Origin of the sequence: Enteroscipio rubneri, assembly GCF_002899715.1 — a bacterium.
GTDB classification, from domain to species: domain Bacteria; phylum Actinomycetota; class Coriobacteriia; order Coriobacteriales; family Eggerthellaceae; genus Enteroscipio; species Enteroscipio rubneri.
Genome location: NZ_PPEK01000011.1, coordinates 57672 through 103121, shown reverse-complemented (window position 1 = coordinate 103121; position 45450 = coordinate 57672). Strand labels below are relative to the sequence as shown.

Sequence of the window (45450 nt, the reverse complement as noted above, 5' to 3'; positions counted from 1 at the left end):
CGTCGGGGGTGGGCTCGACGGGGCTCGTCTCCACGGTCTCGGACTTAAGGTTCACGCCGGGCTCGCGCCCGGCCTTGAGGTTGACCGGCTCGGCAGGTTCGGGGAAGCCGCATGTGGCGCCGTCGGCGGCGCCGCCCTTCCTCCACACGGCGTCGTCTCCTTCGCGCCCGGCGTTCAAGCGCTGGCTGGCGGCTTCGAGGTCGGTGGCGGACAGGGCGCCGTCGCGCTCGTCGAAGGCGCCTGTGTAGGACGCGCCCTCGTCGGCGGCGAGGTAGGCGCTGGCCGCATCCACCTGACGCGCGTAGGCCTCGGCGTCGGCGCCGGGGGCGGCCAGGTAGGCGGCCTTGTCGGCCGCATCGATGGCGCCGGCGCCGTAGCTGGTCTTGATCGTGCCCGAGCCCGCGGCGGCGATACCCGCGGAGGCGGAGGTCTGCTGGCGGTTGATTACCGCGCCCAGGTTCGCGCAGTCCTCGATAGTCCCGTCGTTCACAGCGACGATGCCACCGGCGAGCGCCTCGAGGTCGGATTCGGCCTCGGTCCCATCGGCGGCGGGGGCGCAGGCCTGCACGCTCATGCGGTTCACGACGCCTTGGATCGAGCCTTTGTTGACGGCGGCCAGCGCACCTGCCTGCGCGCCTGTCGCCGCCACGCAGGTGGCGCGGGCGCCCTCGGCGGCCATCTGGGCGTCGGTGAGGCCCAGCTGCAGCCACTCGATGCGACCGGTCTGCGCTATCTCTTGGAACAGGCCCGCGCTCGCGGTGGCGAAGCACAGGGTGCGGCCCTGGCCGTCCAGCGTGGCGGCGAGCACGGTGCCGCCCGGCCATGCGGCGTCCACGGGCCTCGGCGATTCGCCCTGCACCGCGGCGGGCGCCTGGGCCGTCAGATCGATGTCGGCCTCCAGCTTGGCGGAGGCGTCGGAGTGCAGAAGCGCCCACCAGGCGAAGGCCTCGGGGGTGGAAATGGTGTAGGGGTCGTCCTCGGAGCCGGTGCCGGCGGGCTTGAAGCCCTCTTCGGCCAGTGTGCCGTCCTCGACGCCGCGCGCCACATCGAGCCACGTGGCGAAGGCGGTGGGCGCCTCGGGAAGCGCGCCGTCGGCCTCGGCCTCAAAGCCCGGTGCTGCGCCCTCACCTGCCGCATCTGGGGAGGCTTGCGCGGACGGCTCGTCTGCGGAGGAGCCATCCTCGGAAAGCCCGCTGTTAACAAGACCCCCCCCCGTCACATCCTGCGCGGCGTCTTGGGGGACGGCGTCTGCGGAGGGACCGCCGGTCGCGTAGGCGTCGCCCAGCGGGCTCATGGTGAGCACGAGGGCTGCCGTGAGCACGACGGAGAGGGCCTTGTCGAGCGCCGTGCGGCGCTCGACGTGCGCCCTCGGCTTCGACCGGTCGTCCGTCTTGTTGTCCGTATGCTTGTTCTGCATGGTGCTCGCCCCTTGCGACATCCGCCCGACAAGCGGTTGCAGGGGTGTCTTCGACAGCGCACTCTCCGGCGCCAGAACGCGCGAAAACGGGAAACGGATGCCCTTTCCCGCATGGTCGCGCGAACCCCCTGTCCGCTATTCAATTCATCGCTGATTCCCATAATCAACAGGCGGGGTAGCCTTTTCAAGGCCCCCGAACCAGATTGCTCGCGAATGCGGCTCCTGTGCTCGCAGGCGCAGATAGCCCATGCGGTTGCGTTATTGGAAACGGTCCCGAAGCGAGGGTGTGCGGCAGGTCGTATGCGCAGGATGCACGCATAAACCGGTGGGGTAGCCAAAGCAAGCACGAGAGGCGTTCAGGAGCCCGGGGACAGGGCGCGGGCGGGTGAAAGGGGGCGCGGGGGTGGCGGTCAGGCGGGTGCGGGAGAGGCAGGGCGCGAAAGGGGCATTTGGGGAGCAGGCGCGGGCGGGCGCGGGAGACGCGGAGCACGAGGAGGCGTGGGGAGCGTTTGGGAAGCAGGCGCGGGCGGAGGAATCGGGAGACGCGAGGAAACATGGGGGCGCGGGAAGCGGGAGCGCGGGCGAACGAATGTTTCACGTGAAACATTTCGCGAGTTGGAGACGGCGGGCTCCAAGCATCGTTCGCAAGTGCCGGGTTTGCGAGACATGGCAGGCTGCGGGCCGCTGCCGGAAGACGCAGGGGCGCAGAGCGTGAACGCCGCTGCGGATCGCGCAGGGATTGGGCGCAGGTCGAGGGAGCGCTATGGAATCAAGGGGCGCTGTTAAAGACGCGGGAACGGCGAGGCGCGGGACGCGAGAAGCTCGGGCCGCTGCCGGGAGAAGCGAGAGGCAGGGCCGAGGGGGTTCGGGCCGCGGGGGGGCTTACCTGGCTTCGGTAGAATGACCGAAGGGATTAAAAACTGGCGGAGGGGCAGGGATTCGAACCCTGGTCACCGGGGTTACCGGTGAAACGGTTTTCGAGACCGCCGCATTCAACCGCTCTGCCACCCCTCCGCTTGGGATGCGACGGGCCGGTTTCGGGCCTGTCGTCGGCGCCCACTCGGGCGCTTCGCAAGGGAGCCTCGCAGCCTATCCGCGCCGCGAAACTACCCTTTATAGCACGCGCCTCGAGGGCGCGGGAATAATCTGGCGGAGAGATAGGGATTCGAACCCTAGGTACGCTTTTGGCGCACACACGATTTCCAATCGTGCACCTTCGGCCAGCTCGGTCATCTCTCCGCTTGTCTGTTCAGCCTGCATGTTCATCGCTCGACCATGCAGCAGCTACGTAGTATACAACAGCTAATAAACGCTCACAAGCGAGAAATAGTCCTCTCCACGAGCATCGTCGATTTCGGCCGGCGGGGGCGTCAGGACAACGGAAGCCGACGGATCGGCGGGCGCTGCGATCGCAGGCTCGGGGGAGTCGGCGGCCGGCGGGGCAGCGACCGAAGCCGCGAGCTTGGCGGTGGGCACGGCAGGCATGGCGGCGTCGGCGGCCATCGCGAACTCGTCCTCCGCAGCGGGGGCTTCGGGTGCGGAAACGTCGGCGACGGTGCGGCGCACGCGGAGCGGAACCTCGAACAGGGTGCTCATAACCTCGTCGGTGAGCAACTCGCGCTTCGGACCGTCGGCGATCACAGTCCCGCCCTTCAGCAGCACAAGACGATCAATCTCCGGGACAATGTCTTCTGGATGATGGGTGACCAGAATGATGCCCGTGCCTCGGCGTGCCAAAAGGCGCATGCTCGAGCGCACGTGGTGCATACCTTCCGGATCCAGGCCGGCGCACGGTTCATCGAATACGAGCACCTCGGGATCATGCACAAGCGCCCGCGCAATGAGCACGCGCCGCGCTTGGCCGGTCGAAAGCGTCAGGACGTCTCGCGTCGCAAGCTCGGCGATGCCGATAAGCTCGAGCGCCGCACAAGCGCGTTCACGAGCCTCGTCCTCGCCCTCAACGTGGGCGGGAACGCCGAGCGCCCCGTATAGGCCGCCGGCAACCACATCGATTGCCGGCAGATGCACGGTTATCTGGTCCTGCATGGTAGATGAGACGATACCCAGGCACCGCTGCACCTCGGCGAGCGTCACGCGATCACGCCCTTTGAAGCGCACCGGCGGGCGGTCTCGATGCAGGGGAAACACCTCGCGCGTGATGAGCTTGACGAACGTGGATTTCCCCGATCCGTTTGGACCGAGCAGGGCCACGTGCTCGCCTTCGGCGATACGCAGCGAATCGATGGAGAGAATAGGAACACCCGCGCGCACGACAACCGCATTCTCAAGTTCGAGGAACGGGGCGCCGCGACGCGCGGGCGTCAACAGGTCGGGAGATCCCATGTGCTTAGGCGGCCTCCGCAGGCTGGTCGGTCGGCTGGTCGGAGGAGCCTTCGGCCGCGCCGTCGCCCTGGCCGTCGCCGTTCGCGGGCTCACCGGAGCCGTCGGTGCCGTCAGCAGTGCCGGCGCCGTCGCCTTCGCCCGTACCGGACGCGTCGCCGCCGTCGCCTTCGCCCGCGTTGGATCCGTCGGTGCCATCACCGGTGCCGGCATCGGTCGAACCGTCGGAACCATTCGAAGCCGAACCGTCGTCGGTCCCGTCTTCGGTCTGATACTTCGACATGTCAACGTAGTACGGCAGGCCCTCGGGCATGCTGTTGATCACAATGTCGGCGTTCTCCTTGGCCTCGGTGAGCCAGGTCTGGTAGGCCGTCGATGCCTGCTGGGCCTTCAGCGTCTCCTTGACGCTGTCCTGCCACTCGACCGGAATCTGATCGACGCTTGTGACCTCAATCTTCTCGGTGCCATCCTCGCCCGTGGTCTTGGGCGCTTGGTACACATCGGTGCATTTGATGATATGAATGCCGTATTCGCTGGTCACCAGACCGCTCACTTGGTCCTTCTCAAGGCCGTTCAGAGCGTCGGTGTATTCTTGGACGAAGGACGACATGGCATCCCAACCCACATCGCCGCCCTTCTCTGCCGAGGCAGTATCTTTAGAATACTGTGTGGCGGCTTCTGCAAAGTCGAGCTCGCCTGCGTTGATCTTGTCGAGCACCTCCTGTGCCGTAGCTTCATCGCCTGCGTCGAACAGGATATGAGAAGAACGCTTGGCCCCATCATAGGCCGATGCGTACATCTGCGCGTAGCTGAGCAGATCCTCCTCTTTCGGCTCCTCGCCCGAGGCGAACGTTTCCTGCAGCTTGTTCATCTTCAGACTGAGCTCGATTTCAGTGCGATAGGCGTCCTCTGTCCACCCAGCCTGCTCAAGCGCGCTCTGCCACTTCTCGTCGCTATCGTAATACCCCTTCATCGTGGCCATGCTGCTGTCCACCTCGGAGCTATCCACCGTCACGCCGCGCTCTTCGGCGCCCTTGGTGATCAGCTCGCGCTGAACGAACATGTCGATGACCGCCTCGCGGAGCGATTCGGGCGTGTAATCATTCTCGGCAAGCCACGTGCCCCAAGCGTCCTCATCGGACAGGCTCTGCTGAACGCGCAAGCGATTCTCGATGTAATCGGTGACCTCGTCCTCGGAGATCTCGACGCCGTCGATGGTGGCGGCTACGCCTCCCGTTCTGTTGGACGACTCCTCGTTGCTCGCGCATCCGGCGAGGCCCCATACACAGGCTGCCGTGAGTCCCAAAGCAAACACAGACTTCAAAAGGTGAGATTTCTTCATGCGACCCTTCCCTCGAACATGCGGCGCGGCGTCGTGCTCGATGCGGCGCGGTGCATGGCTACGTATTGCACTGTATTCTCGCACACGTGAAAAAGGGCTCGCCTCGTTGCACAATATACCCACTTTCGATTCACACGTCGGCGCGGAAGCGGAGGGCGAGAGGACGGTCGTGCCGGGGCACGGCCACCGAGATGGGCGCTCAGGCTAGAGTGCGGAAGCGAGAAGAAGGACGGTCGTGCCGGGGCGCGGAAGCGAAAAAGGAGGTGGAAGAATGGAGACAACGAAGAGAACGATCGAGCCTGGTGCGGAAGCGAGAGGATGAGCGAGCAGGCAACCGAGTTTGCGCGGGCGGCCCGAACCCGAGGAGCTGAAATGCGCGGACGGCCCCGTAGGGCCGTCCTGTGCGGTGCTTCGATGCAATCGCCGGGATACGCGCGCACCCTCATGTTGGCTTGAAACTCACGCGCGCTCGTCCGATGCTGTACGAGCGCCGTCGCGTGCGGGCTGCGCGAAGGCCCTAGTGCTTGGCGGCCTTTTTGCGCTGGGTGGCCGACAAGATGCGCTTGCGCAGGCGGATGCTCTTCGGCGTGATCTCCACAAGCTCGTCCTCCTCGATGTACTCGAGCGCTTCCTCCAAGGTGAACGTGATGGGAGGCGTGAGCTGAATGGCCTTGTCCGCACCCGACGAGCGCTGATTTCCCAGCTGCTTGGACTTGGCGATGTTCACGACCATGTCGCCTTCCTTCGCCGATTCGCCCACAATCATGCCCTCGTAGCATTCCTCGCCCGGTCCCACGAACAGGCGACCGCGCTCCTGCAGCGTATCGAGCGCATAGGCCACGCTCTTCTCGGTGGACATGCTGATCATCGAGCCATTCTTACGCCCCTGGAACTCGCCGCGATACGGGCCGTACTCGCTGAAGTGATGGAACATCGTCGCTTCGCCGCGCGTCGCGTTCAGCAGTTTCGTACGCAGGCCCATCGTACCGCGCGAAGGTATCTTGAATACGAGATGGGTTTGATCGCCACGCTGGTACATGTCGGCCATCTCGCCGCCAGCGCTGCCGAACACCTCGATAGCCTTGCCGGCATATTCGCTTGGCACGTCCACCGTCGCTTCCTCGATAGGTTCGAGCTTGTGGCCCTGCTCGTCCTTCTTGATGAGAACGCGCGGACGGCCCACCTGGAATTCGAAGCCTTCGCGTCGCATTGTCTCCATGAGCACCGACAGGTGCAGCACGCCGCGGCCAGCCACCTCGATGCCAGTTTTATCTTCAAGCTCCTCGATGCGCATGGAAATGTTGCTCTCCTTTTCGCGCATGAGGCGCTCTTTCAGCTGTCGCGCGCCCACGATCTCGCCCTCGCGGCCAACGAGCGGACTAGAAGACGCCTCGAACACAACCGCCATCGTCGGCTCTTCCACCTTAATGGGGTCGAGCTTCACCGGATTGTCGCGGCTGGTCACCATGTCGCCGATGTCGGCGTCGTCCACGCCTACCACGGCCACGATATCGCCCGCGTGCACCGCTTCCTGTTTCTTCTTGCCCAGCTCCTCGAACGTGAAGACCTCTTTGATGATCGTGTTGTAGCGGGTTCCGTCGTTCTTGATGACAAGCACCGGCTCGGCTTTGTGGATGGTGCCTGAGAACAGGCGGCCCACGCCGATGCGGCCGACGAAGCTCGAATGGTCGACCGTGCAGATTTGAAGCGCAACCGGTCCATTCGGTTCGCAGTCGGGGGCCGGAACTTCCTGCAGGATGGTTTCAAGCAGCGGCAGCATGTTCATGTTTTCATCCTCGGGCGCAAAACGCGCGTAGCCGTTCATGGCACTCGCGTAGACCACCGGGAAGTCGAGCTGCTCATCGGATGCTTCCAACTCCACCATGAGGTCGAACACCTCGTCCACCACTTCTTCGGGACGTGAACCGGGACGATCGATCTTGTTCACGACGAGGATAATGCGCAATCCCTGATCCAGGGCGTGTTTCAGCACGAAACGCGTCTGTGGCATGGGCCCCTCGAACGCGTCCACGATAAGCAACGCGCCGTCGGCCATGTTGAGCACGCGCTCCACCTCGCCGCCGAAGTCGGCGTGGCCCGGCGTATCGATGACGTTGATTTTCACCCCGTTGTACGTGACCGAGATGTTCTTCGACAGGATGGTGATGCCGCGCTCGCGCTCCTGGTCGTTGCTGTCCAGCACGCGCTCTTCCACCTGCTGGTTTTCGCGGAATACGCCAGACGTGTACAGCAGCCGATCGACGATGGTGGTTTTGCCGTGGTCGACGTGCGCGATGATGGCAACGTTGCGGATGTTCTCTTGCTTCATGGTAGTCCTGTCTGCTTTCGTGTCGGTTTGAGGTAGGGCGAAGCGGTGTGAAGCCTTGGCTGGCATCGCCGGATGTGGAGCGACGCGGGGCCATGGGATCAGCCGGCTTCCTCATCCTCCAGTTCAGTTGCGAGGCGGCGCTCCTCGGCGTTCAATTCCTCAATGTGCCCATCGAGCGTGTTGATGGTGCGCTGGGACGAGACGATCTGCACGATCCCCCACACAGCCGCAGCGCTTGCGATGGCGGCAACGATGCCGAGAATGCCGAACGGCCGCCGGCCTGCGAGCAATGCGACCGCCCCGCCGATGAGCGTCATAGCAATGCCGTTGCGCCGTTCATCGTAGGCGACGTCGCGCTGACTGACCAGCTGCACGCGCGCGGCGGCGATGCCGGCCATTCGTGCTTCGAGTGTGCTCGCAGCAGTCGGAGGGCGACCGACGGATGACGCGCTGCGCGATGAACGACCACGCGCGCCGCGACCAGAGGTAAGAAATTCATACGCTTCTTGCAGGTTCTTGAACTGTTCGGTCGCGCGATCTTGGAGCTTCTTGTTGGTTGCGAACCGATCCGGGTGCAAGATCTGAGCTGACTCCTTGTACGCGGATTTGACGTCTTCAGGCGTGGCATCCTCGTCAAGCCCCAAAATGCGCAGTGCTTCAGTTCGGTTCATAGCTCCTCGTGTGCGATGTGCGGGCGCGTGGACGCGGCCGGGTGATCATTCGAACTAGGATTCTAGCACGCGCCGCTATGATACGGAGAAGGGGCGCGGCGGTCTCACAGAATGAGCGGGAGATTCACGCGAGCTGCTGTCTGGATGCGGATGCGGGTACGCAGCGTGAGTACGGAAAGAATGAAATGGTGGAGCGTAGGGGGATCGAACCCCTGACCTACGGCTTGCAAAGCCGTCGCTCTCCCAGCTGAGCTAACGCCCCACGTTTCCGTGGCTTCCTTGGCGGGGGATCTCTGACGCGCTGGGCAGCTGCGTCGATCCTCCGAGCGATGCGTGACGCCTGCATGCTCGTCCGTTCCCGCTGTCGGATAAATAATAAACGCTCCACCGGCTAACTCGGCTCACGGTGGAGCGTTTATCGCAAAAAATGGTGGGCCCGAATGGATTTGAACCAGCGACCTCACGCTTATCAGGCGTGCGCTCTAACCAACTGAGCTACGGGCCCAAAAAAAGTGCTTGACTACTGTATCCCAAATGTCTTGAAGAGGTCAAGAACTTTTTTGAATTAGTTCTTCAACCAGGTATGGGACGAATACGCGATGACATAGAACTCGGCGCAGAGACACGCAATGCGCGCAAAAGCGCTTCAAGACGTCCTTCTAACGAGGCGTGCTCGGACGCATGCGGAACGGGAGCGCTATAATCGAAGTACGTTCACGATGTGTGTTGCGTCGTGCGTTCACGATATGCGTCGTGCTCGTCCAAGCATATGGCGGCGCTGCCGCCCCCGTCATGGAAGGATTGCTGGTGGTTCCCGTCCACATCCAAACCTTGATCGTATCGGTGTCCCCGACGCCTTCTATTATTGTGCTGCAACCGGTCGAGGACGTTGTGCAAGCCGGTAAGTATCGTATCGTCCCTATTTGGGTTGGCACGAACGAAGCCACGCAAATGGGGATCGCCCTTGAGAATGCACGCTTCTCACGCCCGATGACGCACGATCTCTTCCTCGACGCACTCACAAACCTTGATGCGTGCGTCGACCATGTGGTGATTAGCGACGTGAAAGGTTCGACATTTTTTGCGCGGTTGACTCTTCGACAGCACGGCCGCCTCATCGAACTCGATGCCCGGCCTAGCGACGCGCTCGCCCTCGCAGTGAGGCAGAAGGCACCCATCTACATTGAAGAACACGTACTGGAGAAAGCATCCTACCCCTACGTGATTAAAGCGAGTCATCCCAACTTGAACGACGAACGAGAACTTGCAGATTTCAGACGATTCCTCGAGAAGCTTGCGCCCGACGACTTCGAGGGTTAATCGCATGCTCTGAGCTTGAGGGCGCGATCCAATTGCACGTGTCGAATGGCGCGCAGGCAGCGTGCGCGCACGCACGCAGTCAAATGTTGCCGGGCGACGCGCGGCATGTGATCGACACCGGGAAGCGCGCGAACCGGGCGCGCCGGCGACACGTGGACAGCCGTCGTGGCGAACGGCTGCAAGCGCGCCTACCAGAGCGCAAGCATGGCTTGAACGACAGCGTCGATGATCTGTTCGGCAAGGCCCCCGTCATCGGCGGCGGCTAGAGCGATCACCGCTGGAAGCCCCGCTTCGGCTGGCTCCTTAGGGCGACGAGACCCCAACGGCAGCGTGGCGAAGGCACTTGGCGGGATGCCCGGTGGCGCGACAGGCGCGCGGTCGGGCTCGTCCGGGCCATCGGCTTCGGATTCCGCGCTCTCAATCCCGCCTGCCCGCTCCGCCTCAAGCGGCGCAGCGACGTCTTGCTTCTTACCGGCGATACGTGCCCGCCCGCTCACGTTCATGTGCAGGCGTGGAGCTCGAAGAGAAGCCTCGCTTACATCCCGCTCGGCAACGAGCGTGCGCTCACCTCCAGACATACATCCTGAAGCGGGCGATGGAGAGGAGGCGTGCTCGGATAGAGGCGAGGACGATGCCGGCGCGGCGGCGCGGCGGCGCCATCCGCCACGCGCAAACGTCGCCACCAGATAGCCCGCCCGAAGCCACTCGTCAACGCACATAGCAATCCACATGCCCACGATTCCCCAGCCCAGACCAACACCAAGCAGGTATCCTCCGCCCACGGCGAATATCCACGACGACACAACATTCACCGTTACCGGAGTCTTCACGTCTCCGACCGCTATGAGCGCCCGCACCATCACAATGTTGAGTGCGCGGCCCACACCCAGGAATATCTCGACAAACAGCACGTTCTTACCCAGTTCAAGCACGAGCGGATCAGTGGTAAACACACCGAGGACTGCATCGGCGTTGAACCAGATGGTCGATGAAACCGCTGTGGTGAGAAGTATCGCAATGAGGTCGGCCGCCCACACCCGGCGCGCCACCACGTCGAACTTCCCTGCACCGAACAGATATCCGAGCACGATTTGCGTCGCCTGTGAAAGCGCGATGGAATACAGGTAGGCGATGCCGGCGATCATGGAGCAGTACACCTTCACCGTCACCACCGTGGTTCCAAGTACGTTGATAAACGAGAGAATGACGATCTGGGCCATATCGTAGTTCATCTGCTCGCCCGACGAAGGGATACCCACACCCAACATCCGCTTGAGCGTCTTCCATGGAAACGGACGTAGGTACGAAGCCTTCATGCGTACGTCGGTATGACGCAGCACGAACCGGACGGCCAGCGCGAGCCCGATCAAGCGCGCAGCGACATTCGCAATGGCGGCCCCTTCGACGCCAAGCGCCGGAAGCGCGCCGAAACCTCCGATAAGCAGTGCGCTCGCAAGAATATTCACCGCGTTCATGCCGAGGCTTGCCTTCATCACATCGCCGACGCGCGCATAGCTGCGCAGAAGCGCCGTGAAGGCGAAGAAAGCTCCTTGCAGAACCGTGGTCGATCCGACAATCAGCAAAAACGATGAAGCCATACCCTGGATAGAGGCATCGATGCTCAGCCAGGAGAAAAACTGCGGCCAGGACGCGACCAGGACGGCGGTCATAACCGCCGCGAGCACGATGTTCACCACGAGCGCAACCGTCGCGATTTCCGAAACGGAGCGCTTCGTCGAAGATGCGCCCAACACGCGCGTGATGAGGACGGTCGACGCTGTGCCCATGGCGGACAGCGCAATGGTGACAATATTGAGTATCTGCAAAGCGTTGCCTACCGCTGCGGCAGGATCGGTTCCGAGCGGAGCGAGCATGAACTGGTTAACGTTGCCGATCATGATTTGCATAAATAGTTCGACAAACAGCGGAAGGGAGAGGACGAATACGTCACTGCTCGACGTCCGTTCAGCAGGCGCGCGCCCAGCGCGGGCCGAGCGCGCATCGCGCAGATGTCCCGCACGCTCGCGCGCGCCTGATTGCGCGCGTATGCACGCACCAGCCGTCCAGCTGTATGCAGCACGAGCCCAAGAGAGCGTCGTCATAGGTTCTCACCCCTTCCGCACGCGCGTCCGCCGAAGCGGACGCGATTGACCTTCACGAGCCGTGGAGTATACGGCACAGCAACGGAACGACACCGGAGGAGAAACGGCTTCACGAGTTTCGCATTCATGACTATGTTTCTGTGCATTTTCGCTGGTGAAACAGCTAAAATAATGACAATGCAGCCTATAAAACATGAATCAAATGCCGAAGATAAACGCCGGAGCTCTGCGCTTCGCCGCCGTGAAGAACACAGGCTGCATGGTGTTCTCGCGAGTGCGCTCTCGTGTGCGTGCGTTCTTATGCTCTCGTGTGCGCGTTCTCGTGTTCTTGCGCCCGTGCGTTCTCGTGTTCTTGCGCTACGCTTGCTTTTCAGCGTGGAAGCCAAGGCGCGGGAGGCGGCTTCGAAGAACCCACTATTTCATGGCATTATTGTTGGTATATATTGCTGCGTTGAAGACGTGGCAACCGAATGTTTCACGTGAAACATTCGGTTCGCCTCGAATGAGAAACCGAGCCTCAAGCTAACCGCTTGAGGAATGTTTCACGTGAAACATTCCTCACATTCGACCCGGATGGCAAGAGAAACCCGCCCGATGTGCAAGCGCTCGCGATCCCCGTGCGAACTTGCGGTTCTGTGCGAACTTGCGGTTCTGTGCGAAAACTTGAGACCCGCTTCGCGGGCGGGCGCTTCCTTATGCATATGCATCAGGAAGCGCCGTCGCAAACGAAGCGGGTCTTCAGGCGCTCGAACTGTCGGAAACGACTAGTTTTCGGTCGGATCCTCGCTCGAGTCGGTGCCACCGGAAGTCTTATCGGCGCCTAGATCAGCGGGGTCGGCATCGCCAGAATCGGCGGAATCGGCGGATGCTACAGCGCCCGAGGCGACGGGATCGGCGGGATCATCGATGCCGGTCATATCGTCGTCGAGATCGTCGATCTGGTCCTCGTCAAGCTCCTCGGCCTCTCCGGGTTTCACGACCGCTTTCTTCTTTTTGCCGCGACTCGAAATTGCCACTGCAGTCACGCGATCATCCTCTGCAGCTTTCATCACGCAGACGCCCTGCGTTGAACGGCCGAGTTCGGAAATGCCGGATACCGGCGTGCGCACCACGACACCGTCCTCCGACATAATCATGATCTCATCGTCGGCGCCGACAATCTTCATCGCCGCGAGGAGACCCTTCTTCTCGGTCATCGTGATGGTGTACACGCCCTGGCCGCCGCGATGATGCTCGGGGTACTCGGCGATGGGGGTGCGCTTGCCGTAGCCCTTCTCGGTGATGACGAACAGGTCGGTATCGGGCTGCGCGATCTCCATGCCCAGCACCTTCGCGATCGGCGGCACGTTCATGCCGCGCACGCCCATCGTGTCGCGACCCATCGCGCGCACTTCGCCTTCATCCCACATGATAGCTTTGCCGGCTGACGACACCATGAGCACCTTCTCGCCTTGGGCAACGCGGCGCACGGCGATAAGCTCGTCATTGTCCTTCAGGTTAATGGCAATCAATCCGTCGCGACGTGTGCGGTCGTACAGATCCATCGAGGTCTTTTTCACCATGCCGTGCGATGTGGCGAACATGAGGTACTCGTCGGACGGGAAATCCTTTGTCGCGATGACCGCCGAGATGGTTTCACCCTTTTCAAGCGGCAGCAGGTTCACGATCGCCGTACCGCGCGCGTGGCGCCCCGCTTCGGGAAGCTCATACACCTTCAGGCGATAGACCTTGCCCTTCGTGGAGAAAAAGAGCATGAACGAGTGCGTGGATGCCACAAAGAGGTGCTCCACGTAATCATTGTCCTTGAGATTCACGCCTTGCATGCCCTTACCGCCGCGCTTTTGCTGGCGATACGTGGCCACCGGCAGACGCTTCACATAGCCGGACTTCGTCACCGTGACCACCATGTTCTCCTCGGCAATCAGGTCCTCGACGTCAAGGTCCTTCGCCGCCTCAGACAAAAGCGTCTTGCGCGTGGTGCCGAACTTCTTCTTAACCTCGTGCAGTTCTCCCTTGATGATCTCGTGCACAAGATTGTCGTCGGACAGCACGCGCTTATAGTACGCGATCTTTTCGAGCAGCTCGGCCAGCTCGGCCTCGATCTTCTGGTGCTCCAAGCCGGTCAGACGACGCAGGCGCATCTCAAGGATGGCATCAGTTTGCTTTTTCGTCAGGCCGAAGCGCTCGGTCAGACGGTCACCCGCTTCCTTATCGGTCTGCGACGAGCGAATGATGTGGATGACCTCGTCGATGTTGTCGAGGGCAATGATCAAGCCTTCGAGGATATGCGCACGCTCCTCGGCTTTCGTCAGCTCGTAGCGCGTCCGGCGCACAATGACGTCTTCCTGGTGGGCAATGTAGTAGTGCAGCATTTCCTTGAGCGAGAGCACGCGCGGCACGCCATCCACAAGCGAGAGCATGATCACGCCGAAACCCACCTGCAATTGGGTATGCTTGAACAGCTTGTTCAGCACTACCTGGGGGATGGCATCCTTCTTGAGATCGATGATGATATCGATGCCGTGGCGGTCGGCGCCGTCATGGATGTTGCTGATCTCCGGCAGCTTCTTGTCGCGCACAAGCTCGCCGAGCTTCTCCAGTAAGCGATTGCGGTTCACCTGATAGGGAATCTCGGTGACGACAATCTGACTGCGGCCGTTTTTCTTTTCTTCGACACGGCACTTGGCGCGCACCGTGAGCGAACCTCGGCCGGTTTCGTAGGCATCGATGATGCCTTTCTTCCCCATGATGATACCGCCGGTGGGGAAATCGGGGCCGGGCATAACCTTCATCAGCTCTTCGGTGGAGACGTCCGGATCGTCCAGCATGAGGCACGTTGCGTCGATCGTCTCGCCCAGATTGTGCGGCGGGATGTTCGTCGCCATACCCACTGCGATGCCGTTCGATCCGTTGACGAGCAGGTTGGGGAACCGGGCGGGTAGAACCGTGGGCTCCTCGAGGCTCTCGTCGTAGTTCGGCTGGAAGTCGACCGTCTCTTTGTCGAGATCGCGCAGCAGTTCCATAGCCGCTTTGTCGAGGCGCGCCTCGGTGTAGCGCATGGCGGCTGCAGAGTCGCCGTCGATGGAGCCGAAGTTACCGTGGCCGTCCACAAGCGGAACGCGCATGGAGAATGGCTGAGCCAGGCGCACCATCGTATCGTACACAGCCAAATCGCCGTGCGGGTGGTACTTGCCGATAACGTCGCCTACCGTACGAGCCGATTTCATATGCGGACGCGAGGGCGTGTAGCCGCTCTCGTTCATGGCGTAGAGGATGCGACGATGCACCGGTTTCAAACCGTCGCGCACGTCGGGCAGCGCTCGGGCCACGATAACGCTCATGGAGTACTCGAGAAACGACGTTTGCATTTCCTTGCCAAGATATGCCGAGCGCACGATAGTGCCGTCGCCGCCGTTCGCACCTTCCACGATCTCGCCGTGGGCGCTTGGCAGGTCGTCCTTGATGAGCGCCTTCGCGCGCATTTCATCCGAGATAACCGAGCCAGGACCGCGCGGAGCGTCGTCGTCTTCAGCATCCTCGGCGTCGGCGAGCGCGGCCGCCAGATCATCCTCTTCCTCGGCGCCTTCTGCGTCGAAGTCCTCTTCCGCGCGGTTCAAGAATTCATCGAACGAATCATTGTTGTCTGCCATTTGTCTCCTTCCAGACTAAATCGCAGGTTGTAAACAGTACAGGTTGGAACGACCGGTCCGCGAGTGTCGCCGGCGCCGAGTTCGTGAGATTCCGCAGATGCCGCGTACTTCGGTACACAAACCTGCGAAATCGCTTGAAGTCGGTGCACCGACGATGCGCAGCGTCAACCGGTACCGCCGTTCGTAGAGCGACGGTACCTAGATATCGAGGAAACGGACATCGCGCGCGTGCTTCTGGATGAACTCCTTGCGGGGCTCCACCAAATCGCCCATGAGTTCGCTCACCACGCGCTCGGCTTCGGCTGCATCGTCGATATTCACCTGCAAGAGCGTGCGGGTGGCCGGCTCCATCGTGGTCTCCCACAGCTGGTCTGGGTCCATCTCTCCCAGGCCTTTGTAGCGCTGGACGTCGAACTTGTTCGGATCGTCGTATTCTGCGAGCACCGAGCCAAGCGCATTTTCATCGTAGATGTAGCGCTCGATCTTAGGGCTGCGCGAATTCTTCTTCTTCAAGCCGAAGATCGGCGGCTGAGCGATGTAGATGTAGCCGCGGTTGATGAGCTCCGGCATGTAGCGATAGAAGAACGTGAGCAACAGGCAGCGGATGTGGGCGCCGTCGACGTCGGCATCGGTCATGATGATGATGCGGTGGTAGCGCGCCTGGTCGGCGTCGAAGTCGTCACCGATATTCGTGCCGATGGCCGTGATGAGCGAGCTGATGGTGTCGCTTGAAAGCGAGCGGTGCAGGCCGGCGCGCTCCACGTTGAGGATCTTGCCGCGCAGGGGCAGGATGGCTTGCGTCTTGCGATCGCGCGCCTGCTTGGCCGAGCCGCCTGCGGAGTCGCCCTCTACGATGAATATCTCGGAATTCTGCGGCTCCTTGCTGGAGCAGTCGGCTAGCTTGCCCGGCAGCGCGAACGAGTCCAACACGCCCTTGCGGCGCGTCATCTCGCGCGCCTTACGGGCGGCTTCGCGCGCTTTGAGCGCTTGGGTCGCCTTTCCGATGATGCGCTTCGCCGGCGTCGGATTCTCTTCCAAGTACTCGGCGAGACCCTGGGTTACGGCGTTCTGCACGAGCGGCCGGATCTCCGTATTGCCCAGCTTCGTTTTCGTCTGCCCTTCAAACTGCGGATCATGCAACTTCACGGACACGATGGCCGCCAAACCCTCGCGCGTGTCATCGCCGGAGAGGTTCGAATCCTTTTCCTTGAGGATGCCCTTTGCTCGCGCGTACTCGTTGATGGTGCGTGTGACGGCCTGCTTGAAACCGTCAAGGTGCGTGCCGCCCTCGTGCGTGTTGATGTTGTTCGCGAACGCCATAACCGAATTCGTAGAATAGGATGTGGACCACTGCATGGCCACTTCCACGGTGCCGTCGGCGTTTTCAGCTTCGAAGTAGATGGGCTTGTTAAGCGTCTCTTTACCTTCGTTGAGATACTTCACGAAGTCGACGATGCCGCCTGCGTACTGAAACACCTCGGTGCGCGGGTTGCCGTCCGCATCGGTGACGCGCTCGTCATGCAGCACAATCTTGAGGCCGCGGTTCAGAAACGCCATCTCGCGGAAACGGCTTGCCAGCGTATCGTAGTCGAAGACGGTGGTTTCGGTGAATATCTCGGGGTCGGGCCAGAAGGTGGTCTTCGTCCCCGTCTTCTTTGCGGGCCCAATTTCGTGCAGTTTCTCACAGGTCTTGCCGTGATCAAACGCGATCGCATATTCTTTGCCATCGCGTTTCACGTTCACTTCCACACGCGTAGACAGCGCGTTCACCACAGACACACCCACTCCATGGAGGCCGCCGGACACCTTATAGCCCTCGCCGCCGAACTTGCCGCCGGCATGCAGGATGGTGAGGACAACCTCGACGGTTGGGATCTTCTCCTTCGGATGCTTATCGACCGGGATGCCGCGGCCGTTATCGGTAACGGTGATCGCGTTATCGGCGTGTATCCAGACGCCTATCTCGTCGCAATATCCGGCAAGAGCCTCATCGACGGAGTTGTCGACCACCTCGTACACCAGGTGATGCAGACCGCGCGGACCGGTCGATCCGATATACATGCCGGGACGCTTGCGAACGGCCTCCAAGCCCTCGAGGACCTGAATGTCGGAACCGTCGTAATGGTCAGGTTTATTCGCCACTGGCACTGCTCCTTTTGTAGTGCGTTGTTGAGAATAGGACGCGGAACGCCGAAAGCGAAAGCTCGTTCCGCATCAGGCAGCTACCGTGCCCATCGGCTTGAATAGCGCGATGCGCCGTTTTTCGAACGGGCGCAGTAAACGTGTTTCGCAGATGTTTCAAGCCAACTTGAAAATTGTAGCATATGAAGGCCTGATACTAAGAAAATACACCACGTTTGAAGGGTTTCAGAAGCCATGTAAGCGGCGATCTACATTTTGTACATTGTTTTTCACGTAATATGGTTTTTACGGTTCGTATCGGCATCTTTTCAACCGGCCCTCGCATAGGGACGGGAAGGGGTTACTTAACGGCGCGCGGGAGGGAGACGATGCGTGCAGCACCAAGAAGATCGGAGTCGAAGTAGTCGATATTCGCCGTCGTGATGAACGTTTGCATATCGCCGGCAATAAACGAGACGAGCGCGCGGCGGCGCGATTCATCGAGTTCGCTCATGACGTCGTCAAGGAGAAGCACCGGCTTCTGATGCAGGATATCCTGGATGAGCGACACCTCTGCCAACTTTAAGGCCAACACCACCGACCGCTGTTGTCCTTGGCTGGCAAACGAATTCACGTTGCGCCCGTCGATAAAGAATTCGATTCTATCGGCATGCGGTCCCACCAGCGCCCGGCGACGCGCACGTTCCTCACCCCGACGTTCTCCCAGCGTGCGCGCAAGTTCCTCGCGCGCTTCGTCGCGCCCAAACGTGTACGTAGCCGGCGCGTTCGGGTCATGTATCTCCCATGATGGGACGTAGCAGGCGCGCAGCTGTTCACGGCCTTCCGTGATCTGCCCGTAGTACGAGCCCATAACTTGCGCAAGCTTCTCGAACAAGGCGCTCCGGTAAGCCGCCAGCTGCGCGCCGCAGGTCACCACCATCTCGTCGATACTATCCACGAGGGCTTGATCGGCCTCATCTTTAAGTAGGCGGTTCTTATGGCGCACCACTTTTTCATAGTCGCGCTTGATAAGGTAGTGATTCGCTGAGAGCTGGGCTCCCAGCGCATCAAGGGATATTCGCCGCGGAGCCATCCCGCCTTTCGCCAGCTCCAGATCGTCGGGCGTAAACGAAACCGACGGCACCAATCCCTTTAAATCGGCAGGCCGCTTCGGCTTTCCATTCAGAAAAAAACGCTTCTTGCCCTCTTCGGCCGTCATCTCGAGCTCGAGTTGCCGGTTTCCATCGGTAACGTCGGCATAGAGACGCGCGCGAGTTGCTCCCATTCGCACGAGTTCTGCAACGGTTGGATGGCGAAACGAGGCGTGGGCTGTGAGCAGCTGAATGCCTTCGACGATATTGGTCTTCCCCACTGCATTCGGCCCGACGATAATGGTGAGCGGCCCAATATCGCGCAGATCGAATGCCTCGTAACTACGAAAGTCGGCGAACGAGATATGGGATATCGTCAGATCCACGGGTTCCGTTGGCGTGCCAAACCTACGAAATACGCACAGGCATGACCAAGTACAGGAAGTTCTCTCCTTCTTCAGCCCTGAAGATGCCCGGCTTCAACGAGGACTGCACCTCCAGATACACCTTCTCCGTCTCAACCGACGCCAACCCGTCCAGTACGTAGGCAAAATTGAATGCGATTTCCACATCCTCGCCGTCGCCCGCGCACGGCAGCGTCTCCTGAGCCGAGCCGACATCCTGCGTCATGGCGGACAAGAGAACCGTCTGTGAGGCGACATTAATATCGAATTTCACGGGCGAACTCGACTGTCCTAGAAGCGAAGTGCGTTTCACACCTGCGACGAGACGATCGACTTCCATGCCGACACGCGTCGCATAAGAATCGGGTAAGAGTTGGCGATAGTTCGGAAAATTACCCTCGATGCGACGGTTGATGAACACGGTCTCATGATAGGTGACCACAATTTGGTTTTCCGCGAGCGCCAGCTTGACCGGATCGTCGGTACGCGGAAGCGAGGCAATCTCCTGAAGAAAGGATCCGGCGATGACCGCCTGGAAGTCTTCACCTGCATCAGGGAGTTCAGTTTCAGTGATGGCCAAACGGTAGGAATCCGTAGCTACCATCTTGAGGTTAGACCCCTCAACTGTAATAAGGACGCCGGTAAGAATGGCACGGCTCTCGTCTTTCGACACGACACGCGCCACACGCTTCACCATCGAGGCGAACTGCGAGAACGGAATGGAGATCTCCTGCTGCACGTCAACATGGGGAAAGCCTGGGAAGTCCTCCGCGTCAAGCGTCTTGATCGAGAAAGACGCGGTATCGCACGTGATAACAGCGTGCTCGTCTTCGGCGTCGACATGCACAGCCGCATCGGGCAGGTTCTTCACAATTTCCGAGAACAGCTTGCCTGGTACTACTGCCTTGCCTTCTTCTTCAACCAGGGCCGCCACCGTATATTGGATAGAAAGCTCGAGGTCGGTCGCTTGAAGAGTAAGGGAATCGCCGCGTGCGTCAAGGTAGATGCCCGACAGGATAGGCAGCGTCGAGCGCGTAGCGATGCCCTTCAGCACGACGGTCAACGCGTTCTGCAGCTCCGATTGGTTAATGCTGAATTTCAAGGCGATCCCTTCCTCTCGCACGCGATCGTTCGTAACGCGCTGTTCAGTATGGCATAAGAAGCGGGTGCTGTTGCGGGGACCTTATAAGATTTACAGCTTCGTGTATTCGCGTGGGTTATAGATAGTTCGGATCAGTTTTGCGAAAAGGAGCGAGGAGTCGAAGTTCAGATGCATGCTGTTGCCGATATGCTGGACGGCCGAGCTACGAGCTACGAGCTACGAGCTACGAGCTACGAGCTACGAGCTACGAGCTACGAGCTACGAGCTACGAGCTACGAGACGATAACATCCTCTATGCATACGATGGTTGAGAGCGATCCGCTTCGAGGCGAACGTGATTCTACAAATCAACAGGGCAACGCAGCCGATCTTCCTCAGAACGCTTGTTCCTCTTTCCAACGTCAAACGCTTTCTTCACCTCTATGAGGCTCGTCGAAGAGGGAAAGAACACCTCGATACCTTCATATAGCGCTGTTTTCCACATTCACATGGCTCAGGGATTGTGGAAAATGTTGAAAACCTTCGTTTCACTCATGTTCCATTGTGGAAATATCCAAGTTACTTGGTTTGTCAAGCCATGTTTATAGTGATGATTACAAGCCTCTCATCAGGCCCAAGTTTATAAACATTTCTTTTATACTTCTCTGACCAGGCATTTTATCATGCACAACAGATCAACAATTTCTATTTTCGTAAGCGAACTGCACCGATTCTTGACGAAAGCGAAACCTTGCCGACATCCGATACAAGACGCGTTAGCACGATTGTTCGCCTCCTCCAGCCTTATCACTATCAACAATGGGAGGATGTTTTTCACCAGAGCACCCCGTTGCTTTTCGTTCTTCTTTCAGAGTTTTCAACAATTTCTGAATAAAAAGTGGATAACTTTGAAAAGTCCCTGTGAAATAAGGTTTTCAATTTTTCATTTCGTGAATCCATAGGTTTCAATTCTATGAATATCCCAGGTGATTGGATTAGGGGAACGAAAAACGCTACAATACCGGTGAATGTTAGTGAAAAATGCTGAATATCGAATCTGAAAACGGAACATCATTGGACAATCAGATTGAAAATGCAGACCAAAGCGATGATGAGCGCATTGATTCCGCTGATGAGCATACAGGGGTCTTCGATTTCACTCACGTGCATGCCATCGCCCGCATCGCCATGTACGACGATCTGCGCAGCGCGCCGCGCGTGACTGAAATCAAACCGGCGCCCACAGCAGAGTATATCGAGCATCTTGCTTCAACCATTTACGAGCAGGCGCGCGCAGCAGGCGGGACTATCCCCTACACAGTCGTGCGCGAAGTCAGCGAGAATTTCATCCACGCGCGATTCGCTGAAATCATCGTCTCAATTCTGGACGACGGCAATACCATTCGCTTCGCCGACCAGGGACCCGGTATCCATCATAAGGAGCGAGCCCAACTCCCGGGGTTTACGTCCGCGGTAGAACCGATGAAACGCTTTATACGCGGAGTGGGATCCGGGCTACCCATCGTGAAAGAGTACCTCGACCTGTCGCATGGCACCATCACTATCGAAGATAACCTTGGAACCGGATCAGTGGTCACTGTCAGCATGACCGCTCCCAACAACGATCGTTTGAAGAGCGGACCTGAAGCAGTGAATGAGCGCGCGCTTACCAAGCGCGGCGCGCAGCACGAGGACACGAGCGAGGACGACACGGAACATCCCCCAGCCGCCCATCCTGATGCCTACCTGCCCTCATACCCGGATATGCAGGGTGCCTATCGCGGGCCCGACAGCGCATATCCTGCCGCTGCGCCCGGGTATCCACCTGCAGCGCCTTCGTACACGGCCACGCCCGCTACCCCCTATCCGACTGCGGCCTCCCCATACCCAATCGCTCAGCCTCCATATTCAGAAAGCATGGCACCCGCATACCCAGGAGCTGCGCCCGTTCAACCCTATGACCAAAGGTATCCCGCAGCTGCAAACCAGCTCGGATACACGTCGCCCGGCGCGCGCACCGGTGACACGCACGGAACTTCCGTGTACGGAGCACCCGCCCAATGGCATCAAAACCCCTACGCCAGCGCGCACGGAAATGTCGGGGCGCTCGTGCCTCCCCTCACTCAGCGGGAGCGCGATTTCCTTCCCATATTTTTGAGCGAAGGAGCGCTTGGCGTTACCGATATCTCAAAGCTGACGGGCGTCGCCCCGTCGAGCACCTATGTAACGCTGTCTAAACTTGAACAAGCCGGACTGATCGAGAAGACGGTGGGACAAAAGAGGATCCTCACCGATCTGGGATATCAGGTGGCGAATTCATTGTAATCGCCCTTTGCCGGACCGCGTGGTTTTATATACAATCGGACGCGCTACAGGCTTACCGGAGTCGCGCGTCAAGCGCGCGGCCGCAACGGCCCCACCGAGGAAGCGGCATATGAACAACGAGAAACTGGAACAAGTCTGGCAGGATGTTTGCAGCCAGGTAAAAAGCTATAATAATATTGATCCTTCTCAGATCAACGCGTTCTTCTCGCGCTTACACCCCCAAGCTATGAGCGAAGGGTTTCTTATGCTCACAGCAGATAACGATTTTATCAAGACGTGGATCGAACGTCATTACGTTAGCTTCATCAAACGCGCCTTAGAAGATTTGTACCACGTGCCCTTCATGGTAGTTATCGAAGTGGACATCTCCGCCGGCAGTGAAGCGCCGGTATCTTCTCAGCCGCAGACAGCTGGATCTTCCGAAACAAGCACACCGGTCCCGGCCGCCTCTTCTTCGGCTCCTATCGCTCCTCCGGCTACCACGCCTTCGGACGTTTTACCACCCTCACCGGGTGTACAGGATCCCGTCGGTGGCGCTTCTGAACCCGCGCCACCGGAAGCAGCCGATATTGATCCACTTCGCGAACCCGACGGGCCTTCATCCTCCCTGACGTTTGAGAACTTCGTCATTGGAGACTCAAACCGCATGGCATATTCCATGGCCGTGGCCGTGGCTGAAATGCCGGGCAAGGCGCATCTTAATCCCCTGTTCATCTACGGGAAATCAGGACTCGGGAAGACACACCTCTTGCGAGCCATTCAAAACTACGTGCACGAGACCATGCCTAGCCTCTCCACCATCTACGTGGACTCGGCTGAACTGCTATCCGACTACATGGAGGCGAGCGCCGCCCACGACAAGGAGAAATCCAGCTATAAGAACTTCAAAACACGCTACGAAGAAGCAGATGTGCTTCTTATCGACGACGTTCAGTATTTGCAAGGCAAGAAGCAGACACTCGATATTGTGTTCCAAATCTTCAATAAGCTCACAAGCCAAGGCCGCCAGGTGGTGCTCTCAGCTGATCGCGCGCCGAAGAACATCGATATCGACGAACGTTACAAAAGCCGTTTTAACTCAGGCGGTACGTTCGATATTCAGCCGCCGGAAATCGAAACGAAACTCGGCATTGTGAAGAGTTTCGTCGACGAGTACCGAGAATCTGAAGGCTCGCATGATTTCGCCATCCCCGAAGATATCCAAATGTATATCGCCGAGAGTTCCAGTTCCAATATCCGCGAACTCAAGAGCGCTGTCACAAAGGTTATCTACCAGATGACGTTTTTCAACCAGCCGAACTTGACGCTCGATGAAGTGCGCTCGCTTCTCGAGAATCACTTCTCGGGCGGGCCATCAAAGCGTCTTACCATCGCCGATATTCAAAAAGAAGTAGAGACGTTCTACAAAGTAAGCCACGCCGACCTTGTTGGCAAGAAGCGCAATCGCAATATCATCTACGCACGCCAAATCGCCATTTACCTGTGCCGTCAAATGCTTGATCTACCTTTCAACGACATCGGAAAAAAGTTCAACCGCGATCATTCCACCGTAATGTACTCAGTCACCAACGTCGAGGAGAAGATGAAAGAGAATCGCGAGCTGCGAGAGGAGCTGGAGACGCTCAGGCAGCTCATTCTCGAAATATGACGTCGGAAGGCACAAGATCGCCGCACATGTGATGCAGGAAGTGTACGTATGTTCGGCGGAAACATGACTCGCATATGACTCAGAACTTGCAGAAAACCCTCGTATCGCTGCTCAAAGATAACGAAAGCAATAATTTGTGTAGAGAGCGGGTACCGGATCTACACGGAGGAATACGGATGATTTCTTGCGTCCAAACAGGTACTTTGGGAGTTTTCCACATTTCCACTGCCCTTATTATTACTATTATTAAAACCTTCTATATATAGTGAATACCTAGGAACCATGTATATAAAAACACCTATACAAAAAGAAGAAAGATCTTGTTGCTTGTAGTTCTTTGAATTCAGCAGTTTCAAGCGCGTATTGTAAGTTTTCCTTGACTGCACGGTAACCTGATATATAATTTCGGGGTTACTCTATAAATCATGAAAGGGAAGTTGCTATGAAGCGCACGTATCAACCGAACACTCGTAAGAGGGCTAAGTGCCACGGCTTCCGCGCTCGTATGTCGACGAAGGGTGGCCGCAAGGTATTGGCTGCTCGTCGTGCAAAGGGTCGCAAGCGCCTCTGCGTGTAAGCACGTTAAAAGAGTATCGATTGGAGACAATAAAATCCCGCGGGGATATCTCCGATCTATTCTCTCGCGGCAAGCGTTTTCACACGCCATATCTTACATTCATAGTGTTACCCGCAAAGCAGCACGGCCCTGATGGTCGTGTTGCTTTTATTGCGGGTAAAAAATCGGGGAATGCTGTATGGCGGAACAGCGCTAAACGTCGAATGAGGGAGATATGTCGTGCCCTCGGTGGGCCATGGCCGGATCGTGATGTGATATTTCTCGCGAAGTCGGGCATCCTGTTATCTTCTTATAGTAAAGTGCTTAGAGCATGTGACGAGACGTTGAAACGCGCCGAGATTCGATAGGGATCGAGCGAGATGATGGGTTTGCTGAAACGTTTGCCGAGCAAGGTTGCGGTGTTTCTGATCACCTTTTATCGAGCTGCGATTTCCCCGTTGTTCCCTTCTTGTTGTCGTTTTATTCCGACATGCTCAGAATACGGGCTTATCGCATTCCAGCGTTACGGTTTCTGCCGGGGTCTCAAGCTGACGGTGAAACGCTTGCTGCGTTGTCGCCCGGGTGGTTCGCATGGATACGATCCCGTTCCTTGAGTGGAACTCGGAGAACGGCTGTGAAAGGCGATCGGCTGAGGCACTATCTGCCGCCTGCGGGCGCTGAGGTATAAAGGAAGGAACAACATAGTATGTGGGACGTATTTAAGGATTGGATATTCGACATAATCCAATTCTTCTACAATATCTGCGGAGACTGGGGTTTGGCGATTATCGTCGTTACGGTCATCTTCCGTATTCTGATTTCTCCGTTGATGCACAAGCAGACGAAATCTACTCATGCGATGCAGAAAGTGCAGCCTCTGATTCAAGAGCTGCAGACAAAATACGGTGACGATCCTCAACGCTTGAACGAGGAGATGCAGAAGCTTTACGCCGAAGTAAAGTTTAACCCGATCGCCGGCTGTATTCCCATGCTTCTACAAATGCCTATCTTCATCGCATTGTTTCAGGTTCTTAGCGAGATGGGCTCTCGTACTCAGGGAACCACGTACGAGTTTTACAACCTCGTCCCCAGCCTCGTCACCACACCTTCGCAAGCATTCGAAAATGGAACATTTGTTCCTTATGTGATTCTTATGATCATATTTGCTGGTGCAACGTTCTTGCCGATGGTTCTCCAGCAGCTCAACAGCAACAACAGCGCGCAGCGCAAGCAAATGATCATCATGGCCGCCGTCATGAGCTTGCTCATGCTGTGGATCAGCTGGAACTCTCCTGCCGGCGTGCTTTTGTTCTGGGGCGCTTCTTCGCTGCTCGGTATAGCGCAGCAGCAGATTTCTCTCCGTATGATGAAGCGCAAGGATGCTGAGCAGGAAGAAGCTATCGAAATCAAACCGATTGAAGTTGATGTGACGCGTAAAGCGAAGAAGCCTCGTCCGAAGAAGAAGAGGTAGCGATAAGCACCGAATGTTTCACGTGAAACATTTTGAGATCTTGGTGGATAGAAGGAGTCGAACATGGCTGAAGAGAACGTTGAGAGCGCCGTCGAAGAGCAACCTGTCGAGTTGACAGACGAAGAGCTTGATCGCATCGCCGATACGGCCATAGGAGCCTTGCAGGATATTCTGAAATACTTCGATGTAGGTGAAGTAACAATCGATGAGTATGAGGGTGATGATGGTGAGTTGATCCTCGATATCACGGGAGATGATCTTGCGGTGCTTATCGGGCGACATGGTAAGACACTTGACGCTCTTCAGTTCATCGTATCGGCAATTACTGTGCGTACTATTGGATATCGCTATCCGGTCGTCGTAGATGTAGAAGGATACAAGGGCCGCCAGCGAGAGAAGCTCGAATCTATTGCTCATTCATCTGCCAATCGAGCAGTGGCCCAGCATAAGAGTGTAAAACTGAGGCCGATGACGCCGTATGAGCGTCGTATCATTCACATTACGCTTCGTGCTGACGAACGTGTCGAAACCGCTTCTGAAGGTGAAGGAAGCGCACGACATGTAGTTATTTTACCGGTGTAGCGTTCGAAAACGCAGCCATGCAAGATCGAGAACTATGTTCTTCTCGGATCTTGATCATGGTTTGAGATTGCATGGAATACAGCCCGCTGTCATGCGGGCTGTTTTTTGTCTAAAGGTTTTGCTGAGGTGATTTTGATGAGTATTTCAGGGACCAGAACTTGCAAATACATGCGAATACTAGGCATCTTGAACGGTGCGAAAACATCTGCATGCGGGTATGAGATTCTGTAAAGAAGAAACGCTTGGATGAAACCTGTTCGAATATTGACCAAGTATTTATCATACGCAGGCGGTAATTGATGTTGTCGACGCTGTTTAACCTTATGGTGTGTATTGGGTAAGCAAAAAGATCGCTTCCTATATCAAGCGTCGTGGGTACATATAATCGCTTGTCAGAAATAGGCAATCCGGTAGATCGCCTTTTGTTCTGTCATATTATATTGTCGGACATGTTTCACGTGAAACATCTTGAAAAGGCGTCGGACTTTCTTATTACTGTACGTTATTATCGACACATGCAAGTTTTGATGTTTCACGTGAAACATGTACTTTATACTTGATACTTAGAAGTGCTCGGAGGAGCGAACATGCATGATGAATTATTGCAACGTCATTTAGAGCTTGTGCTTGAAGCGAATAAGAAAACCAATATCACACGCATTTCCTCCTGGGATGAAGGTATGGTTCTGCATGTTCAAGATTCACTTCTTGGCCTTGAAGAACTGTTGAAAGCACCAGACGGATGGTATGCCGATATCGGGACTGGTGCGGGGTATCCTGGTATACCTCTTGCGATCGAGACAGGTAGAAAGACACTGCTCGTTGATTCAGTTGGCAAGAAAACAGCAATACTAGATAGCTTCATTGGTGAATTAGGCTTAGATCAGGTTTCTACTTATACTGGTAGAATCGAAGATCTTGCTCGTGAGCATCCATACGAGTTTGCAGCTATTACTGCCCGGGCTCTTGCACAACTTTCTGTACTGATGGAATTGGCTGCTCCGTTGCTCCAACTTGGTGGCAGACTGATTTGTTATAAAGCCAACCTGAAGCCATCAGAACTGGATCATGCACTTTCATTACAGGATACAGTTGGTCTGGAGCTTGTTTCTGATCGAAGCTTTGTATTAGATGATTATCAGAGACGAATTGTTACCTTTGAAAAAGTTAAGCGAGAAAGTATTCAGTTGCCAAGGAAAACAGGATTAGCGCAAAAGCGACCGTTGTAATGTTTCACGTGAAACATCCGATCTCGCGACGTTTGAGCTCTTGTAGTCTTGTTGCTGTCAATGAATTTTATTCGTGTCCGGTTTACGCAGCACAAATTGACACTTCTACCACAAGTGGTTCGTCGAGCAGTGGAAGAGGCTTTATACAATTTGTTTCACGTGAAACAAATTGTATTATCTAGTTTTAAGCTTTTGAAAGCAGTTCTCTTGCGTAAGCACATCATTTCTTCGACGCTGCACTTCAATATGTATTGCTTCGCATACGCCTTCGAAATTTTCAACTACTTCGGTATTCGTGAAACGCAGTTCCTTAATCTCAAGAACTTCAAAAAATGTAGTGCGAACGCGGTCGTATTCTCTTTGGCGGATAGAGTAGTGAGAATCGCCGTCAAGCTCGATACTTAAACGTGCCTTCCTACAGTAGAAATCAACAATGTAGTTTCCGATGACTTTTTGAGGAACAAAAGATATAGGATACGTCCTTAAAAAGTGCAACCAGAGAAGTCTTTCGTAGTAGGTTTGGTTGTTACGCATAGTATTCGCTCGTTGAGCTAATTCTTGTCGTCGTGTAAAGCCCATATACATCCCCTTTTTATGGGTTATATACTACTTGAAAAACTCTAGCTATACGATGACGGGGTTCTCATGTTGGACGCAGTGCTGTTTGTCTTGCTGTGTACTCTTTTCTAGCCAATATCAAGCGTACATACAGCTCAAAAGTACGTAATTGTTTCACGTGAAACAATTGAAGCAATTTCAAGGTTTGTTGTTTGACGAACAATGTTTCACGTGAAACATAAACACGGTATACTGTCATGGCGGTTATGAAAGGGGGTCCCTGTGGGACTACTGGATAGTCTTAAACGAGACAAAAAGTCAGCCGAGACTACCAAACGCGTGGAAACCTCTGCAGAGTCTGAGAATTCGACGAGTAAGGCTGAACCTGAGATCAATATCGAGGATATCGAGGTAGTTGAGCGTGAAGTGCACCCTCGAGTTGAACATCAGGCGGTGGCAACTCCAATCAAAACGATGAAGGACAAAGCGCCCGTCAATCACGTGATCGGCCAGACAAAGGTTATGGCCATCATTAATCAAAAGGGTGGAGTTGGTAAATCGACAACTGCAATAAACTTGTCGGCCGCGCTCGGAGAACTAGGAAAACAGGTTCTTCTTGTCGATCTTGATCCCCAAGGCAACTCGTCCAGCGGCCTTGGCGTAGAAAAGAGTCAAGTCAGTAATTGCGTGTATGACGTTCTATTGAATGATGCACCTATCGAGAACGTAATCATACCTGATGTGTGCGAAGGGCTTGATCTTGTCCCTGCTACCATCAATCTTGCCGGAGCTGAAGTCGAACTTGTGTCGGAAATGGCCCGTGAAAACCGATTAAAAGATGCAGTAGGAAGTTTAAGAGGCAAGTACGACTATATTTTTATCGACTGCCCTCCCTCGCTGGGACTTTTAACCGTGAATGCTCTTGTTGCTGCTGATAAGTTGCTTATCCCAATCCAATGCGAGTTCTATGCACTAGAAGGTGTGACAAAACTTCTTGATTCAATGAAACGTGTCAAAACACGCCTTAATCCTTCATTGGATATTTTTGGGGTGTTGCTCACAATGTATGACGGAAGAACGACTCTTTCGCGTCAAGTTGTCGATGAGGTTCGTTCTTATTTCGGCAAAACGGTATTTACAACGATGATCCCGCGTACGGTCAAACTGTCAGAAGCTCCGAGCTTCGGACAGCCGATAACCCAGTACGATCCTACTGGTAAAGGGGCTAAAACGTACGTAGACCTAGCAAAGGAAGTGATACAGCGTGGCTAAGTCTTCGAAAAGTGGTCTGGGACGGGGGTTGAACTCTCTACTTGGTGGGGCCTATGAAGAAGCAGTTCCAGCTGAGCCTGTCCCCCAGCGAACCTTGGTAGAAAGGGAGAAACCTGCTTCGGATGATATGCGATCAACATCAAGTGAGCCGAAGAGGGCCGATTCGGATGTTGAAAAGCGCGAATTGATGGAGCATGAGGAGTCGATAACAGACGGAGAGACCCAAGTAACCATCAAAAGTGTCGTGCAGCGTAGAACCGACGAGGTTGCTATTGATGCTGTCAGCCCTAATCCTGATCAGCCGCGAACAAATTTCAAAAAAGAACCGCTAGAAGAGTTGGCTGCATCTATTCAAAAGGATGGGTTATTGCAGCCTATCCTCGTGAGACCTGTCGGAGCGCAGAAATATCAGATTATTGCTGGAGAACGGCGCTGGCAGGCTTGTAAGATCGCAGGATTGAAAACAGTTCCAATACGTATCAAGGAAGCTGATGACGACCAAGCACTTGAGCTGGCTCTTGTTGAAAATATCCAACGCTCCGACCTCAATCCGATAGAGGAGGCGTATGGATATCGGCGCATGATGGAGCGGCGTAATCTCACGCAATCTGAAGTAGCACAAGCTATGTCGAAGGGTCGATCGACGGTTGCAAATGCGCTTCGTTTGCTAGAGCTTCCTGAAGAGGCGCAGCAACTTCTGTTTGAAGAGAAGATTTCGGCTGGCCATGCTCGAGCGATTCTTTCGATTCCGTCGAAGGAAGGCCGCCAGAAACTAACGAATAAGCTTGTTGAAGAAAAGCTTTCGGTACGGGAAGCTGAAGCGATCGCTCGCTTGTTCTCGAATAAACGCGATGACACCACACAGAAGAAGGAACCAATTCCTAAAACGTACAAAACAGTTGCCCGCGCGCTGAAGGATGTTCTTCATACGAATGTGAAGGTGAAATCGTCGGGCGGTAAGAATAAGATTGAGATTGAATTCACTGACGAAGAGGATCTCGAACGTCTTTTCGAAGAGTTGATTGCCGCAGCTTCATAATGTTTCACGTGAAACATTATGCTGAGAAGGGAAAAGCCGCTTTATGCGGCTTTTCTTATCGGAATATTACACAAATGGTTCGTTACATGAATTTTCTTGATGTGTGTCATAGGCTAATACTTAAAGAAAACGAAGATGTTAGAAGATTTCTTTAGCGTATAAACATTAGTTTTTTATTGCATCATATGAAAGGGTGCAGGTAATGAGCGGTAACAATGGAGCTTCGAGACTATAATAGCTGGGAACGCAATGGATATAGAGATCAAGCTTCGAACTGAGTGATACCACTCGATCAGGCCGGTATCCGCCACTTGATGCACATACAGCGAAAAAGCTGGAACATGTTTCACGTGAAACTTACGAACTTATACAGATAAAGCAGTGAGCCGTAAAGCAATGTTTCACGTGAAACATTTTGAATGTAATATCATGCGAGCAAATAGTGTTTCACGTGAAACATAAGGCTGCCAGATCGCGTGCTTTGCAGAGGCGTGTATAAAAACACTTGAACTGAAACATGATGCACTTTTCTCAAAATGTTTCACGTGAAACATTTTGAGATGGCGATGTTGCTGGGCGTATTCGCAGCTTCATCGACAGACGAGTACGGCGAAGAAAACAGCATTGTACGTTGATGAACCTACGCCCGAGAGCGAATCGAATTCTTAAGCTGACCACATGCGCCAGCTATATCCGCACCCCGAGAATTTCGCAATGTCGCTTCTGTGCCGCTCTGTTGAATGTGAGACAACCAATGCTTCACTGTTGAAGGTGAAGATGGCTGGTACGAAGATCCGATAATCGTATTCATGGGTATAAGGTTCACATGGCATAAGAGACCATCGCAAAAATCACAAAGCGCCTGAAGCGCTTCTTCGGAATCATTCACGTTGCGGATCATAATGTACTCTAAAGTAACGCGACGATTTGTGAGCGCGATGTATGACTTCAAAGAAGCCTTGAGGTTCGCGAGCGTATCTCGAGCGACGTTTGGCATCAACATATCGCGCGTTGGCTGAATCGCTGAATGGAGAGACACAGCTAAGGTGAATTGTTCGGGCTCATGAGCAAATCGCTCGATACTTGAAACCAGACCGCATGTTGAAATGCAGATATGCCGTGCTCCGATCCCAAGGCCTTTTGGATCATTCATAATACGCAACGCAGCTAGCGTGTTGTCGTAGTTCAGAAAAGGTTCGCCTTGTCCCATCCCGACGACATTGCTAACACGCCGTCTAGCATCTTCTTGAGCGATGAGAACCTGATCGACAATCTCTCCTACGAGAAGACTCCGCTTCAATCCTTCATGCCCTGTTGCACAAAACGAACATGCCATAGGACAACCTGCCTGCGTGGAGAAGCAGACGGTCAAACGCGCATCATCATGAGATGGGATTAAAACTGTTTCAACTTGAGCCCCATCATCGTACTCTATGATGAATTTCGTTGTTCCGTCGGCTGAAACAGCGCGTTCGACAATGTGCGGAACGTAAAGAGGAAAGCAATTTTCGAGCGTGGATCTCAAGCTCGCAGGTAGATTTGACATCTCGTCATACCCATGCGCTCGATGGACGTATAGCCATTGTGCTAGTTGTCCGGCACGAAACGATGGTTGACCGAGGTCTTTCATCAGTTCGCGCAATCCGTAGAGCGAGTAAGATTTAATAGGTTTATTCATAGGAATAGTATAGCTGTTTCACGTGAAACATTCAGCCTTCCAATCAGCGAGATTCATCTTGGAATAAGGGTTTGCTATACTGCTGAAGTTCTGTTCACTCTGTCGAAAGAAGGATACATGCCTGAAAGCTTCGATCCGCGTCAGTGGCGCGTTGCGCTGCTTGCAGGAGGAAAAAGCGGGGAAAGAGAGATATCTTTGGCTTCAGGTAACGGAGCTCGCGAAGCTCTTGTGGAAGCCGGCTTCACGGTAACCGTATTGGATCCTGCTGAGCGCACCGATTTGAAGCGCCTACTCGACGGCTCTTTCGACGTCGCATTCTTATGTCTTCATGGAAAGTACGGAGAAGACGGGACGATACAAGGTATGTTAGACGTCATAGGCCTTCCCTATACCGGATCTGGTGTTTGGTCGAGTGCTTTAGCGATGGACAAACCAAAGGCCAAGTTGTATTACGAACGAGCTGGAATTCCGACACCTCCATCTGTTACGATTTTTGCGGGCGAGGATTATGATATCTCGTCGATTTTGGATATGCTTGGCTCCCACTGCGTCGTGAAGCCAGGTACAGAAGGCAGCGCCCTTGGGGTATTCATCGTCGACGATCTGGAATCGCTTGAGAAAGCAATCGAAAAGGCTTTCGAATTAGATAAAGAAGTACTTGTTGAACGGTATATAAAGGGAACAGAGCTAACCGTCGCCGTTGTGGGGGACGATGCATATGTGGAAGCTCTTCCGATTATTGAAATAGTACCAACAAGCGAGTTCTACGATTACGATTCGAAGTACGCCCCAGGGGGTTCACAGCATATTTGCCCGGCTCCTTTGAGTGAGTCCACGACTGATTATGTGAAGGATTTGGCGATTCGGGCACATCGCGCATTGTCATGTAAAGGTGTATCGCGTTCCGATTTCATTCTAGAAGATACCGGTTCGTGTTGGATTCTCGAAACGAATACCATTCCCGGTATGACGGGCACGTCTCTCCTGCCTGATGCAGCCCGAGCTGCGGGTATTTCTTTCCCCGAGTTGTGCACACGTCTCGTTCGGATAGCGCTGGACAGGTAACGGTATTCTATTCGGGCAACAGGCGCACGGCGTATTCCTTTGGAGGTTGCGAATGTGTGCGAGAAGATAGTAACGATGCCGAATGTTTCACGTGAAACATTCGGCATCGTACCAACGTCCGTTGCACGGGAAGTTAGATGACACCGCACGTCTTCAGGCTGAACAGAATGAGGGCGACAATGCCGAGAAGCAGCACCCAGCTGGCGGCATAGCACCCTTTGTTGCCCTGTCTGCTTTGTTCGATGAGTTTCTCGGAGAACTTCCTGCTGTCCTTGACGATAGCAGTCCCCTCTTCTTTCGGAGGAAGCTTCACGGTGTCCTTCGGCGTCCACACCCCACCGCTCTCAATGACTTTTTCGATACCTTGCTCTCCCAGTGATATATCAGGGCGCACGCCTCCGGCCAGGCGTTTTGATATATTCTTGAGAAAAATATCAAACGCTTGTTTGTATTTTTTATCAAAACAAAGGAGGGCCGCTTGACCCCAGTAGTATCCCGGTTTCGGTGAGTCGCTGAACGCGACGAACGAAAGGATCGCATGGAGGTTCCATCCGCGAGCCGAGAGCACGTTTAATGTGCGCGAGGTTTCCGTATCAAAGTAGCCTATCATGCCGCCGAACCGGTTCCGCAGCCATGCGACAGAGGTGTCGGCTTCCGTTTCGAACACGATCTCAAACATATCCCCCACGAGGTTATCTGCTCCCAAGAGTGCTGCTGCCTCTCGTTTGGATGCGGTCTCGAACCGAGCGTACGTACCGAAATAGCGCTCTGCCTGCATGACTATCCCTTCGTCATTTGGCGCACACATTTGGAACTCCGAAAGTTGGTTTTCCTACGTGTAATCACCGTGTTTTGGGTTTGTGTGAACCTATGATAGATGATAGGCTGAATGCATGGAAAATCAAAATGCGCATAGGCTTGATACCCTGCAAAGCTTCATAAGCGACGGCACGCCCGATGCGGTTCGCACCAGGTACGAATTGCTCCCGGATATCGCGGCTTCAGCTGATTTCGGAGAGCTCGACCGAGATATCGTAGTGCTTGACACGGAAACGACGGGTTTCTCGTATCATCACGACGAGCTGACGCAAATCGCTGCTGCTCGAATGGAAAAGGGCCAGATCATTGATTGGTTCATTACGTTCGTGAATCCGGGGAAGCCCATTCCTGAAGACGTCGCGCGGCTCACCGACATTCATGACTCCGACGTGGCCGACGCTCCGATGCCGTCCGAAGCGCTCGCAGATCTGGTCGCGTTCATCGGTACTTCGAAGGTGGTGGCTCACAACGTCGATTTCGACCGGACTTTCACGACGCGACACCCGAGCGGCTACTCGCTACTCGAGAACACCTGGATCGACTCGCTTGACCTCGCCCGCATCGCGCTACCTCGGCTTACCTCGCATCGACTTCTAGACCTTGTGCGCGCTTTCGGAGCGCCGCTCTCGACGCACCGAGCCGATGCGGACGTTGCAGCCACCTGCGCGATTCTGCGTATCCTGTTTGCGGGAGTCGCTACGATGCCGCCGGCGCTCGTGTGCGAGATAGCGGGTATGGCAGACGTGTCGCAGTGGTCGACGCAAGTGGTATTCGACCACTTTGCGAACGCATATCGAGAGGCCGCAGGCGTTACCGTTCCATCACAAGACCAGTTAACAGTAGGATCCCCGAGCCTTTTCGAAACGTGCGAGCCAGTCGAGTCTGCGGTTTCTGAGTGCTTGGAGCCCGCTCCCGCGCCTGCGCCAGCCTCGGCGACGGCATCGATGCCCGCAGCGTCAAAAGACGCAGCTTCCGAGCCCACACCCTTTGAGTCCTTGGAAGTCGGAGTAGCCGCCTCCTCTACCAATGCTCCTAGGCGCCCGTTCGGGGGCATGTCCCCTGATATCGTAGCTGGTGTAAGCGCCGCCGACCTAAGCTTTTCGATGCGTGCCCTGCGTCGCGATCGCCTGGGGAAACAAGAGCACGCTCGAAAGATGGATGCCGACGACATCGCCGCCGATCCGATGCGCGCACTCATGTTTCCCACCGAAGAGGATATCGCTTGTGCCTTCTCGGAAGACGGTTTGGTCGGGACTTTGTATGGCGATTTCGAACCACGCGAAGAGCAGCTTGCCATGGCGGAAGCGGTGCGCGCTGCATTCGCAGCTTCTGCAAACCTTATGGTCGAAGCGGGAACGGGCGTGGGTAAATCCATGGCCTACCTGGTTCCTTCCGCGCTGACTGCGCAGGCGAATGGTATAGCCGTGGGCGTGGCGACCAAAACAAACGCGCTGCTCGATCAGCTGGTGTATCACGAGCTTCCCGCTCTCGCCGATGCCCTTGAGGCGCAAAACCCTGAAGGGCCGAGGCTGACGTTTGCCCCGCTGAAAGGATTCTCGCATTACCCATGCCTGCGGCGCATCGGCCGCATCGTGGCCGACGGTCCAGGCATGAGGCTTGTTGCAGGTAAGGAGCAGTCCCAGGCACCAGCGCTCGCCGCGCTGCTCTCCTATATTGAGCAGACCGGGTACGACGATATGGACGGCCTCAAGATTGACTATCGGGCGTTGCCAAGACGCGCGATCACCACGACAAGCCATGATTGTCTGCGACGGAAGTGCCCCTATTTCGGTACAACGTGCTTCGTACACGGTGCGCGCCGCCAAGCTGAGGACGCCGACATCGTGGTGACGAATCACAGTCTACTCTTCTGTGATCTTGTTGCAGACGGTGGGTTGTTGCCGCCCATCCGGTACTGGACGGTGGATGAGGCCCACGGCGCCGAAGCCGAGGCCCGGCGTGCTTTCTCGCGCTCCATCGCGGCGGAAGATCTCGTGCGCATCGCGAATCGCGTCGATGCAGCCGAACCATCGCGCAACGTATTTATGCGTGCTGAGCGACGGGTTTCAGCTCCGATCGGGGACGAAGGCGCTACGCTGTTCTATGCGCTCACAGCCAAGGCGCGAGCGGTTGGTTCAGCCTATGCTGCAACCGCTCGCGAGTTCGCCGCGCATATGAAAGACCTTCTGTTCTTCGATCGAAACAAGCGCGGAAAAAGCTACGAGACTGTGGATCTCTGGATCAACGACGATATCCGCGGCAGCGCGACGTTCGCAGAGGTCGTGTCATTCGGGCGCGCCATGGTCGATGCGGCCGAGAAGCTGGTGACGGCTTGCCAAGAGCTTGTGGGTTATCTGGAAGACTTCGAAGGCGCCGCCGAGGTGCAGCGCGAGATAGCCTCGATTGCCATGGAGTTGAAAGACCAGATAAACGCTGCGCAGATCATCTTGTTCGATGCGCCCGAGACCTTCGCCTATGCAGCCACGCTCAACCGGAAGAAGGATCGCGCCTCGGAAAAGTTTGAAGCACTACTCCTCAATGTGGGTGAGGCGATGAATGAAACGCTGTTCGCACGCGCCCACTCGGTGGTGTTTGCGTCTGCGACGCTTGCGGTGGACGGCCGCTTCGACGCGTTTGAGAGCGCCCTCGGCCTCAATGCATCGGAGGCGTCGACGTGCCGGACATGCCAACTGGATTCCAGCTACGATTTTGATGCGCAGATGACGGTCTACGTGGCGAGCGATATGCCCGAGCCGAACGATCCCGGTTATCTGCCTGCACTGCAGCGGCTGCTCGTGGATGTGCATCGCGCTCAGCAGGGGTCGTTGCTGACGCTATTCACGAATCGTCGCGAGATGGAGCGCTGCTTCGATGAAGTGCAGCCGCAGCTCAAAGCGGACGAGCTGCGCGTGGTGTGCCAGAAATGGGGCGTGTCGGTCAAGGGTCTTCGAGACGATTTCCTGTCTGACGAACACTTGTCGCTATTCGCGCTCAAGAGCTTCTGGGAGGGATTCGATGCACCGGGTGCGACACTGAAGGGGGTGGTCATCCCGAAGCTGCCGTTTGCGAAGCCTACCGATCCGTTATCGTGCGAGCGGGCTGCACGCGATGACCGAGCCTGGAGACGTTATGTGCTGCCGGCCGCCGTGCTCGAGACGAAGCAGGCAGCGGGACGCCTCATCAGGAAAGCCGACGATTCCGGCGTGCTCATACTGGCCGATCGAAGGTTGGTCACGAAAAGCTACGGCAAAGCCTTCCTCAACTCGCTGCCGAGTCGTACCATCAAAGTGCTGCCCTCTGCGGAGATTGCCGAGGAACTCGCCCGCGGAGGAGGCGAGTAGCGTCTCGTTGGGGGCGTAGGGAACCATGGGTAGGCTCGACGAGAAGATCACGCGCGCGGCGCATATCAAGCGCCATACGGCGGGGACGTCCAACGAAATATCGTTCAGCGTTCTCGACGCGGCGAAGCAAGCTCTCGACGGCGAAGCGGATGAGGATGGGAAGCGTCCTGCGCGATTTGGGCGTATCACCTTATTCACGCTTCCGGGACGGCGCAAGAAGCCCATCGCAACCCCAACGAAGGCGCGTGGCCTCCACCTTTCGACGGGGGACTTCGTCTCTGTCGACGAGGACGCCCCGTCCTCGTTTGGCGTGTTGGGTGCCGACGCACCTGCCACGCTCGTACCAGGGGACCAGCCAACGCCCCCCGGACGTGCTCCCATGGCTCTTGCATCCGAGCCGGCGCGCGGAAACAGCCGGTCTCCCGAAGAGGAGATAGCCCGCCGCAAAGCACGCCGACGCCTCAGCCGCACGATCGCTATAGCGATCGTGAGCATCGTGTCGGTGCTTCTAGTGGTTGCGGGCGGTTTCTACCTGTATAACGAGTACCGCTCGCATCAGGCGAACGTCTCGCAGCTCGACGATGCACTGGATCTGATGGCCAGCACCGACGAGACGCTTCACGTTCTTGATGTGGTAGTGGAGAAGCCGTTTGAATCTGATACTGCGCAGAAGCGCGCCGATCTCGACGATCAGCTCGATGAGGCGACCGCTGCGCTGGACGAAGCCGACGAACTGGCCCGTGCTGCATCGGTTGCCCTACGGGCTCCTCGGGACAAAGAGGCCGCCAACCAAGTGGTGGCCGCTATAGCCGCCCGCCGTGCCCTGCTTGAGTCGGGGTCGCAGCTTGCCGCGCTATCGAACAGCGCATTGCAGGCTCTCGGCTCCGTGAACGAGGCGTGGTCGAATCTGCTTGCAGCCGATGATCTTGCTCGTCAGGCTGCTGCGCTCGTGACCGAGACGACAGCCGAGAACGTGCAGGCTTCCAAGGACCAGACGAACAAGGCTTTGGATGCTCTCGATGCTGCGCGCGCATCGCTTTCCAATGCGACGGACGCCTTCCCTTCGATCGATGCCGCCGCCATCGAAGCGTACTTAAACAAGCGCGCCGAAGCGCTTGCGAGTGCCATCGCTTCAGACGATGCGTTTCTCGCCAAGAACAAGCAGGAAGCTGCTGCTCAAAACGATGCGTACAACGCAGCAGACGCCGAAGCGGCCGCTTTGGCCGAGAAGCTTCCAGATGACCCGTCGAGCTTGGTGCTCGCCGCCTACGACGGCGAATCCGCTGCCCTGCAACAAGCATATTCAACAGCACGTTCACAAGCTGGAACAGCGGATGCTTTTATTCATGATTATTTGGGTGCAGAGATCAAATAGCGTATACTTGGATAATATGTGCCTTGCAGAATCTCCAAGGAACGAAAGGCAAATCGCATGCCGGAGTTACTCGACCACGTCGCATATCTTTCCCAGGAAATCGGTCCCCGCCCTGCGGGAACTGAGGAGGAGCAGCAAGCGGCGTTATATATCACTGAGCAGATGCAAAAGGAAGCCGGCCTCTCGGCCGCAATCGAGGATTTCGGCGGCGCTCCGAACAGCGACGCCCCTCGCGTGCTGTGCTGCATCCTCGCCCTTGTCGTTGCGGCGCTTTCCCTGTTCCTTCCCGTGTTGGGTATCGCGTCAATCGCGATCACAGCTATCACGGCGCTTCTGTTCGCAGCTGAGGCGTTCGACCATCCGGTGCTTTCAAAGGCGTTCGCGCGCGGCGTGAGCCAAAATGTAGTCGCCAAGTACGAGCCCGGCTTTTCGACCGAAGCAGGCGGCTCGCGCCGCCGCAAGGTGATCCTTGTCGCGCATTACGACAGCGGGAAGGTGCGCGCCGAGCTGAACAGGCCACTGCTGAAGCTTCTGCCTGTCCTGCAATGGGCGGAGCTCGTCGCCATGGTGCTGCTCCCCGTTCTGCTTGTCGTTCGCAACATCGTGTTCGCGAACGATACGGGGATGGCGGTCACCGTGATGAACGTACTCGTTGTGATTGCGCTGGTGCCGCTTGCTATCGTGCTTATCTTCGCGCTCGTCCATAAGTTGGCCGCGTACAACGAAGCTGCCAACTGCAACGCCGCTGGAACGGCTGTGCTTCTTGAGACGGCTCGCCGGGTCGGTCGCGGACGCGTGAGCGAAGCCGACCTTGCGGAACGAGAGGCGGCTCTCATCCATGGAGAGGAGGCTGCGCGCGCGGAAGGCCTCGTTCCTGAAGGCGCTCAAATTGTGTACGAAGCCGCGAGTATGGTGCCGCCCGAGCCGGCGCCCCAGACGCCCGAAGCGCGTCTTGCGGCTGCAAAGGCCGCCGTCGCCGCCTTGTCCGGAAAGCCGATGCCCAACGTCTACTCCTCCGATCTTGCAGAAAACCTCGTGCAGGTGAAGGAGCCTCCCATCGCGAAGCCGTCCGGTGACGACTTTCGCGAGTTGCGCGACGAGACGCGCGAGGCCCTTACCTCGATTCCGCCCGATACCATGCAGGCTGCGCTAGCAAACGCTGAAGCCGCGCATCCGGAAGACACCATCTCCTCCGCATCGGATATATCGCAGTCCGCCGTCATCCAGTCATCGCGCGCCGAGGAACCTTCCGTCGGTGTGCCTGACTGGTTCAAGAAAGCTCAGGAGAAGGCCAAGAAGCCTCGCAACGAGGACAAGCCGGTGCAGCGCTCCCGCTACGCCTCCGCACTCGACGCCGCGGTCAGCGAGAGCGCTGGGCACTTCGCCGAAGCGAACGAAGTCGTGGAGAAGCGTCTCGAACAGGTACTGGAATCCGATGCGGGCGTTATTCGCGAAGTGAAGGCACCTCGCTGGGCCGCGACGGCCGAACCGCAGGAACCTACACGCGAGGACGCCTCCCAGCCGAGCGGTCGGCCCCCGACTGCGCCTGTGTCGCAGGACTCGGTCGATGCCTCCGCGTCGCAGCCTCCAGTCGATCCGGCGGCCACCACCGCCATGGCCCCCATTGATGTTAACGATTTGCGCCTCGACGATATGCCCGATGCGGGCGCCGTGCCCATGCCTTCGTTCCTTGATCCGCAGAAGGTGCAGGAGGAGTCGCGTGCGCAGTTCATGGACGGCCCGCGTACCGACAAGCGCGTGGATGTGACAGGTGTGCCGATCGATGCGAGCGGCCGTATCACCCCGCTCGACGTGCCGAGTGCGGATGGTGACGAGAACATAGGCACGCCCGCCGAACACGGTCGCCGCCCCATCGAGCTGCCGGACATCGGCATGGCCGCTGCCAATCCCACGCCTATTTCAGAGCTTCCCAAGCAACGTGCCCCGCTCGCCGACGTCGAAGGCTCTGCGAAAACAGCAGCGAAGAGCTTGCTCACCATGCTCCCTTCCATCAACCTCGGCGGGTCTGGCGCCCCGGATGGGGATGTGCCGGAGGCAGGGGGAGCGGCCCCGGGCGAATCCACAAAGAAGCCCGCTTTGCGTTCGATGCTGCCTTCGCTTTCCGGTGCTATTCGTGTGAAGGACGACGACGCTTCGCCCAAAAACGTGAGTGCGGCCGGCTCGTTTGCTCCCGCCGGGGCGACTGGTGCCTTCGCCCCGATCGGTGACGAGCTGCTGGACAACGTTGATCCCGACGACATTTACGTGGATGACGCCGATGACTCTGCGTACGACGATAACATTACCGAAACGGGAGCGTACGCCGGTCCCGGTTACGTGGAGATGCCCAAGTCGCGCGTCCAACGGCTTTTCGGGCGCTTCCGCAAGAAAGAAAAGGAGATCGAGCCGAGCCCGCAGGAATGGCTCGACGTCGATGAGACGTTCGATGCGCGCTCTGCAGGTGCCGAACGCGGCGGCTGGGAAAGTTTCCGCGACGAGGATGCGGATGTGTACGAAGAAGACGCATTCGATAGCGCGACTGGACAGTTCGAAGACGATTTTGATCCAAACGACGCCGACTACTACGATTCTGATGATCGCCGGCCGTGGAACGGCGGCGCGTTCTCGTCAACGCGTGTGGAGCAACATGGCGCAGGAGCGGACGAGTTCGACGGATTGGACGGTTCGGACGCGTATGGTCGGTATGAAGAAGATCCTGAAATCGCTGATGAGCTCAGGCAGGTGTACCAGTTCCGCAATCCGGATATCAACACCGAGGTATGGTTCGTCGCACTCGGTTCCGAGCTGTCTAAAAATGCTGGTATGCGGGCATTCTTGGATGAGCATCAGCAGGATCTGCGCGGTGCGATCATCATTGATCTTGACGCGCTCGGCGCGGGTGATCTGTGCATGATCGAAAAGGAGGGCACGCTGCGTGCAGTGAAAACGTCGTCACGCATGAAGCGCTATGTAAAGAAGGCGTCGCAGGCGAGCGGGGTGAGCATTGGATCGGCGCAGTTGCTCTGGGAGGACAGCGCGGCTTCCTTCGCCGTGCGACACGGTCATCAAGCTATGCATCTCGTGGGCATAGAAGGCGGAAAGCCGGCGTTGTACGCCCAGGCCAACGATATGATGGAAAACATCGACGAAGAGACGCTGCGCAGCAACGCCGACTTTGTTATGGAGTTGTTGAAGAATATATAACCGTACCGAAAGAGGCCAGGAAGCGCGCGTGGGCTTTACCGTATACTAAATAGCACGTGCGCGTATCTAACGCACGGATTCGAGAGATGCAGGACAGGGTATCCTGCTCAACCACAGAACAGCGAGGTGTTTTTGCAGCCATGGCTATCGAAGCGTACTGCGTGAAGTGCAAGGCCAAGAAGATCATGACGGATCCCGTCGAGGGCACGACGAAGAACGGCAAGCCCATCACCAAGGGCAAGTGCCCCGATTGCGGAACCACGATCTGCCGCATCGGAGCCGCAAAGAAATAGGCTGCACTCATCAGCGAAATAACGAGGCCTCGGACATACCGTCCGGGGCCTCGTTGTATTCTCTGAGCTTGGCGCAGTTCGGCCTTCGGCTCTCGCGCCAATGCTCCGACATCACCCTCTTCTCCTCGATGGGTGCTACATGATCGGTGTTGTATGACCACTGCCACATGATCCGGCTGCGGTCGGTGCCCGGTTCCCCTGCGCTCGCGAGGAAACCCGTGGGTGCGAATCGGCGCTGTATGATCGGCGCGACGCGCACTTCGTCTGGATGCCGAATGTTTCACGTGAAACATTCGGGCGTTCGCCAACAAGGCGGCCCTTCCATTCGGAAAGGGCCGCTGCATGCAAGCTGAGAGGGAAGGAAGATTCTTACAACGGCCTCGCTGCCATGGTGCTGTGGCTCTTGCAGGCGATGATCTGCAGGTCGTCGCCGTCCATGCGGTACACCAGCAGGTGGTCGTCGGCTATGCGGCGCGTCCAGAGCGACGTCTCGCCTGCCTTCAGCGGCCGGGGATCGCCGACCCCCGCACCCGCTCCGTCGGACTCGATGCTCGCGACGAGCGTCTTGACCAAGCGGTGGACATCCTCGTCCTGGCTCTTCCACGAGCGGTAGTCCGCCCATGCCTCGGGGGCCCACGTCCTCATCCGGTCGTCTGACTCGTGCATTACCCCGCGTCCCTCGTCAAGGGCCTCCACGTTGCGTTCGATGCGAGCCAGATCCTCGGCGCTGCACCCCGCGTCGGCGGGCAGGCCGAGCGGGAGCCGGCCTTCCTCCACCGCCTTCTTGGCGAGCACGATGAACGCCGTGGTCACGTCGATCCCCAGGTCGTTGCACATCTCCCCCATCCGATCCAAGGTGGCGATGTCGAGGGGCACGTTCACCACGCCGATACCCGCATCCTCAATGATCTTGGCAATCGCCGCAGACTGCGCCAGGGCGCCTCCCCCGCGGGACAGGGTCGCGGCAGGCACGGGGAAGGCCCCGGGCAGCATCTTCGCGTCGTCCAGGTTCGCAGAGGACGCGCCCCCGGCAGGCTCAGGCTGAGCGGCGCCAGCATCGCCGCCGTCAACCGACGGGCCTTCGCCTGATGCGGGCAGCGAGCGATCGTCTGACGGGACTTCCGCATTGCTTTCCTCGGTGATCTTCAGCCCTTTGGGGATGAGCTTCCACACGACGATGGCCGTCACCAAGATGATGATGCCGCCCGCGAGGCACGTCACGACCAGGGACTGGTTGAACGCGTCCGCACCTCGTTGGATCAGCTCGGGCATTCCGAGCATGTTGCCGATCTCGGTGGTCGCCGCGAACGACTGCTTCGCGGCGTTGATCAGCTGCCCGTCCAGGCCCATGGCGCGCAGGGCGCCGGTGCCGAGCTCCGAGCGGTAGATGATGGAGGCGAGGCTTCCCAGGATGGCCACACCCAGCACGTTGCCCAGGTCGTAGGATATCTCCTGGAGGCTGCCCGCGCTCGACGCCTTCTCAACGGGCGTCTCGGCCATGATGAGCGATGCGCCGATTGCCAGGGCGCCGGTTCCCAGGCCCACCAGGCAGGTGGACACGATGACGACGGTGAGGGAGAGGTCGTCCTGGAAGAAGAACATCATGAGCATGGCCACCGAAGCGAGTCCCAGGCCGGCCGCCACCACGTGCCGCGCCTGATAGCGCATGGCAAGGGCGGCCGCGCCCAAGCTCGAGATCAGCGTGGCCACTGACATGGGAATGAGGTGGATGCCCGATTCGAGCGTGCCGTCGCCGTTGACCAGCTGCAGCCACTGGGCCAGCATGTACAAGAGCACGGCCAGGGCGAACGTGCACGCCATGGTGGCGATGACGCCGGCCGAGAACGTCCGGCTGCGGAACAGGGAAAGATCGACGATGGGATGCGGCGATTTCAGGCATCGGAAGACGAACAGGGCCATGAGCGCCAGGCCGCCGAGGGTTGCCGCCGCGCCGGGAACGTCGAACGCGAGTTCGGCCGCAAGGTGCTTGATGCCCCACAGAAGCGCTACCATGCCGGCGAGGGCAAGCACCGACCCCAGAACGTCGAAGCGCCCGGGGTTCTTGAGCTTCACCTCCGGCATGGCGAACATGCCGAGCAGGAAGGCGACGCCCACGATGGGCACGTTCACGAGGAACGCCGAGTGCCAATTGAAGTGTTCCAGCAGAAAGCCGCCGATGAGCGGGCCGGCCGCCATGCCGATGGCGCTGATGGCCGACCAAGCGGCCACGGCTATCGCGCGCTCCTTCGAATCCGTGAAGATGCTTCGGATCATAGATATGGTGATGGGCATGATCATCGCACCGCCGATGCCCAAGAAGGCCCGGATGGCAATCAGCTGGCTCGCGTCGTTTATGAACACGACCAGCACCGATCCTATGCCAAAGATCAGGAAGCCTGCGAGGAGCATCTTCTTCCTGCCGAACCTATCCGAAAGCGAGCTGGTGGCAACGAGGAAGCCCGCCAAGACGAGCGAGTAGACGTCGACCACCCAGAGAAGCTGGTCTGACGAGGGACTGAGGTCCCGGGTGAGCTCGGGCAGCGCGATGTTGAGAACGGTGAGGTCGATGGCGACCACGAACTGTCCCAACAATATCGCGATGAGAGCTGTCCACAAACGGCCCTTCGAGAGCGTTTGCGGCTTGATAACAATAGAATCATCCATAATAGGTGTACCTTCCTACCGGTGTTCTCTCAGATACGTTGCTCTCCTTCTTGGCGCTTACAGCTCTATGCTGTCCACGACGCCGTTGATGTCCGCCTTGTCGCCCACGACCGCGATCTCGTAGAGCGTGTCGGTAGTGACGACGTAGGCCGCCTTGCTCTCGTACTTACGCTTCTGACCCTCAATGTCCTTGACGAAGCTGTACTCGTACACCGTAACCTGGGCACCATCGATCACCTTGGACTTCTCCTTGTCGATGCTCCACGCGGTAATTCCATACTTCTTCTCCAGATCGGCCTGCTTGGCCGCGATGGCCTCGGCTGCCGTGCGGGCGACGGGCTTGGCGCTCTCGGCCTTCTCAGCCGGCATGGCACCCTCTTCCTCGATGACCTTGCCCTCTTGCTCGGCGGCCCCGACCTGTTCCTCGACAACGGCGGCCGTCGGCGCGCCAAGCTTCTCGTAG

At 57.2% G+C, this 45450-nt stretch carries 31 protein-coding genes and 4 tRNA genes (1 of these 35 cut by a window edge); 16 read left to right on the top strand and 19 right to left on the bottom strand.

What is annotated here, in order from left to right:
• From C2L71_RS09240 to C2L71_RS09195, 9 genes are all read right to left on the bottom strand, one after another.
• Nucleotides 1–1417, bottom strand: a 1417-nt coding sequence (locus C2L71_RS09240) for a hypothetical protein (protein WP_129588499.1), incomplete at its 3' end; no start/stop codon positions are given.
• 921 nt (nucleotides 1418–2338) lie between these two features.
• Nucleotides 2339–2431 (bottom strand) — tRNA-Ser (locus tag C2L71_RS09230).
• A gap of 133 nt (nucleotides 2432–2564) precedes the next feature.
• A tRNA-Ser gene (locus C2L71_RS09225) sits at nucleotides 2565–2656 on the bottom strand.
• A 63-nt stretch (nucleotides 2657–2719) separates the two neighbouring features.
• Nucleotides 2720–3760: an ABC transporter ATP-binding protein gene (locus tag C2L71_RS09220; protein ID WP_103265472.1), complete on the bottom strand. Its 1041-nt coding sequence runs from the start codon at nucleotides 3758–3760 to the stop codon at nucleotides 2720–2722.
• A 4-nt stretch (nucleotides 3761–3764) separates the two neighbouring features.
• Nucleotides 3765–5099, bottom strand: coding sequence for a peptidylprolyl isomerase (locus C2L71_RS09215; protein WP_103265471.1), 1335 nt, complete (start codon nucleotides 5097–5099; stop codon nucleotides 3765–3767).
• Between the two features lie 517 nt (nucleotides 5100–5616).
• Nucleotides 5617–7428, bottom strand: coding sequence for a translational GTPase TypA (gene typA / locus C2L71_RS09210; protein WP_103265470.1), 1812 nt, complete (start codon nucleotides 7426–7428; stop codon nucleotides 5617–5619).
• 98 nt (nucleotides 7429–7526) lie between these two features.
• Entirely contained in the window at nucleotides 7527–8099 is a 573-nt protein-coding gene (locus C2L71_RS09205; protein ID WP_103265469.1) for a J domain-containing protein, read from the bottom strand.
• 186 nt (nucleotides 8100–8285) lie between these two features.
• Nucleotides 8286–8361, bottom strand: a tRNA-Ala gene (locus tag C2L71_RS09200).
• Between the two features lie 166 nt (nucleotides 8362–8527).
• Nucleotides 8528–8604 (bottom strand) — tRNA-Ile (locus C2L71_RS09195).
• 248 nt (nucleotides 8605–8852) lie between these two features.
• Here C2L71_RS09195 and C2L71_RS09190 point away from each other — a divergent pair.
• Nucleotides 8853–9419, top strand: a complete 567-nt coding sequence (locus tag C2L71_RS09190) for a bifunctional nuclease family protein (RefSeq protein ID WP_239926570.1) — start codon at nucleotides 8853–8855, stop codon at nucleotides 9417–9419.
• 188 nt (nucleotides 9420–9607) lie between these two features.
• On the opposite strand, the gene C2L71_RS09180 is transcribed toward C2L71_RS09190, so the two are convergent.
• The 5 genes from C2L71_RS09180 to dnaN all read right to left on the bottom strand — a co-directional run bounded on the left by C2L71_RS09180 (nucleotide 9608) and on the right by dnaN (nucleotide 19889).
• Nucleotides 9608–11521, bottom strand: coding sequence for an MATE family efflux transporter (locus C2L71_RS09180; protein ID WP_239926568.1), 1914 nt, complete (start codon nucleotides 11519–11521; stop codon nucleotides 9608–9610).
• Nucleotides 11522–12285: 764 nt separating this feature from the next.
• The gene (gene gyrA, locus C2L71_RS09175) at nucleotides 12286–15171 is read right to left on the bottom strand and encodes a DNA gyrase subunit A (protein WP_103265466.1); all 2886 of its coding nucleotides are present in this window, start codon (nucleotides 15169–15171) and stop codon (nucleotides 12286–12288) included.
• A gap of 198 nt (nucleotides 15172–15369) precedes the next feature.
• A complete protein-coding gene (gyrB, locus tag C2L71_RS09170; RefSeq protein ID WP_103265465.1) occupies nucleotides 15370–17313 on the bottom strand; it encodes a DNA topoisomerase (ATP-hydrolyzing) subunit B in 1944 nt (647 codons plus the stop codon).
• Between the two features lie 340 nt (nucleotides 17314–17653).
• Complete coding sequence (recF, locus tag C2L71_RS09165; RefSeq protein ID WP_103265464.1) at nucleotides 17654–18769, bottom strand: DNA replication/repair protein RecF; 1116 nt, start codon at nucleotides 18767–18769, stop codon at nucleotides 17654–17656.
• A 22-nt stretch (nucleotides 18770–18791) separates the two neighbouring features.
• Nucleotides 18792–19889 (bottom strand): DNA polymerase III subunit beta, encoded by a 1098-nt coding sequence (gene dnaN, locus C2L71_RS09160; RefSeq protein ID WP_103265463.1) that lies wholly within the window; start codon nucleotides 19887–19889, stop codon nucleotides 18792–18794.
• Nucleotides 19890–20909: 1020 nt separating this feature from the next.
• Here dnaN and C2L71_RS09155 point away from each other — a divergent pair.
• The 8 genes from C2L71_RS09155 to rsmG all read left to right on the top strand — a co-directional run bounded on the left by C2L71_RS09155 (nucleotide 20910) and on the right by rsmG (nucleotide 27679).
• Nucleotides 20910–22193 carry an ATP-binding protein gene (locus C2L71_RS09155; protein ID WP_103265462.1) on the top strand — a complete coding sequence of 428 codons (1284 nt, stop codon included), beginning with the start codon at nucleotides 20910–20912 and terminating at the stop codon, nucleotides 22191–22193.
• A gap of 109 nt (nucleotides 22194–22302) precedes the next feature.
• Entirely contained in the window at nucleotides 22303–23841 is a 1539-nt protein-coding gene (gene dnaA, locus C2L71_RS09150; protein WP_103265461.1) for a chromosomal replication initiator protein DnaA, read from the top strand.
• A gap of 442 nt (nucleotides 23842–24283) precedes the next feature.
• A complete protein-coding gene (gene rpmH, locus C2L71_RS09145; protein ID WP_013981168.1) occupies nucleotides 24284–24418 on the top strand; it encodes a 50S ribosomal protein L34 in 135 nt (44 codons plus the stop codon).
• Nucleotides 24419–24438: 20 nt separating this feature from the next.
• Nucleotides 24439–24765, top strand: coding sequence for a ribonuclease P protein component (gene rnpA / locus C2L71_RS09140; protein ID WP_103265460.1), 327 nt, complete (start codon nucleotides 24439–24441; stop codon nucleotides 24763–24765).
• 12 nt (nucleotides 24766–24777) lie between these two features.
• Entirely contained in the window at nucleotides 24778–25011 is a 234-nt protein-coding gene (yidD, locus tag C2L71_RS09135) for a membrane protein insertion efficiency factor YidD (RefSeq protein ID WP_103265459.1), read from the top strand.
• A 92-nt stretch (nucleotides 25012–25103) separates the two neighbouring features.
• Nucleotides 25104–25868 (top strand): YidC/Oxa1 family membrane protein insertase, encoded by a 765-nt coding sequence (locus C2L71_RS09130; RefSeq protein ID WP_103265458.1) that lies wholly within the window; start codon nucleotides 25104–25106, stop codon nucleotides 25866–25868.
• A gap of 63 nt (nucleotides 25869–25931) precedes the next feature.
• Nucleotides 25932–26450: a Jag family protein gene (locus C2L71_RS09125; RefSeq protein WP_103265457.1), complete on the top strand. Its 519-nt coding sequence runs from the start codon at nucleotides 25932–25934 to the stop codon at nucleotides 26448–26450.
• 587 nt (nucleotides 26451–27037) lie between these two features.
• On the top strand, nucleotides 27038–27679 hold the full coding sequence (rsmG, locus tag C2L71_RS09120; protein WP_103265456.1) for a 16S rRNA (guanine(527)-N(7))-methyltransferase RsmG: 642 nt from the start codon (nucleotides 27038–27040) through the stop codon (nucleotides 27677–27679).
• 174 nt (nucleotides 27680–27853) lie between these two features.
• Here rsmG and C2L71_RS09115 read toward each other — a convergent pair whose 3' ends face one another.
• Nucleotides 27854–28258 carry an endonuclease domain-containing protein gene (locus tag C2L71_RS09115; protein WP_103265455.1) on the bottom strand — a complete coding sequence of 135 codons (405 nt, stop codon included), beginning with the start codon at nucleotides 28256–28258 and terminating at the stop codon, nucleotides 27854–27856.
• A gap of 261 nt (nucleotides 28259–28519) precedes the next feature.
• Here C2L71_RS09115 and C2L71_RS09110 point away from each other — a divergent pair, with 261 nt between their 5' ends.
• Nucleotides 28520–29509, top strand: a complete 990-nt coding sequence (locus tag C2L71_RS09110; RefSeq protein ID WP_418762865.1) for a ParA family protein — start codon at nucleotides 28520–28522, stop codon at nucleotides 29507–29509.
• Nucleotides 29502–30548, top strand: coding sequence for a ParB/RepB/Spo0J family partition protein (locus C2L71_RS09105; RefSeq protein WP_187143320.1), 1047 nt, complete (start codon nucleotides 29502–29504; stop codon nucleotides 30546–30548). Before C2L71_RS09110 ends, C2L71_RS09105 begins: the two co-directional genes overlap by 8 nt.
• A gap of 640 nt (nucleotides 30549–31188) precedes the next feature.
• Here the strand turns inward: C2L71_RS09105 and rlmN are convergent.
• On the bottom strand, nucleotides 31189–32226 hold the full coding sequence (rlmN, locus tag C2L71_RS09100) for a dual-specificity RNA methyltransferase RlmN (RefSeq protein WP_103265453.1): 1038 nt from the start codon (nucleotides 32224–32226) through the stop codon (nucleotides 31189–31191).
• A gap of 117 nt (nucleotides 32227–32343) precedes the next feature.
• On the opposite strand from rlmN, the gene C2L71_RS09095 reads away from it, so the two are divergent.
• Nucleotides 32344–33291 (top strand): D-alanine--D-alanine ligase family protein, encoded by a 948-nt coding sequence (locus C2L71_RS09095; protein WP_103265452.1) that lies wholly within the window; start codon nucleotides 32344–32346, stop codon nucleotides 33289–33291.
• A 133-nt stretch (nucleotides 33292–33424) separates the two neighbouring features.
• Here the strand turns inward: C2L71_RS09095 and C2L71_RS09090 are convergent, their stop codons facing one another.
• Nucleotides 33425–34069 carry a hypothetical protein gene (locus C2L71_RS09090; RefSeq protein ID WP_103265451.1) on the bottom strand — a complete coding sequence of 215 codons (645 nt, stop codon included), beginning with the start codon at nucleotides 34067–34069 and terminating at the stop codon, nucleotides 33425–33427.
• A 115-nt stretch (nucleotides 34070–34184) separates the two neighbouring features.
• Here C2L71_RS09090 and C2L71_RS09080 point away from each other — a divergent pair, with 115 nt between their 5' ends.
• The 4 genes from C2L71_RS09080 to C2L71_RS12155 all read left to right on the top strand — a co-directional run bounded on the left by C2L71_RS09080 (nucleotide 34185) and on the right by C2L71_RS12155 (nucleotide 42323).
• Nucleotides 34185–37451 (top strand): helicase C-terminal domain-containing protein, encoded by a 3267-nt coding sequence (locus C2L71_RS09080; RefSeq protein WP_239926564.1) that lies wholly within the window; start codon nucleotides 34185–34187, stop codon nucleotides 37449–37451.
• A 25-nt stretch (nucleotides 37452–37476) separates the two neighbouring features.
• Nucleotides 37477–38826, top strand: coding sequence for a hypothetical protein (locus C2L71_RS09075; protein WP_103265450.1), 1350 nt, complete (start codon nucleotides 37477–37479; stop codon nucleotides 38824–38826).
• Nucleotides 38827–38883: 57 nt separating this feature from the next.
• A complete protein-coding gene (locus C2L71_RS09070; RefSeq protein ID WP_129588497.1) occupies nucleotides 38884–42030 on the top strand; it encodes a M28 family peptidase in 3147 nt (1048 codons plus the stop codon).
• A 140-nt stretch (nucleotides 42031–42170) separates the two neighbouring features.
• Entirely contained in the window at nucleotides 42171–42323 is a 153-nt protein-coding gene (locus tag C2L71_RS12155; RefSeq protein WP_170042480.1) for a DUF5679 domain-containing protein, read from the top strand.
• A 369-nt stretch (nucleotides 42324–42692) separates the two neighbouring features.
• Here C2L71_RS12155 and C2L71_RS09060 read toward each other — a convergent pair whose 3' ends face one another.
• Nucleotides 42693–44987 carry an MFS transporter gene (locus tag C2L71_RS09060; RefSeq protein ID WP_103265448.1) on the bottom strand — a complete coding sequence of 765 codons (2295 nt, stop codon included), beginning with the start codon at nucleotides 44985–44987 and terminating at the stop codon, nucleotides 42693–42695.
• 57 nt (nucleotides 44988–45044) lie between these two features.
• A protein-coding gene (locus tag C2L71_RS09055; RefSeq protein ID WP_103265447.1) for a hypothetical protein crosses the window boundary here: on the bottom strand, nucleotides 45045–45450 show its 3' portion. It continues 242 nt past the right edge of the window; the window shows 406 of its 648 coding nt (coding positions 243–648); the start codon falls outside the window, past its right edge — the gene reads right to left on this strand; its stop codon occupies nucleotides 45045–45047.

Coding starts and splice junctions, on each gene's coding strand:
- gyrA (WP_103265466.1), bottom strand. CDS start 15,171: ATGGCAGACAACAATGATTCGTTCGATGAATTCTTGAACCGCGCGGAA.
- C2L71_RS12155 (WP_170042480.1), top strand. CDS start 42,171: ATGGCTATCGAAGCGTACTGCGTGAAGTGCAAGGCCAAGAAGATCATG.
- C2L71_RS09090 (WP_103265451.1), bottom strand. CDS start 34,069: ATGCAGGCAGAGCGCTATTTCGGTACGTACGCTCGGTTCGAGACCGCA.
- C2L71_RS09125 (WP_103265457.1), top strand. CDS start 25,932: ATGGCTGAAGAGAACGTTGAGAGCGCCGTCGAAGAGCAACCTGTCGAG.
- rlmN (WP_103265453.1), bottom strand. CDS start 32,226: ATGAATAAACCTATTAAATCTTACTCGCTCTACGGATTGCGCGAACTG.
- yidD (WP_103265459.1), top strand. CDS start 24,778: ATGATGGGTTTGCTGAAACGTTTGCCGAGCAAGGTTGCGGTGTTTCTG.
- C2L71_RS09215 (WP_103265471.1), bottom strand. CDS start 5,099: ATGAAGAAATCTCACCTTTTGAAGTCTGTGTTTGCTTTGGGACTCACG.
- C2L71_RS09220 (WP_103265472.1), bottom strand. CDS start 3,760: ATGGGATCTCCCGACCTGTTGACGCCCGCGCGTCGCGGCGCCCCGTTC.
- C2L71_RS09180 (WP_239926568.1), bottom strand. CDS start 11,521: ATGACGACGCTCTCTTGGGCTCGTGCTGCATACAGCTGGACGGCTGGT.
- C2L71_RS09075 (WP_103265450.1), top strand. CDS start 37,477: ATGGGTAGGCTCGACGAGAAGATCACGCGCGCGGCGCATATCAAGCGC.
- C2L71_RS09155 (WP_103265462.1), top strand. CDS start 20,910: ATGCTGAATATCGAATCTGAAAACGGAACATCATTGGACAATCAGATT.
- C2L71_RS09115 (WP_103265455.1), bottom strand. CDS start 28,258: ATGGGCTTTACACGACGACAAGAATTAGCTCAACGAGCGAATACTATG.
- C2L71_RS09060 (WP_103265448.1), bottom strand. CDS start 44,987: ATGGATGATTCTATTGTTATCAAGCCGCAAACGCTCTCGAAGGGCCGT.
- C2L71_RS09070 (WP_129588497.1), top strand. CDS start 38,884: ATGCCGGAGTTACTCGACCACGTCGCATATCTTTCCCAGGAAATCGGT.
- typA (WP_103265470.1), bottom strand. CDS start 7,428: ATGAAGCAAGAGAACATCCGCAACGTTGCCATCATCGCGCACGTCGAC.
- rpmH (WP_013981168.1), top strand. CDS start 24,284: ATGAAGCGCACGTATCAACCGAACACTCGTAAGAGGGCTAAGTGCCAC.
- C2L71_RS09080 (WP_239926564.1), top strand. CDS start 34,185: ATGGAAAATCAAAATGCGCATAGGCTTGATACCCTGCAAAGCTTCATA.
- C2L71_RS09205 (WP_103265469.1), bottom strand. CDS start 8,099: ATGAACCGAACTGAAGCACTGCGCATTTTGGGGCTTGACGAGGATGCC.
- C2L71_RS09095 (WP_103265452.1), top strand. CDS start 32,344: ATGCCTGAAAGCTTCGATCCGCGTCAGTGGCGCGTTGCGCTGCTTGCA.
- C2L71_RS09130 (WP_103265458.1), top strand. CDS start 25,104: ATGTGGGACGTATTTAAGGATTGGATATTCGACATAATCCAATTCTTC.
- rsmG (WP_103265456.1), top strand. CDS start 27,038: ATGCATGATGAATTATTGCAACGTCATTTAGAGCTTGTGCTTGAAGCG.
- dnaA (WP_103265461.1), top strand. CDS start 22,303: ATGAACAACGAGAAACTGGAACAAGTCTGGCAGGATGTTTGCAGCCAG.